General features: G+C 74.4%; 28 protein-coding genes (1 of these 28 only partly in view). 18 read left to right on the forward strand and 10 right to left on the reverse strand.

Annotation, left to right across the window (positions count from 1 at the left end):
* Positions 1-1954, forward strand: partial view of a beta-L-arabinofuranosidase domain-containing protein gene (locus tag ACFVYS_RS10495; protein WP_389500692.1) — the 3' portion only. It extends 833 nt beyond the left edge of the window; 1954 of the gene's 2787 nt are visible here — the last part of the coding sequence; its start codon lies off the left edge, out of view; the stop codon is at positions 1952-1954.
* Positions 1955-1969: 15 nt separating this feature from the next.
* Here the strand turns inward: ACFVYS_RS10495 and ACFVYS_RS10500 are convergent, their stop codons facing one another.
* Positions 1970-2782, reverse strand: coding sequence for a LysR family substrate-binding domain-containing protein (locus tag ACFVYS_RS10500; RefSeq protein WP_389500694.1), 813 nt, complete (start codon positions 2780-2782; stop codon positions 1970-1972).
* 58 nt (positions 2783-2840) lie between these two features.
* Here ACFVYS_RS10500 and ACFVYS_RS10505 point away from each other — a divergent pair, with 58 nt between their 5' ends.
* Entirely contained in the window at positions 2841-3227 is a 387-nt protein-coding gene (locus ACFVYS_RS10505) for a DUF5997 family protein (protein ID WP_054240975.1), read from the forward strand.
* Between the two features lie 6 nt (positions 3228-3233).
* Here the strand turns inward: ACFVYS_RS10505 and ACFVYS_RS10510 are convergent, their stop codons facing one another.
* On the reverse strand, positions 3234-4154 hold the full coding sequence (locus ACFVYS_RS10510) for a DMT family transporter (protein ID WP_389500696.1): 921 nt from the start codon (positions 4152-4154) through the stop codon (positions 3234-3236).
* 68 nt (positions 4155-4222) lie between these two features.
* Here ACFVYS_RS10510 and ACFVYS_RS10515 point away from each other — a divergent pair, with 68 nt between their 5' ends.
* The 8 genes from ACFVYS_RS10515 to ACFVYS_RS10550 all read left to right on the forward strand — a co-directional run bounded on the left by ACFVYS_RS10515 (position 4223) and on the right by ACFVYS_RS10550 (position 19208).
* A complete protein-coding gene (locus tag ACFVYS_RS10515) occupies positions 4223-5113 on the forward strand; it encodes a LysR family transcriptional regulator (protein ID WP_389500698.1) in 891 nt (296 codons plus the stop codon).
* Positions 5114-5200: 87 nt separating this feature from the next.
* Positions 5201-5590, forward strand: a complete 390-nt coding sequence (locus ACFVYS_RS10520; RefSeq protein ID WP_389500700.1) for a cold-shock protein — start codon at positions 5201-5203, stop codon at positions 5588-5590.
* A gap of 180 nt (positions 5591-5770) precedes the next feature.
* Complete coding sequence (locus ACFVYS_RS10525) at positions 5771-6625, forward strand: DUF4132 domain-containing protein (protein WP_389500702.1); 855 nt, start codon at positions 5771-5773, stop codon at positions 6623-6625.
* On the forward strand, positions 6622-11622 hold the full coding sequence (locus tag ACFVYS_RS10530) for a hypothetical protein (protein WP_389500704.1): 5001 nt from the start codon (positions 6622-6624) through the stop codon (positions 11620-11622). Before ACFVYS_RS10525 ends, ACFVYS_RS10530 begins: the two co-directional genes overlap by 4 nt.
* A gap of 35 nt (positions 11623-11657) precedes the next feature.
* Positions 11658-12860 carry an AAA family ATPase gene (locus tag ACFVYS_RS10535; protein WP_389500706.1) on the forward strand — a complete coding sequence of 401 codons (1203 nt, stop codon included), beginning with the start codon at positions 11658-11660 and terminating at the stop codon, positions 12858-12860.
* A gap of 5 nt (positions 12861-12865) precedes the next feature.
* Positions 12866-16792: a DUF5682 family protein gene (locus ACFVYS_RS10540; protein ID WP_389500708.1), complete on the forward strand. Its 3927-nt coding sequence runs from the start codon at positions 12866-12868 to the stop codon at positions 16790-16792.
* A complete protein-coding gene (locus ACFVYS_RS10545) occupies positions 16789-18567 on the forward strand; it encodes a hypothetical protein (protein ID WP_389500710.1) in 1779 nt (592 codons plus the stop codon). Before ACFVYS_RS10540 ends, ACFVYS_RS10545 begins: the two co-directional genes overlap by 4 nt.
* Before the next feature lie 86 nt (positions 18568-18653).
* Positions 18654-19208, forward strand: coding sequence for a DinB family protein (locus ACFVYS_RS10550; RefSeq protein ID WP_389500712.1), 555 nt, complete (start codon positions 18654-18656; stop codon positions 19206-19208).
* 19 nt (positions 19209-19227) lie between these two features.
* Here ACFVYS_RS10550 and ACFVYS_RS10555 read toward each other — a convergent pair whose 3' ends face one another.
* Together ACFVYS_RS10555 and ACFVYS_RS10560 are read right to left on the reverse strand one after the other, a co-directional pair.
* The gene (locus tag ACFVYS_RS10555) at positions 19228-20676 is read right to left on the reverse strand and encodes an alpha-amylase family glycosyl hydrolase (RefSeq protein WP_389500714.1); all 1449 of its coding nucleotides are present in this window, start codon (positions 20674-20676) and stop codon (positions 19228-19230) included.
* Complete coding sequence (locus ACFVYS_RS10560) at positions 20673-20963, reverse strand: hypothetical protein (protein ID WP_389500766.1); 291 nt, start codon at positions 20961-20963, stop codon at positions 20673-20675. The genes ACFVYS_RS10555 and ACFVYS_RS10560 overlap by 4 nt, the downstream gene beginning before the upstream one ends.
* A gap of 290 nt (positions 20964-21253) precedes the next feature.
* Here ACFVYS_RS10560 and ACFVYS_RS10565 point away from each other — a divergent pair, with 290 nt between their 5' ends.
* On the forward strand, positions 21254-23722 hold the full coding sequence (locus ACFVYS_RS10565) for a CBM35 domain-containing protein (RefSeq protein WP_389500716.1): 2469 nt from the start codon (positions 21254-21256) through the stop codon (positions 23720-23722).
* A 25-nt stretch (positions 23723-23747) separates the two neighbouring features.
* On the opposite strand, the gene ACFVYS_RS10570 is transcribed toward ACFVYS_RS10565, so the two are convergent.
* Positions 23748-25148 carry a cytochrome P450 gene (locus tag ACFVYS_RS10570; protein ID WP_389500718.1) on the reverse strand — a complete coding sequence of 467 codons (1401 nt, stop codon included), beginning with the start codon at positions 25146-25148 and terminating at the stop codon, positions 23748-23750.
* A 457-nt stretch (positions 25149-25605) separates the two neighbouring features.
* On the opposite strand from ACFVYS_RS10570, the gene ACFVYS_RS10575 reads away from it, so the two are divergent.
* From ACFVYS_RS10575 to ACFVYS_RS10600, 6 genes are all read left to right on the forward strand, one after another.
* Positions 25606-27108 carry an acyl-CoA carboxylase subunit beta gene (locus ACFVYS_RS10575; RefSeq protein ID WP_389500764.1) on the forward strand — a complete coding sequence of 501 codons (1503 nt, stop codon included), beginning with the start codon at positions 25606-25608 and terminating at the stop codon, positions 27106-27108.
* Positions 27109-27154: 46 nt separating this feature from the next.
* Positions 27155-28891, forward strand: coding sequence for a fatty acyl-AMP ligase (locus tag ACFVYS_RS10580; RefSeq protein WP_389500720.1), 1737 nt, complete (start codon positions 27155-27157; stop codon positions 28889-28891).
* Positions 28888-32931: an acyltransferase domain-containing protein gene (locus tag ACFVYS_RS10585; RefSeq protein ID WP_389500722.1), complete on the forward strand. Its 4044-nt coding sequence runs from the start codon at positions 28888-28890 to the stop codon at positions 32929-32931. The genes ACFVYS_RS10580 and ACFVYS_RS10585 overlap by 4 nt, the downstream gene beginning before the upstream one ends.
* A gap of 9 nt (positions 32932-32940) precedes the next feature.
* Positions 32941-33885 (forward strand): alpha/beta hydrolase, encoded by a 945-nt coding sequence (locus tag ACFVYS_RS10590; protein ID WP_389500724.1) that lies wholly within the window; start codon positions 32941-32943, stop codon positions 33883-33885.
* A 122-nt stretch (positions 33886-34007) separates the two neighbouring features.
* Positions 34008-35216, forward strand: coding sequence for a PucR family transcriptional regulator (locus ACFVYS_RS10595; protein ID WP_389500726.1), 1209 nt, complete (start codon positions 34008-34010; stop codon positions 35214-35216).
* Positions 35217-35389: 173 nt separating this feature from the next.
* Positions 35390-36031: a cutinase family protein gene (locus ACFVYS_RS10600; protein WP_389500728.1), complete on the forward strand. Its 642-nt coding sequence runs from the start codon at positions 35390-35392 to the stop codon at positions 36029-36031.
* A 75-nt stretch (positions 36032-36106) separates the two neighbouring features.
* Here the strand turns inward: ACFVYS_RS10600 and ACFVYS_RS10605 are convergent, their stop codons facing one another.
* From ACFVYS_RS10605 to ACFVYS_RS10625, 5 genes are all read right to left on the reverse strand, one after another.
* A complete protein-coding gene (locus tag ACFVYS_RS10605) occupies positions 36107-37837 on the reverse strand; it encodes a hypothetical protein (protein ID WP_389500730.1) in 1731 nt (576 codons plus the stop codon).
* Positions 37838-37954: 117 nt separating this feature from the next.
* Positions 37955-38395, reverse strand: a complete 441-nt coding sequence (locus tag ACFVYS_RS10610) for an OsmC family protein (RefSeq protein ID WP_389500732.1) — start codon at positions 38393-38395, stop codon at positions 37955-37957.
* A gap of 130 nt (positions 38396-38525) precedes the next feature.
* Entirely contained in the window at positions 38526-39941 is a 1416-nt protein-coding gene (locus ACFVYS_RS10615) for a DEAD/DEAH box helicase (protein ID WP_389500733.1), read from the reverse strand.
* A 190-nt stretch (positions 39942-40131) separates the two neighbouring features.
* Positions 40132-40335, reverse strand: coding sequence for a cold-shock protein (locus tag ACFVYS_RS10620; RefSeq protein WP_020125862.1), 204 nt, complete (start codon positions 40333-40335; stop codon positions 40132-40134).
* 269 nt (positions 40336-40604) lie between these two features.
* Positions 40605-43622 carry an AAA family ATPase gene (locus ACFVYS_RS10625; protein ID WP_389500735.1) on the reverse strand — a complete coding sequence of 1006 codons (3018 nt, stop codon included), beginning with the start codon at positions 43620-43622 and terminating at the stop codon, positions 40605-40607.
* Positions 43623-43885: 263 nt separating this feature from the next.
* Here ACFVYS_RS10625 and ACFVYS_RS10630 point away from each other — a divergent pair.
* On the forward strand, positions 43886-46418 hold a 2533-nt coding region (locus ACFVYS_RS10630; RefSeq protein ID WP_389500736.1), incomplete at its 3' end, for an AAA family ATPase.

The raw sequence follows: 46418 nt of genomic DNA on the forward strand, positions 1-46418 counted from the left end.
GGCCCGCAACACCTCCGTGTCGCTCACCCCGGCCGCCCTCGGCGCCCTCACCGGCCACTGGCTCGGCCGGTCCCACTACGCGTCCGACCCCGTCTTCGCGGGCGCCTTCGGCGGCTTCGACGTCTGGTCGCGTGCGCTGACCGCCGACGAGGTCGCCGGATTGCAGAGCGGCCGGGCGGCCGGCGATCTCGCGTCGTACGCCTTCGACGAGACCTCGGGGAGCACCTTCGCGGACGCCTCCGGACGCGGCCTGACCGCCACCCTGCGCCGCACCTGGGACGGACCGAGCCATCCCGGGTTCCTCGCGGCCTACCCGGAGACCCAGTTCATCCAGCTGGAGTCGATGACCGGCCCCGACTACACAAAGGTGTGGGCGCCCTACTACACCGCCCACAAGATCCTCAGGGGCCTGCTGGACGCGTACCTGGCCACCGACGACGACCGCGCGCTCGACCTGGCGTCCGGGATGTGCGACTGGATGTACTCCCGGCTGTCGAAGCTGCCCGAGGCGACGCTCCAGCGCATGTGGGGGATCTTCTCCAGCGGCGAGTTCGGCGGCATCGTCGAGGCGATCTGCGACCTGCACGCCCTCTCCGGCAGGGCCGAACACCTCGCGCTGGCCCGGCTGTTCGACCTCGACAGGCTCATCGACGCCTGCGCGGCCGACACCGACACACTCGACGGGCTGCACGCCAACCAGCACATCCCGATCTTCACCGGACTGGTGCGGCTGTACGACGCGACGGGCGAGGCGCGCTACCTCACCGCCGCGAAGAACTTCTGGCGCATGGTCGTACCGCACCGCATGTACGGCATCGGCGGCACCAGCACGGCGGAGTTCTGGAAGGCGAGGGACGTCATCGCGGGGACGATCGGCGCGACCACCGCCGAGACCTGCTGCGCGTACAACATGCTGAAGCTGAGCCGGATGCTCTTCTTCCACGAGCAGGACCCGGCCTACATGGACTACTACGAGCGGGCCCTGTACAACCAGGTCCTCGGCTCCAGGCAGGACACTCCGGACGCGGAGAAGCCGCTGGTCACGTACTTCATCGGGCTCACCCCGGGCCATGTGCGCGACTACACCCCCAAGCAGGGCACGACCTGCTGCGAGGGCACCGGCATGGAGAGCGCCACCAAGTACCAGGACTCGGTGTACTTCAGGGCGGCCGACGGCAGCGCGCTGTACGTCAACCTCTACAGCCCGTCCACGCTCACCTGGGCCGAGAAGGGCGTCGCCGTCACGCAGAACACCGGCTTCCCGTACGAACAGGGCAGCACGCTCACCGTCCGGGGGCGCCGGGCCGCCTTCGCGCTGCGGTTGCGCGTGCCGTCCTGGGCGACGGCCGGCTTCGAGGTCACGGTCAACGGGCGGAAGGCGGGCGGGACGCCGGTGCCCGGCAGCTACTTCACGGTGTCCCGGACCTGGCGCGACGGGGACGTCGTCCGGGTGACGATGCCGTTCCGGCTGCGGGTCGAGAAGGCGCCCGACGACCCGTCGCTCCAGACCCTGTTCCACGGTCCGGTCAACCTCGTCGCCCGTAACTCCGCGACGACGTACCTGGAGTTCGGCCTCTACCGGAACGCGGCCCTCTCCGGCGACCTGCTGCCCTCCCTCACGCCGGTGAGCGGGAAGCCGCTGCACTTCACCCTCGACGGCACCGAGTTCGCCCCCTTCCACGAAGGCACCGAGGATCCGACCCACGCCTATGTACGGCGGGCCGAGCCCGCAATCGTCTTCGGCGACAGCGAATCGGGGGTGGCCAACCCGGCGAAGGCGGACGGCACCACCCTGCTCGACGAGGTGTGGGCGCAGGCGCCCTTCCGCGGGAAGCCGGCGCTGGTGGCGCGGGTACGGACGGTGGTGGACGCCTGGGTGGCCGCCGGGCTGCTCGGCGCGGCCGACGGAGCGAAGGTGGTGCGCACCGCGCGCGGGGCGACCTACGTGCCCTGACGGCGCGGGAGGCCGCTACGACCGGCGGCGGGGCTTGCCGCCGCCGGTACCGCGCCGGCCGCCGCCGCCCTTCGCGGCACCACCCTTGGCGCCACCCCCCTTGGCGCCACCGCTGCGGCCGCGGGCACCTCCGGCGGTGCTCTTGCCCGCACCGCCGCCGGCCTGCGGCTTTCGACGCTCGCGCTCGCCCTTGCGCTCCGCCGCCGGAGCCTGCTGGGCACGGCCCCGCGTGCTGTTGACGGTGCGGCCGCGGACGATGCCGATGAAGTCCTCGACCAGCTCGGTCGTCGCGTCCTCGGGCCAGGCGAGGCCGATGTCCGATCGGGGCGCGTCGACGATCGTCCGGTAGGTGAGGTCCTTGCGGTGGTGCAGCCGGGCCAGGGACTGGGGCACGACCAGCACGCCGATGGGCGCCGCGACCACCTCGCACGCGCCCTCGGTGGTCGCCGGGCGCTCGAAGGCGGCCTCGCCGGGCAGCTGCTCCCAGCCGAGGACGTCGTCCAGCGGATGGAGGACCACCTCGTCGGCGAGGTCGGCCACCGTGATCTCCTCGGCCGCGGTGATCACATGGTCCCGGGGGACCACGACGACGGTGGTCTCCGTGTACAGAGGGATCGCGCTGAACACCGTACGGTCGACCGGAAGCCGCACGAAGGCAGCGTCCGCGGCACCCTCCCGCAAGACGTCGGAGGCCTCCGTGGGAGTCACCTGGAGGAGGCTGAGGGGGGTGTCGGGCAGGCGCTCCGCCCAGATCCGCACCCACTTGGCGGGCGTCACTCCGGGGACGTACGCGAGCCGGAACGAGGGGGAGTCCGCCGAGTCGGTCATCCCGCCAGGCTACCGGCTGTGGTCGGAGGTCTCCGCCGCGGCCGATACCCTGGACTGTATGAAGTCGCAGCAGAACACCCAGACGATGAAGCCCGCCACCGCGGCGAAGAAGCTGGGTGTGCACCTCCCCGCCACGCCCGCCGAGTTCCAGGAGGGCGTCGTCTCGCGCGCCGAGCTGAACGAGCTCCAGGCGAACCCGCCCGAGTGGCTGCTCAAGCTGCGCGAGACCGGCCCGCACCCCCGTCCGGTGGTCGCGGCCAAGCTGGGCGTCTCCATCGCGGGACTGGCCCGAGCCGGAGTGACCGAGGCGCTCACCACCGAGCAGATCGAGGCCGTCAAGGACGCCAAGCCCGAGTGGCTGGAGAAGGAGCGCGCCACGCAGGCCGAGGTCCGCAAGGAGACCGTCCGCATCAAGAAGCGCAACGCGGAGCGATCCGAGTCCTGACCCCGGTCAGCGGCGCGGCACGAGGATGCAGAGGGCGTTGGCGCAGACGACGGCGGCGATCGCCGACCAGTCGACGAGGCCGAGGTCCTGCCCCAGCCCGAACCGGCCGACCAGTGCGGCGAGCACCGGGTTGACGCTCATGAACAGGCCGAACGCGGCGGCGGGCACCTGCCGCAGCGTGAACAGATCGGCGAGGTAGGGCACCGCGGAGGAGAGCACCCCGGCGGCCACGGCGTAGCCGAGGGACGGCACGGTCGGCGGGTGGCGCAGGACCAGAACCACGCCGACCGGCAGGAACAGCACGGCGGAGACGGTCGCGGCGGCCGCCGCGCCCTGGGCGCCGGGAACCCGTCGTCCGACCGTGCGGTTGAGCAGGATGTACGACGCCCAGCAGGCGGCGGCCAGCAGCCCGAGCCCCATCCCCGGATAGTCCGTGGAGGGCTGCGGGCGCATCAGGGTGACCGCGCCCGCCGCCGCGATCACCGCGCAGCAGGCGTCCACCCGGCGGCGCGCGGCGGCCAGCGCGATGGCCAGCGGCCCGAGGAACTCCAGGGTCACCGCGAGACCGAGGCCGATGCGGTCGATGGCCGTGTAGAGCGACAGGTTCATCGTCCCGAACACCAGCGCAAGCAACAGGACCGGCCCCCACTGCCGCCGGGTGAAGGACCGCAACCGGGGACGGCCCACCGCCAGCAGGACGAGCGCGGCGACGTACTGGCGTACCGCCACGACGCCCGTGGGACCGAGCACGGGAAACGCGAGGGAACCGATCGCGGCGCCGGTCTGGTTGGACAGACCGCTGCCGACCATGGTGGCCACCCCGGCGAGTCGCCGCCCGCCACGGGACGCGGGTACGGAAACGGCGGCGGCAGCGGGAACCGCCGCGGAGACGGTCGGCGAGGGTGTGGGTACGGACGCGGCTGGCATACCCGGATCGTCCTCCCGGCCCGTCCTTGCGCAAAATGCATGACGCGCTCCATCTATACGATGGAGTCATGGATCTGAGCGGTCGAGGGCAGGGCGGTCAAGGGCCGGGTGTGGAGCTTCGGCAGCTGCGGTGCCTGGTCGCGATCATCGACGAGGGCGGTTTCACCGACGCGGCCGCCGTGCTCGGGGTCTCCCAGGCGGCGGTGTCCCGGACCCTGGCCTCGCTCGAACAGGCGCTGGGCGTACGGCTGTTGAGGCGTACCTCCCGGGTGGTGACGCCGACCGCGACCGGGCTGCGGGTGGCGGCGCACGCGCGCCGGGTGCTCGGTGAGGTGGACGCCCTGGTGCAGGACGCGGCCTCCGGACACTCCCGGCTGCGCATCGGCTACGCATGGTCGGCGCTCGGCCGCCACACCCTCGACTTCCAGCGTCAGTGGACGGCGCGGCGCCCGGACACGGAGCTCCAGCTGGTGCGCGTGAACTCCGCGAGCGCCGGTCTGGCGGAGGGCGCCTGCGACATGGCGGTGGTGCGCAGGCCCCTGGAGGACCGGCGGTTCGACGCGGCGATCGTCGGCCTGGAACGGCGTCTGTGCGCGCTGGCCGCCGACGATCCGCTGGCCCGGCGCCGCTCGGTGCGGCTGGCCGATCTCGGCGGTCGGACCCTCCTGGTCGACCGCCGCACCGGCACCACCACCCCCGAGCTGTGGCCGCCCGACGCGCGCCCCGCCACGGAGGAGACCCACGACGTCGACGACTGGCTGACGGTGATCGCCACCGGCCGCAGCGTCGGGATGACGGCCGAGGCGACCGCCAACCAGTACCCGCGGCCCGGCGTCGTCTACCGGCCGGTGCGTGACGCCGAGCCCGTCGCGGTCCGGCTGGTGTGGTGGCGCGACGACCCGCACCCCGCGACGCAGGCCGTGGTCGAGCTGCTCACCAGGCTGTATCGCGCACAGTGAGTCCCGGAGTCGCCCGGGGCCCGTCGCCTTGACTACGATCTGGGCAGGTTCACCGATGTGGGTGTTTCGAGGTTGCTGGGGGTTGGGATGGTTGCTGGTCGTGTGGTGCGCTTCGACAGTCAGCGGGGCTACGGCTTCATCGCGCCCGACGACGGCGGGGAGGATGTCTTCCTGCACGTCAACGACATGCTGATGCCCGAGTCACAGGTGCGCCGGGGCATCGTGGTGGAGTTCGAGATCGAGGACGGCGAGCGCGGTCCGAAGGCGTCCGACGTACGGCTCGCGCGGGGTGCGGACGGCAAGCCCCTGGCCGCCGACGACGACGTCCTGTGCGATGTGCTGAGCACCGAGGAGTTCACCCGGGACGTCACCGAGGCGCTGCTGAGCGCGGCGCCCTCGCTCACCGGTGAGCAGATCGTCCAGGTGCGGGCCGGCCTGGCGCAGTTCGCGAAGAACCACGGCTGGGTCGAGGGCTGACGTCTCCGGCCGGCCGGGGGCGCGCGATGTCACCGGCAAGGGCCGCCGCAAAGTGCTGACCTGGGGTCTCGTCCTGCCGGATCCCGGGGTGCCGCCCGCTCCGTCACCTTCCGAATCCCGTTGTCAGTGGCCTGTTCTACTCTTCCCGTCACTTGATCAATGCGGGTGCGGGAGGCACACATGGGGTGGGTGTCGGCCGGCGACTACGAAGTCGCCCTCGATGACGGCAAGGTGGTGTGCCGCAACGCGGCCGGGCGGCGGTTGAAGTCCGTGCCGCCCAAGATCGCCGACGAGCCGGCGGTGGTGGGCCTGCGTCAGCTCACCGAGTGGCTGGAACGGCACGAACGCCAGTGCCTGGCCGACGTGGAGCGGTGGATGGTGCGCTCGCTGCCGGTGCCGTTCGCCGTCGTCGCGCAGGTGTGGCCCGACCCCGCCTGGCAGGCGGCCCTGCGCGACCTCGTCGTCACCGGGCCCGACGGCGAGGTGGCCGGGTTCCTGCGGGACGCCGACCCCGAGCGCGGACTCGGCCTGGTCGACCTCGACGGCGACACCGTCCGCATCACGCCCGAACTGGTCCACCTCCCGCACCCCGTGCTCCTCGACGACCTGGAGGAACTTCGGGAGTTCGCCGTGGAACTCGGCGTCGAGCAGCGCGCCCAGCAGTTGTTCCGCGAGGTGTGGCGGCGCCCCGCGACGCTCGACGCGGAGGCCACCGCGGTCGAGGAGTACGCGGGCGGCTCGTTCAAGGAACAGCGGTTCCTGCACGGCCGGGTCACCCAGCTCGGCTACCGCGTGCGCGGCGGCCACGCCGTCGCCTCCGTCCTCGAGGAGAACCGCACGGTCGAGGCCCGGGTGTGGGTCGGCGACTACGAGGGCTACGAGGAGGCGGAGACCGGACCGCTGGTGTTCACCGACTCCGCGGGCCGGGCGCTGAAGCTCGGTCTGATCGGGCCGGTGGCCTGGTCCGAGGGCATGCGCATGGCGGCCGCGCTGTACGCCGGGCGGGACATCGAGGACGAGGAGCGGGCGGCATGACGACCTACGACGAGACCACCGCCGGCGCGCTGCTCGACGCGGGCGCGGTGCTGCCCCCGCGGAGCACCACCCGCGAGGACGCCGACACGCTCACCGTCCGCAGGTACACCCACCCCGCGCTGGACGACCGGCAGATCGTGCGGCTCGTGCCGGGCACCCTGGGCGAGGCCGAGGACCTGGCGCTGGACTTCCTCGGGCTGGCCCGCGACCCGGAGACCCCCGAGGTCGGTCAGGTGCGCCGGGAGACCCTCGGCTTCCCCGCCTGGGCGCTGGTCAACGACCCGGCGAACGGCCACCACGCGCTGGCGCTGGTCAAGGACGTCGAGCGGCTGGCGCGGCAGGCCAAGTCCCGCCCCGGCAACGCCAAGGACGGCTTCGAGGCGCTCGGCACCCGGCTCGGCCGGGCCGTCCCGCACTTCCTGCCCACCTTCTACGAGCAGGCCGCCCGCGTCTTCCTGCAGCACGAGAACACGACGTACGCCTCCGCCTTCTTCGGCAAGGCCCGAGAAGCCGAGCGGGTGCACGCGCTGAAGGTCGACGAGGAGCGGCAGCGGGCCGTGTTCCTGGAGTTCGCGTTCGCCGGGGCGCTCACCGTCAAGGCGCTCAAGGAGCACGTCAAGGCCCTCGCGGCGCGGCTCCACGCGGCCGAGGCCTGGGCGCAGTTCCGGCAGTTGACCGTGGAGCGCTGCGTGGCCGGGATGCCGCCGTACGCGTCCCTGCCGCAGGACGCGCGCGGGCTGATCAAGGCCGCCGGTCTCGACCGGGTCACCGAGGAGTGCGACCTGGTCGCCGACCTGCTCTCCTCGCCGGCCGCGGTCCGGGCCCCCGCCTCCTTCTGGAACGCCTACCGGGCGACGCTGGCCGTCCTCGCCGAGCGGCGACCGGAGGTGCGTGAGCGACTGCTGGAGATCATGCCGGCCGGCCTGGGGCGTTCCATGGAGGACGACGAGTTCTGGCTGGCGCTGCTCGCGGAGTGCGGGGCGGATCTGCTCCTCACCGGGGAGACGGCGGCCGAGGTGGACCCGGCGGACTGGCTCGGCCGGTGGGCCCTGCACCGCAAGCACGGCGGCAATGTCAGCGGCCGTTCCCCGGCCACCCTCGCCCTGGTGGAGCGGATGGGGCCCCGGCTGCGTGCCCTGGGCCGTCCCGTCGATCTGTGCTCGGGCCGCTGGCACGCCGGCGCCGATCTCGACCTGCTCGACCTGTGCGCGGCCCAGGGCGTGCCGCTGACGCTGCCCGGCCCCGACCACGTCGTGTACCTGTCCGTCGACCGCTGGTTGCGCGAGGCCGTTCCCGGCCGGCGCGACCTCACCGCGACCGCGGCCGACCCCCGCCTGCGCCGCCTGCTGTACGCCGACATCAACACCCTCAGCGGCCTGCGCCCCGCGCCGAAGGTGCTGGAGGAACTGGCCGCCCACCCGGTGCTCGCCGAGGTGCTGCGCGAGTGGCTGGACGACGCGGCCGGGGAACTGGCCTCGGCGGTCGGCCTGCCCGCCGCGCGGGCGGCACTGGACCGGCTCCGCCCCTTCCGTACGATCGCCGCCCGGGTCAGCCCGGCGGCCGTCGCCGTGGTCGCGGCGCACGCGGTCGCGCCGCTGCTCGGGCACACGCTGCGGGCCGGCCTGCTGGACGAGCTGGGCTGGCCCGCGCTGGACGAGGCGCTGCGCCGCCTCGACGCCGAGACCAAGCGCGACCGCGACGACACACTGAGCGTCAGCGAGGCCTGGCCCGCGCTGATCCTCGCCCGCGCGCACAAGGTGATCGTCGTCGGCCCCGAGGAGATCCTGCTCGAGCACGACCTTCGGCTGCCCGTGACCCTGGACCGCTGGCAGCGCCCGAGCTACCGCTACACGGACGGCGAACTGCTCGTCATGTGGCGGCAGGACGGCAAGCAGTTCGGCTACTGGTCGGCCCGCCCCGCCGACGTCTTCCCGCTCGGTGGTGAGCAGTTCCCGCACTGGTACGGCGGCAACGACGCGGGCGAACCGTCGATCCCGGTCCCCGGAGGCGGTCGCGCCACCGGCGGACGCACGCTGCACGCCGGTGACACCGTCGTACCGCCGAGCCGCCGCATCCTCGGCGACGGCACCTCGTACTGGCGCCAGGGCAGGCAGGGCCGGCAGCAGGTGTGGCTCGAGTACGACCCGGCGACCGGCACCCACGGGCGCGCCTCGCTGCCCGCGTTCCTGTCGTCCGGCATCCGCGAGGACGCGCCCCTGCTGCAGCAGCACTGCGAGGTGCTGCCGCTCCAACCCGGCCTGGAGCGGAGCCCGTTCGGCACGGACGGCACCGTGCTCGGCCGCTGGGTGCGCACCGAGGGCGAGGGTGCCGAGGCCCGCACCGTCGCCGGTACCCCGGACGGCCGCACCGTCACCCTGCCGTGGGCCGACGGGCGGGCGCCGGGTGTCCTGCTCGGCGCGCTGCGGCTGCCGGGCGGGGCCGAGCCCGTGGCCGTCGCTCTGCACCGGCAGATCGCCCTCTACACCGGCGCCGCCCCGTCCGCCGCCGGGGAGCTGGGCCGGGTGACACCGATGGAGCGCGGCGGTGAGTTCGCCGCCGGCACCCGGTTCGTCCCGCCGGTCGACTTCTGGCACGCCCTTCGCCCGCGCGACGAGCACGCGTCGGCGGTGCTGCGTGCCCTGACGGACGAGCAGGCCGCCGACATGCTGCGGACCGCGGGCGAGGCCCTGACGCGTCGGCAGGCGAAGCTGGCGGCGGCCAAGGTGGTCGACGGGACCTCGGAGAGCGCGGCCGTGGTGCCGCCCGCCGACGAGGTCGTCCAGGAGATCGTGTCCCGCTCCCTGCCCTCGCTCGGCGACGAGCGCCTCGTCAGGGGTGTCGCCTCACTGGTGCGCGCGGTGCTGCGGCTCGCGGAGTCGACCGCCGCGTTCGTGGCGCCGCCGGTCGAGCGGCCGAAGGCGGAGCGCCGTCGGACCGAGGGGATGTTCGCCGACCTCAAGCCCGAGTACGGCGACGACGCGACGCTGCGCGAGGCCACCACCGGGCTCACCGAGGTGCACGGGTGGTGGGGCAGCGAGGTCCGCTGGAGCACGCTGCGGCAGGTCCGCGCCGTGAACCACGTGCTGTCCGGGAAGCCGGCCGACGGCAAGCCCCTGGCCGAGGCCTCGCGGTCCACCGGAACCGCCGACGGATGGCGCAGCGACGAGTTCACCCTGCCGGGCATCGGGCTGGTGTGGACGCCCGTGCTCGACGTGCTGCGCCCGCTCGCGTACCGCGCCGCCTCCGCCACGACGACCGAGGCGCACCGCGAGGCACTCCTTCTGCTGTTCGAGGCGATCACGGACGGTCCGCTGGCCGCTCCCGGGGCGGCCCTGCGCGAGATCGTGCTGAGCGAGCCGCACGAGAAGCAGGAGCGCGTCGGCCAGGTGCTGCGCCGGGACGGCCGTACCGTCGTCGTCCTCGGCTGCCAGAACCTGGACCGGCAGGCGGGACGGGTGCACTGGCTCGCCCTGGACCACGATCCGGCCGGCTCCTTCGGCGCGATCGCCCACTTCACACTGGAGCGGGAGACCGCGCGCCCGGCGGTGTTCCCCGCCGACGCGCTGAGCGCCGTCACCCGGCTCGTCCGGGACAAGGGCCCGGCGCCCTGGCAGCCGGAGGCGCCCGCCGCCCTCGCCGCCGCGACCCACGGCGGGCTGGGGCTCCTGCAGGCGGCCCTGCTGCTGGCCGGCAAGCCGAAGCAGCTCACCGCCGAGGTGATCGCCGCGACCGGGCTGAAGCCGCGTCAGAAGGAGCTGGCCGACGCCCTGCTGTCCTCGGTCGGCAGCGGCGACCGGACGGCCCTCGTCGGCGCCCTGCTGCCCGGGAACCCCGGTGACCTGTGGACGGCCGGGCCGGACACGGAGGCGGCCGGCCGGGTGTGGGCCGAGCGGCTCGGCAAGGTCGTCCGGCTGCCCGAGGACCTCGCCGGGGAACTCTCCCTGGGCGGCCTGCCCACCGGCTCCGCGGAGGACGTCCTCAACCCGGGGCTGACTCCCTGGATCAGCCGCACCACCGTCCAACGGCCGGACAAGGACCGCAACCTGGTCGCGGAGGATCCGGCGGCGCTGCCGGGCCGGAACCACCTGACGGGTGCCGTGACCGCCCTGGCCGGACTCGCCTACTCCCTGCCTTACGGGCACCCGCTGCGGGCCGTCCTGCCGGAGAGCCTCGCCGCCCTGCGCCGCCGCTTCGCCGACCGGGGCCTGCTGCTCGACCTGGACGTCGCGTGGACGGAGAAGGGCTCCTCGTCCGCCGTCGAACTGCGCAAGGCGTACGGGCTGCCCGCCACCGGGGGCGCCGACGCCCACGGTCTGACAGCCGTGGGCGAGGCGCTGGTACTGCGCCCCTGGTACGGCGACCAGGAGACCGTCCTGGTCCGGCCGGGCGCGCTCGGGGCTCCCGATGACCCCGTGTTCGGGCTCATCGAGGGGCTGGTCGGGCCGGGACGGGGCGAGGGCATGCGGGCCCTGCGGACCCTTCTCGACGACGAACTGGCCCGCGCGGTCGCGGTCGGGGGCGACCCCGAGGGATCCTCCGGACACCCCCAGGACCCGACCTTCAGCGTGCCCGGGCTGGTCGCCGAGGTCGCCGCGGCGCACGGCCTCGGCGAGGACGCGGCGGCGCTCTACCTCCAGCTGCTGGCGCTCCCGGACCCCACGGACCGCAACTGCGCCCGCTGGACCGGCTGGAAGCCCGCCCGGTTGAAGAAGGCCCGCGCCGAACTCGCCGCGAGCGAGCTGGTCGTCGAGGCCAAGCGGGCGCGCGCCGGACGCACCCTGTTCCTGCCGTGCGGCTGGCTGGACCTGACGTCGCCCGCGCTGCCGGTGGAGATCTGGAAGGAGGGCCTCTACCCGGTCCGCGCCTACGGGCGCGTGCTGCCGCTGATGCCCGTGCCCGAACTGTTCACGCGCGCGTGGGAGCGCGTCCGCTCCGGCGACGCCCCGGCCTACGAGCAGCTCACCACCCGCGCCACCCGTAAGGGCCGCCGCCGATGACCACCCTCCCGCCCCCTCTGGAAGAACGCGCGCCGATGACCACTACCGCCCTGTCTCCCGACTCCGATTCCGACTCCGCCGGCTCCCCCGGCCCGGTTCGCCAGATCGTCCCGCCCGAGGACCGGTACGCCGACGAGCTGGCCTTCCTGGCCGCGTACGACGACGGGCCGCGCCCGCCCGCCTGGCGGCTCACCCCGCGTGCCGTGGTCACGTTCGTCATGGGCAGCGGCGGCCGTGCCCTGAAGCTGCCCGAGGACGCCGAGGCGCCGGACGGGGTGCCGCGCCGGCTGGTGGTGGAGGGCAAGTTCGTCGGCGACCGGGCGCTGGTGGAACGGTGTGTGGTCACGCTCGCGGGCGAGCGCGGGCTGCTGCTCGTCGGCGAGCCCGGTACCGCGAAGTCGATGCTGTCGGAGCTGTTGTCCACCGCCGTGTGCGGCACCAGCGGGCTGGTCGTGCAGGGCACCGCGGGTACGACGGAGGACCAGCTCAAGTACGGCTGGAACTACGCCCTGTTGCTGGCGCAGGGGCCGAGCCGGCAGGCGCTGGTGCCCTCGCCTGTGCTGACCGCCATGTCGCGGGGCGCCATCGCCCGGGTCGAGGAGGTCACGCGCTGTCTGCCCGAGGTGCAGGACGCGCTGGTCTCGCTGCTGTCGGAGCGGCGCATCGCCGTGCCCGAACTCGCTGGCTCGGACGACGCGTTGGCGCATGCCGCGCCCGGCTTCAACCTCATCGCCACGGCCAACCTGCGGGACAAGGGCGTCTCGGAGATGTCCGCGGCCCTCAAACGCCGTTTCAACTTCGAGACGGTCGGGCCGATTCCGGACCTCGACGCGGAGACCGCCCTGGTGCGCAGCCAGGCACGGGCCTCGGTGGAGCGGGCCGGCGCGCCCTTCCAGGTCGACGACGCCGTACTGGAGGCGCTGGTCACCGCTTTCCGCGATCTGCGTGAGGGCCGCTCGGCGGAGGGCTGGGAGGTGGAGCGGCCGTCCACGGTGATGAGCACCGCGGAGGCCGTGTCCGTCGCGGGTGCGCTGGCGCTCGCGGCGGCGTACTTCCCGGGCGACCGTGATGTGCTCGGGCTGCTGCCGGGCCACCTGCTGGGCGTGGTCCGCAAGGACGACCCGGCCGACGCGGCCCGGCTGCGCGGCTACTGGGACGGGCCCGTCCGCCGCCGTGCCGAGCAGGGTTCCGCCACCTGGCGCACCCTGTGGGACCTGCGCACGGTCCTGGAGGGCTGACGGCCGTGTCCCCGCACCCCACCACCGCGCCGGGCGCACCGGACTCCCCCGGCACACCGGACTCCGCAGCCTCCCCCGGGACACCGGACTCTCCGGACTCCCCGGACGGGGCTCTCGCCGCCCTCACCGACCCGGCCGCGCCCTACCTCATCGGGGTCCGGCACCACGCGCCCTCGCTGGCCGCGGCCGTGCCCGCACTGCTGGACGAGGCGAAGCCCGACGTGCTGCTGGTCGAGCTGCCGGCCGAGATGCAGGAGTGGCTGCCCTGGCTCGGGCACGAGGAGACCCGTGCCCCGGTGGCGCTCGCCGCCGCGCCCGGTGACGGCGGGAGCGGCGGAGGCCCGGCGTTCTATCCGTTCGCCGACTTCTCGCCCGAACTGGCCGCCGTGCGCTGGGCCGCCCGGCACGGCGTCCCGGTGGTCGCCTGCGACCTGCCCCTCGCGGACCGGGCGTGGGGCGAGGGGCGCGGCGGCACCACGCAGGCCGAGGCACCCGGACTCGCCGGTGCGCTGCGGGCCCGGCTCACGGGCCGTCCCGGGGACGACCTGTGGGACCGGCTCGTCGAGGCCACCGCCCCGGGTTCGCCCCCCGAGGCGCTGCGCCGGGCGGCCCTGCTGACGGGGTGGGCGCTGCGCCGGGACGCGGCCGCCTCCGGCGGGGTGCCCGAGCTGGACCTGCGGCGTGAGCGGTGGATGCGGTCCCGGATCGCCGAGGCCACCGCGCGGGGCGAGCGGGCCGCCGTGCTGGTCGGCGCCTTCCACGCACCGGCACTGACCGGGTCGGCCCTCGCCCGACGAGGCGACGGCTCCACCCCCGCCATCGCGGGCGGACAAGGCGAAACCGCCGCCCCGGGCACCGGCGACAGGGCCACAGCCACGGTCCCGGCCGACGGGGAGCAGGGCGGCAGCGCCGTCCCGGCCATCGGCGAACATGCGGGAGCCACCGTCCCGGCCGACGGGGAACATACCGCAGCCACGGTCCCGGTCGGCGGCCGCCAGGGCGGTAACGCCGTCCCGGCCACCGGCGGGCAGGCCGGTGCCACCGTCCCGGCCAGCGGCAAGCGGGATGCGGACGCCGTCCCGGAGGGCGGCGGGCCGCGGGAAGGGGCTGTGGGGAGTCGGGCGGGGTGGATCACCTCGCTGATTCCGTATGCCTATGCCCTTCTGGACGAGCGGTCCGGTTATCCGGCCGGTATCCGGGACCCGGAGTGGCAGGACATGGTGCTGCGGGCGGCGGGCGATCCGCAGGCGTTGGAGGAGGCGCTGACGGGGGCGGCCGTGCGGGTCTGTGCGGCGTTGCGGGACCTCGGGCATCCGTCCGGGCCGGCCGACGCGCGCGAGATCACCCGGCTGGCCTCGGATCTGGCCCGGCTGCGCGGGCTGCCCGCGGCGGGCCGGGGCGAGTTGGTCGAGGCGGTGCAGACGGTCCTCGCGCAGGGTGAGCCGTACGGGCGTGGGCGGGCCGTGGCGCGGGCGATGGAGCGGGTGCTGGTCGGCACCCGCACGGGCCGGCCGGCGCCGGACGCGCCGCGCAGCGGTCTCGTCCCGGCGGTCGAGGCCGAGGTGGCGGGGCTGGGCCTGCCCGGACCGGAGAACGCCTCCGGCCCGGCGCGGGATCTGCGGCTCGACCCGCTGCGGTCGGACCTCGACCGGCGCCGTGAGCTGCTGCTGCGCCGCCTGACGGTGTGCGGTGTGCCGTACGGCGAGGCGAGGGAGGTGGTCGGCGCGGGCGGCGCCGAGGCCCTCACCTCACGCTGGGAGGTGCGCTGGACGCCGGCGACGGCGGCCATGCTGACCGCGGCCGGCGTGCGCGGGGTCACCGCGGCGCAGGCGGCCGAGGGTGTGCTGCGGGAGCGTCGGCGCGCGGAGCGGGACGCGGGCGGGTCGACGGCCGCGCAGGTGCTCCAGGGGCTCGCGGAAGCCGCGGAATGCGGTCTGCCGGCGCTCGCGGACGAGCGGCTCGACGATGTCGCCGGGGTGCTGCCCCTGGCCGGTACGCTGCCCGAACTCCTGGCCGGGCTTGCCCTGTCGGACCGGCTGCGGTCCGGTCATGTGCCGGGGCTCGGCGCCGACGGGAAGCGTACGGCGCGGGCGGCCGCCGTGGCCGAGCTGCTCACCGCGGCGGCGGTGCGGCAGGTGGACGGACTGACCGGTTCCGAGGACCCGGCCGACGCCCACGCCCTGCTCGAACTCGCGCACCGAGCCGACCTGTTGGGCGGTATCCGGCTCACCGACGCCCTCGCCCGGCTGGCCGCCGAGGGTTCCCCGCTGATGCGCGGTGCCGCCGGAGCGGTCCGGGTGCTGCTCGGGCAGGAGAGCGCCCGGGTATTCGGCGACCGGGTCGCGTCCTGGGTGGACGGCGCCGTCGACGCCGACTCGCGGTCGGCGCTGACGGCCCGGCTGAGCGGGCTGCTGGCCGCCGCCGGTCCGCTGCTGGAAGCGGCGGCGCCCGCGCTGGAGCCGCTGCTGGGCCGGGTGTCGGACTTGCCCGACCGGGAGTTCCTCGACCGGCTGCCCGCGTTGCGGGGCGGCTTCGAGACCCTGAGCCCCGCGGCCCGCGACCGTCTCCTCTCGGCCGTCGAGGAACGGCTCGGCACCGGGCGCGTCGCCGACACCGACGGGCTGGACCCGGCCGCGCTCGCCGCCTGGGCCGGGGCGGACCTCGCGGCCCGCGCCGCCCTGCGCTCACTGGGGCTGCTGCCCGCCCCGGGCGGCGATGAACAGGCGCCCACCGACGAGACGGTGACCGTGACGGCCGCGACCGCGACCGCGTCCGCGTCCGCGTCCGACAAGGCCGGACTCCCCGGGGACGGCCCCCTCGAACGTCGGCTCACCCCGGCCGACCGGTGGCGGCTCCTCCTGGGCCGCCGCAGCGATCAACTCCCTTCGTCCGCACGCACGTTGGCGACGGCTCTGGACGAGCTGTACGGCAGCGGGCGCGGCGAGGGCAGCCGCGGTGACCTGACGGGCCCGGGGACCGGTGGTGGCCGGGACGCGCCGTATCCCGGAGTGCGGGAGTGGTCGCAGGAGCTGGCCGCGCTGTTCGGTCCTGGCATCCGGGAGGAGGTGCTGGCGGCGGCCGCCGCGTCGGGTCGCAGGGACGTGCTCACGGAGCTGGACGCGGACAGCGTGCGCCCCTCCGTCGATCTGCTGCGTACCGTGCTGCGGCACGCGGGCGGGCTGCCCGAGGCCCGGCTGGCGGCGCTGCGTCCGCTGGTACGGCGGCTGGTCGAGGCGCTGACCCGGCAGTTGGCCACCCGGCTGCGCCCCGCGCTGCACGGCACGGCGCTGCCGCGCCCCAGCCGGCGTCCGGGCGGCGGCCTCGACCTCCCGCGCACGCTGCGCGCCAATCTGGCGACCGCGCGGCGCGGCCCGGACGGCACGGTCCGGGTCGTCCCGGAGCGCCCGGTGTTCCGTACCCGGGCACGGCGGGCCGCCGACTGGCGGCTGATCCTGGTGACGGACGTGTCGGGATCCATGGAGGCGTCCACGGTGTGGGCGGCGCTGACGGCGTCGGTGCTGGCCGGGGTGCCGACCCTGTCCACGCACTTCCTGGCCTTCTCCACGGAGGTCATGGACCTCACCGGCCATGTCGAGGACCCGCTGTCGCTGTTGCTGGAGGTCAGCGTGGGCGGCGGCACGCACATCGCGGCGGGGCTGCGGCACGCCCGCGAGCTGGTCACCGTGCCGTCGCGGACGCTGGTCGTGGTCGTCAGCGACTTCGAGGAGGGCTATCCGCTCGGCGGGCTGCTCGCCGAGGTGCGTGCGCTGGTCGGTGCGGGCTGCCACGTACTGGGCTGCGCGAGCCTCGACGACACGGGCCGGCCGCGCTACTCCACGGGCGTCGCGGGGCAGCTCGTCGCCGCGGGGATGCCCGTCGCCGCTCTCAGTCCGCTCGAACTCGCCCGCTGGGTAGGGGAGAAGATCGCATGAGCCAGGACCTGTTGCCGCCGGTCGCGCCGTCCGTCACCGCCGAACTCGTCGAGGCGCTCTCTCCCCGGCTGCGCAAGCGGCTGGACGCGGGCATCGCCAAGCTGGCGGCGCGTCCGGTCGTCCGCGACGGCGACACCGTGCGGATCGCCGTCGACGACGACACCGACCTCGAACTGCACGCGCCCGAGGGCGCGGTGACCAGCGCGGACGCGATCCGCTGCGGCTGTCTGCTCGCCCCCGACTGTCTGCACCGCGCGGCGGCGGCCTCGGCCGCGCCGGTGGCCGAGGACACTCCCGACAGCGCGCCCACGGCGCCGACAGCCGAAGGGGCATCCCAGCCGTCCGACGACGAGACCGCCGCCCCGGCCCAACTCGCCGCCGCGCGGACCGTGTACGACGCGGCGGCCGCCGTGCTCGAAGCCGGTACGGACGGCTCCGGCGCCGTGCTCCAGGCGGAGCTGCTGCGCGCCGCGCACACCGCGCGGCTCGCGGGTCTCCCGCGGGTCGCCGTCGCCGCGGTCTCCGTCGTCAACGGAGTACGCGCGGCCCGTTCCGCCGACCCCGCCCACCGGCTGCCCGACCTTGTCGAGGCGCTGCGCACCGTCCTCGGCATGGCGCACCGCCTGCCGTTCGCGACCGGCCGGGACCTGGCCGAACTGTGCGGCGGCGTACGTCAGCCGTACACCCCGGACGGCTCGCTGCGGCTGTACGGGCTCTTCTCGGAGCCCGTGCTGACGACGACCGGATACGCGGGCGCCGTGACCTGGACGGCCGACGCCGAAGGCCGTCTCTACACGGTCTCCGACGTGGCTCCGGGCGGCCCCGGCCGGGCGACCGGCGCCGCCGACCGGGCCGTCCGGATCGGCGACACCTCCCTGACCCACCGTGAACTGTCGCGCGCGGGCCTCGCGGTGTCCGGCGCGACCGTCTCCCCGACGGGGCGGCTCGGCGCCGGAGCCGGGGTGCGGGCGGTGCGCGCGTCGGGTGCCGCCTGGGGCGCCGAGCCGCTCGACCGGCTGTGGACGGTGCCGGTCGGCGCCCAGGTCGCACGCGCCCTGGCCGGCGGCCACGGCCTGCTCTTCCTCGACGTCACCCTGGCGGGCACGGTCCGGGAGGCGACGGGGGACCGTCTGCTGGCCGACTGCGAGGGCCGCACGGTCCGGCTCGCCGTCGCCCACGACGATCCCGCGCTCCCCTACCGCGACAACCTCCGCCTCCTGGCCGCCGCCCGGGGCGGTCGGCTGCGGGTCGTCGCGCGTCTCGTCCCGGGGCCGCTCCCGCGCGCCCTGCTGCTCGCCGCCGAGCACCCGACCCGGGCCGGCGAGCGGGTGGATCTGGGCCTGGACCGGCTCCAGCACGCGGACCTGCCCACGGCGCCGGCGACGGCCGTGCCCGCCCCCGCTCCCCCGGTGGACGAGGCGCCGTTGCACCTCCTGCGCCGCCGGGTGCACCAGGCCGTGTCGGGGGGCCGCCGGGTGCTGGGCTTCCCGGGCAGCGGGGCGGGGGACGGCGGACGGCTGCGCCGCGTCGGTCTCGCCACCGCGGCCAAGCTGCTCGGCGAACTCGGGTCCGCGGCGGCGGAACGCTCCCGCGACGCCTTCGGACGGCTGCTCCCGGCGGACACGGGCCGTTTCGCCCACGCCTGGCTGGCGGCGGCCGTCTACACCGGCGAGGTCGAGCGAGCGCTGTGCGCGGCGGCCTGGGGAGCGGAAGCGGGGGCGGGTGCGGAGGCAGGCGCGGGGGCGGGTGCGGAGGTCGTGGCGACATCTCGGTGAACCCGGCGCCATTAGGACAGGATCTGACCTCTATCGCTTCTAACGTGGTGCTCGCACACGGAAGAGGACTCACGGAAGAAGGCGCCATGAACCAGCCCACCACCCTCGACGAGACCGCCGCGGCTCCGGTCGTCAGCCGCGAGCGCGCCGACCTGCTGGAGGCGCTCGCCAAGCAGCGGCACTTCCTGCGCTTCACCACCCGCGACCTCACCGACGAGCAGGCCGGGCAGCGGACCACCGCGGGCGAGCTGTGTCTCGGCGGCCTGATCAAGCACGTCGCCAAGGTCGAGCGGGGCTGGGTCGCCTTCATCCTGGAGGGCGCGTCGGCGATGCCCGACTTCACCAAGATGACCGAGGAGGACTTCGCCAGGCGGGCCGACGAGTTCCGGATGCTGCCCGGAGAGACGCTGGCCGGCGTGCTCAAGGACTACGACGAGGTGGCTCAGCGCACCGACGAACTGGTCGCGTCCCTGCCCGATCTGGACGCGGACCACGCGCTGCCGGCGGCCCCCTGGTTCGAGGGCGACGCGCGGTGGTCGGCCCGCCGCGTGCTGCTGCACATCGTCGCCGAGACCGCCCAGCACGCCGGTCACGCCGACATCATCCGCGAGTCCCTGGACGGCGCGAAGAGCATGGGCTGAGGCCCCTCGCGGAGGACTGTCACCCGACCTCGAGGACATGCGTCTGCCAGGCCTCCAGGGCCACGAACAGGCCGGGGTCGGTCAGTTCGCCGCCGTCACGGTCGTACGTCCGCGCGGTCAGCAGGTCGGTCAGGCGGTGCTCGCGCCCGCGCAGGTCGTCCCAGGGCAGGGGCAGTCGTGCCCGGGCCGGGCGGTCGCAGTGGTTGACGACGACCAGGTGGCGCGCGTCCGCGTGCGTCCAGGTCCAGGCGAGCAGGCCGCGGTGGGTGTCGTCGCCCGGAAGGCCGGTCGGGGCGAGCGGCCGCCATGCGCCCCGGCGGACGGCCGCCGCGGCCGTCAGCAGCCGGTGGTGGAAGGCCCGCAGCGGCTCGTCGACGGGCTCCTGCGGTCTGCGCGCGAGGAACACCGGCGGGCGGACCCGGCGCCCCTCGAACTGGCCCTCGTGCCACAGTGTCGCGCCGGGCAGGGTGGCGACGGCCACGGCTGCCGCCCGTCCCCGCGCACCGGGCAGGGTGGCGGCCGCCCGCGGTTCGTCGTGGTTCTCGAGGAAGCGGACCAGGCCTCGCTGGTAGGTGAGGTCGGCCCCCAGATGGGCGCGGACGGAGTCGGCGTCCTCGTGCAGGAGACGGTCGTACAGCCGCTTGTCGTAGCAGTGGTCGAAACCCTGCTGCCGCAGGGCCCGTTCGAGGTCCCAGTACGCCTCCGCGACGAAGAGGAGGTCCGGGTGGCGCTCGCGGACGCGCGGGAGGACGTAGGGCCAGAAGTCCTCGGCGGGCGCCGGTCCGGCCCGGTCGCCCCACGTCTTGGCGAAGACGTCGTTCCTCAGCAGCATCGCCATGTCGCAGCGCACGCCGTCCGCCTGGTCGCCGATGGACACCAGTGTGTCCACGGTCGCCGCGCGCAGGGCGTCGCCGAAGGCGTTCAGCTGGACGACGTCGGGCCAGGGCGGGAAGAACGGGTCGCGCCCCCGGGCGAGGATCCGGCCGCCGGCCTCGATGAAGTCGCCCGGGGTGCGGGACAGGTCGTCCGCGCTGCCCTGGATCAGCCGGTCGGGGTGCCGGGTGACCCAGGGGTGGTCCGGGGCGACATGGTTGGGGACGAAGTCGAGGATCAACCGCGTTCCCCGGGCGGCCAGTTGCCGCCGGGCCTCGGCCAGCCCCTCCGGTCCGCCGAAGGAGGCGTCGACGACGTACTCCCGTACGCAGTAGGGGGATCCGGTGATGTCCGCTTCGGTGACGTCGGGCAGGGCGGCGCGGAACGAGGTCAGCAGGGCTTCGTCGCGCAGCGCGATCCGCAGTCCGGCCGGGCTGCGCTCCCAGACGCCCATCAGCCAGACGGTGTCCACACCGGGCAGGGCGATCTCGTCCCAGGCCTCGCCGGGCACCTCCCCCAGAGTGACCCGGCGCCCGTACCGTCCGCTCAACTCGCCCAGCCAGACAGCCGTGTTGATCTCGTAGAGCACCGTCATGGCAGGAGCTCCTCGCGGTCGCCGCCGCTCTTCGGCCGTAGTGAGTCGCGGTCGCCGCGGTGCCATTCGTCGGCGGTGAGGGTGTGGAACAGCGTCGTGGCGGCCGCTACCAGGCCGGTCCAGCCGGAGTACGACCAGGCGTCGCCGTCGGCGCTGCAGTCCTCCCGGACCGTGCCCCACTGCCGCTCGCTCAGGTACGGCCCCCAGCGCCGCCAAGGCGCCACGCCGTCGTCGGCCGCCGCCGGCCGCCGCCGTTCGGCGTCCGCAGCGCTGTCCCCGTCCGTCATCGCCCGTCCTCCTCGCCGCGGCCCGCCACCGGGCTCCACCCTCAGGCGTCCGGGGGCGGGCCGCAATGACAGGCCACGAGCACGGTGCCGACTTGGGCCGAACGATGGACACGCGGCGGGGGCCACCGAGGACCACCCGCCCCACGCGCCCCATCCGCCCCCCTGCCCCACACCTCACACTCCCCACTCCTCGCCCCCGCTCCCCCTCGCCCTCCCCCTCAACCTCGCCCCCCTCCCGCTCCCGCCAGGGCACTCTTGACGGTCTCCGTATGGCCGGTCACAATCCCCCCATGGATGTGACCGGTCACACCTCGCCTCCGGCGGAGATCGTCCCGCAGCGCCTCACCGTCGACCTCGCCGTCTCCGAAGGCCCTGTGCTGCTCGGCGCCAACGGCGCGCTGTACGGGCTCGGCGACGACGGGGTGCCCGGCGACGCCGTGCTCGCACCGCTGAAGATCACCAGCATCACGCAGAAGCCGGAGGGCGGCGCCCAACACCCCAACGGGGACGCGCTCTCCGTGTGCGGATCGTTCTTCCGCAACGGCGGCGGCGAGATCAACGTGCTGATGCAGGACGTCTACGCCGAGTGGCCCTACGAGAACCTGGGTATCGACGACTACCTCCCCAAGGTCGACAAGATCGTCAAGGAGGTGTCGGCGCACCCGCACGGCGACCGCTTCGTCCACATCCCCTTCAACGAGCCCGACTGCATCTGGTACGACCTCGGCGTCCCCGACCGGGCGCGGTACGAGGCCCACCGCGACCGGTTCTTCCGGGACTGGGCCACGGTGTACCGGCGCATCCGCGCCCTCGCCCCCGACGCGAGGATCGCCGGGCCCAACGAGACCGGCTACCACACCCGCCTGATGACCGACTTCCTCGCTTTCGCCCAGCGGGAGAACGTGCTGCCCCAGGTGGTCACCTGGCACGAGTTGGGCCCGGACTCGCTGCGGGACTTCCAGAGTCACCACGACGACTACCGTGCTATCGAACGCCGGTTGGGCATCGCACCGCTGAGGATCAGCATCGACGAGTACGCCAACCGCCGCGATCTGTCCGTGCCGGGACAGCTCGTGCAGTGGGTGTCGATGTTCGAGCGGAACAAGGTGTACGCCAACCAGGCCTACTGGGATGCCGCCGGCAACCTGGACGGCAACGTGGTGCGCACCAACATCCCCAACGGCGGCTGGTGGTTCTTCCGTTGGTACGCCGGGCTGACCGGCGACACCGTGCGGGTCACCCCGCCGCGGCCGCACACCGTCGACACCCTCCAGGGCCTCGCCTCCCTCGACACTTCGCGCCGTCAGGCCCAGGTGCTGCTCGGCGGCTCGGACGGCGACGTGGACGTCGTGGTGCGCGGCGTCCCCCGCGCCGTCTTCGGCCGCACGGTGGTCGCGACCGTCGCCGAGGCCGCCTGGTCGGGCTACGAGGGACAGCACGCCGCTCCGCGGGTCCTCGCCCGCACCGGGCTCGAGGTGGCGGCCGACGGTTCGGTGACCGTGCCGCTGCGCGGCGGGCAGAGGATGTCCGCGTACCGGATCGTCCTCACCCCGGCCGGCGCCGGCACTCCGTCCGCCCCGGCCGTGCCCTGGTCGGCGTCGTACGAGGCCGAGGAAGCGGCGGTCACCGGCGGCCGGGTGCGGACCCTGGGGACGGTCGCCGACGCAGGCGGCTACGCGGCCTCCGGCACGAAGGACGTCGGCTCCCTCGACAGCGCCTCCAGCAGGGTCGACTTCACGGTGACGGTCCCGGCGGACGGGACGTACGACCTGGCGATCCTCTACGGCAACCAGTCCGGCGCCCCCGCCACCCAGCGGCTGCTCGTCGACGGCGCGGACCCGGTCACGGTGACGTACCCCTCCACACAGAACGGGGCCTACCGCGCCAAGAAGGACCTCGGTGTCGAGCTGTCGGCCGGCGCCCATGTGCTGACCCTCGCCAAGGGCGACGCCGAGGTCACCCTCGACCGCATCGACCTCACCGCGTGCACCGGCGCACCGTCGGCGTCGTACGAGGCGACCCTCGCGGACATCGACGGCAGCCCGTCGTACGACTACTCCTCGTCGGCCGGAGTGGGCACGGGCGCCCTGGTCCTGCGGGAGGGCGACCGGGCCGTCTTCGACGTCTACGCCCCTCGCGACGGCTACTGCACGGTCGTACCGCGGGCCTCGGCGGCGGTACGGCTCACGCTGCACGGCGAGCGGGTGACGGCGGCGCCGGACCGGCCCCTGCGGCTCTACCTGGTGGCGGGCAACAACCGCGTCGCGCTGACCGCGCGGCACGCGGCCGTCCGGTCCCTCGACGTCTCGGGGGCGGGCTCCACCGACGGCACCCTCTCCTACGCCGCCGCCTCCGCCACCCTCACCGGTGGGGCGCAACTCGTCGAATCCGCCCACGCCTTCGGCGGCTTCTGCATCGACGACCTCGGCAACAGCCCCTCCAGCGCCGCCGAGTTCACGGTGCACGCGCCCGAATCCGGCCGCTACGTGCTGGTCGTCCACTACGCGCACGACGACCGACGCGACAACGGCCACGCCTACAACACCGACATCCTGTCCCGTACGGCGGATGTCACCGTCGGCGCCGGAGCGCCACGGAGGCTCACCTTCAAGAACACCTGGAGCCCGGAGGACTACTGGACCCTGGGTGTCCCCGTCGACCTGCGCAAGGGCGCCGACAGCGTCACCTTCCGCAATGCGACGAGCCGGGCCCCGCGCATCTGCCGCATCGAACTGGGCCGGGTATTCCGACAGCCGTAGGCCGACGCGCGCCGCCGTCCCGGGGTCAGCGGCCCACGCCGATCAGGCCCGTCAGATAGCGCCACAGCGACGAGCGCTGCCGGACCGCCGGATCGGGCAGGCCGATCCCGGCCGGTTCCTCGGCCGGGGCCCGCGGGGACGGCGGCTCGGGCATCGTCGCCAGTTCGTACCGCACGGGCAACGAGCGCAGGCCGCGCATGAACGGCGAGGAACGCCAGGGCAGTTGATCGGCGGGGAGGGCGAGGTCCAGGTGGGTGAACCGCTCGAAGAGCCGGCCCACGCCGACCGCCGCGACCGTCGACGCGAGCTCACGCGCCGGGCACTGGCGGGGGCCCGCGCCCCAGGCCAGGTGCGCCCGGGTGCTGACCGTGGGGCCCGACTCCACGTGGTCGGCGAAGAGCGGGTCGGCGTGCGCCGCCGCGGAGGAGACCCAGACCGGGTCGCCGGCCCGGATCGTGTAGTTCCCGAGCCGGGTGTCCTCGGCCGCGAAGCGCGGCACGAAGTTCACCAGCGGCGGCTTGCGCATGACCACCCGGTTCATGCTCTCCCTGACCATCCCCGCGGACAGGCTGGCCCGCACGCCGCCCTCACCCGAGATGACCTCGACCACGGTGTTGGAGATGAGGATGCCGACATGGTCGGAGGTCATGCCCAGCAGCATGAACAACTCGCGGGCGAGCTGGTCGAGCGAGAGGTCGGGATGCGCGGCCAGCAGGTACGAGGGGAAGTCCTCCCCCGGCTTCTCCAGCTTGCCCGCCGCCAGCTCGGCCAGCGCCGCCAGCAGCCGTTCCAGGGCGGGTTCCGCGTCCGGGCCCGCGTCCAGTACCCGCCACATGTCCATCAGCGCGTCGTCGCCCTGCGAACCGGGGAAGCCGAGCAGACGGCTGGCCACCATCAGCGGCAGCGGCCGGGAGAACTGGGCGGACAGGTCCGCCCAGCCCGTGCCGCCGGCCTGCCCCACCAGGCTGATCAGTTCGTCGGCGTAGGCGCCGACGGCCGTCTTCAGCCGCTTGGCCTGCGGGTGGCGCGGGTCCTGGAACGGCTTGAGGGCCGCGTCCCACGCCGTGCGCAGCGGCCGGTAACCGGGGCCGCCCTGGATCAGCACGTGGTTGACCTCGAGGGACGGTCCGAGCGGCCAGTCGGCCGGCACCCTGCCCTCCGAGCGGGCCCGCCACTTCTCCAGCCCCTTGGGCCACCCGGCGTCGTCCTGCAGCACCTCGAGCGACTCGCGGTAGCCCAGGACCAGCCAGGCGGGCACTCCCAGCAGGTCGACCGGCGCGACCGGACCGTGCTGTTGCCTGAGCCGCTCGTACACGAGCGAGGGGCGCGTCTCGTAGTCCCGGGTCAGCAGCGGTTCCGGAGTCATCGTCTCCAGCCGCGCGCCGTCCAGGTCCACGGATCCGCCGTCACCCACCTGCGATTCCATCGCTCTGCCGCCCTCCGACACTCCCCGTACCGGCGCGTCGTCATTCGGTAGCCGGAACCGGTCGGACCCTATCCCAGGCCCCGCCCGTGGCGAACGACGGGGGCACTGCGACGCGCGCGATCCCGGGGCCGCCGTCCCCGAGCGCCGCGCCACCTCAACTCGCGGGGTTCACCACGTGGTTGGCCCCGCCGCTGCCGCACCGCGCGAGCGTCCGGCGACGGCGGCCTTGTCACGCCAGGACGAAGTCGCGTCCCCGAGGACTCAACTCACGCAAACAGAACGGTGATCCCTCCGGTTCCCTCCCGCGTCGCTGCCATATTCGAGAACCACTTCGGAGGTGGCTGTGACGCGAGAGGCGACAACATCCCTGGCGACGGCGACGGCGACGGGGACGGAGACGGCGAATGGCACCGCGACAACGACAGCGACGAGTGCGGCGGACCGTACCGCCGACCGCATCGCCGACCTGGCTCGCCGTCAGGCGCGGGCGGTGGTGCCGGGCACACCCAGGAGAGCCGGGGCCCTCGGTGCGCGAGAGCGGATCGAACGCCTCCTGGACGAGGGCTCCTTCACGGAGACCGGCGGGTTCGTCCGGGCTCGGTCCACGGGGGACGATGCCCGCCGGCCCTACGGGGACGGGGTCGTCACCGGGTACGGCACGGTCGACGGGCGGCCGGTCTGTGTGTTCGCCCAGGACTCCACGGTTTTCGGCGGCAGCATGGGCGAGGCCTTCGGTGAGAAGACCGTGGCCCTCATGGACCTCGCGCTGAAGACCGGCTGTCCGGTCGTCGGGCTCAACGACTCCGGCGGCGCCCGGATCCAGGAGGGCGTCTCCTCGCTCGCCCTCTACGCCGAGCTGGTGCGCCGCAACGTGCGGGCGTCCGGGGTCATCCCGCAGATCTCGGTCGTGCTGGGCCCCTGCGCGGGCGGCGCCGCGTACTCGCCGGCCATCACCGACTTCACCGTGATGGTGGACGGCGTCTCGCACATGTTCGTCACCGGGCCCGACGTCATCGAGGCCGTCACCGGCGAGCGCACCACCGCCGAGGAGCTGGGCGGCGCCCGCGCCAGCAACTCCGTCAACGGCAACGCCCACTTCCTGGCCGTCGACGAGGAGGACGCCCTCGACACCGTGCGCGACCTGCTGTCGTACCTGCCCGCCAACAACCTCGGGCGGCCACCGCAGTACGCTCCCACGCCCGCCGCCGACGGGGCCCGGCTCGACACCCTGGTCCCCGACCGGACCGGCCAGGCCTACGACATGCGCGACCTCCTGCACGCGGTCGTGGACGACGGCGAACTCCTCCAGGTGCAGGAGCTGTTCGCGCCGAACATCATCTGCGCGCTGGCCCGGGTCGAGGGCGCCACCGTCGGGCTCGTCGCCAACCAGCCGATGCACGCGGCCGGCGTCCTGGACATCGACGCCTCCGAGAAGGCCGCGCGGTTCGTGCGGTTCTGCGACGCGTTCGGCATCCCCCTGCTCACCTTCGCCGACGTCCCCGGCTACCTCTCCGGGGTCAGCCAGGAACAGGCCGGCATCATCCGGCGCGGCGCCAAGCTGCTGTACGCCTACGCGGAGGCGACGGTCCCGAAGATCACGGTGGTGGTGCGCAAGGCGTACGGGGGCGGCTACGCGGTGATGGGCTCCAAACACCTGGGCGCCGACCTCAACCTCGCCTGGCCCACCGCCCGTATCGCCGTCATGGGCGCGGAGGGCGCCGTCGGCGTGCTGCACCGGCGTGAACTCGCCGCGGCCGACGACCCCGAGGCGCTGCGCGCCCGTCTCGTCGCCGCGTACGAGGCCACCCACGGGACGCCCTACCCCGCCGCCGAACGCGGGTACGTCGACGCCGTCATCGCCCCGCGCGACACCCGCGCGCACCTGTGCCGTGCCCTGCGCGCGCTGCGCGGGAAGCGCGCCCCGATGCCGGAGCGCCGGCACGGCAACATCCCGCTCTGATCGCCCGACCCGCCAGCCGACACCGCGCCGTGAGGAGCCACGCCCGATGGACAGCAGCCCCCCGCTCGCGCCCGCGTACCGGACTCTGCCCGAGTACCTGCGGCACTGGGCCGAAACCGCCCCCGACCGCCGGGCGTTCACCTTCGTCGACCACCCCGCCCCGCACTCGCTGGGCGTACACCGCACGCTGACCTGGCGGAGTCTGGACAGCCGGGTGCGGGCGCTGGCGGCCCGGCTCGCCGAGCAGGCCGAGCCCGGGGCGCGGGTGGCACTGCTGTGCCCGCAGGGAACGGAGTACGTCACCGGTTTCCTGGCGGCGCTGGCCGCCGGGCTGGTCGCCGTACCGCTGTATCCGCCCGGCCTGCCCGGGCACGGGGACCGGCTCACCGGGGTGCTGGCCGACGCGCGTCCCGCGGTCGTGGTGACCACGGGCCGGGCCATGGCGGAGGTGGCGGAGCTCTGCGCGGGTGCGCAGGTGCCGGTCGTCGCCGTGGACCGGATCCCCGGCACCGCCACCGGGGACCGGCCGGTGGCCGCGCCGGACCCCGGGGCGACCGCCTATCTCCAGTACACCTCCGGATCCACCCGGGCCCCGGCGGGCGTGGAGATCACCCACGCCAACGTGGTCGCCAACGCCCGCCAGGCGCTGACCGCCTACGGCGCCGACGCGGCCCCGGTGACCTGCGTGGGCTGGCTGCCGCTCTACCACGACATGGGACTCGTGCTGAGCGTCGCCGCTCCCGTCGTCCAGGGGCGTCTGTCGGTGCTCATGGACCCGGCCGCGTTCCTGCACGAACCGGCCCGCTGGCTGCGGCTCCTCGCCGCACATCCGCGCGCGCTGAGCGCCGCGCCCAACTTCGCCTACGACTACTGCGTCTCCGCCGTCTCCGACGCGCAGAAGGCGGAGCTGCGTCTCGACGGCGTCGCCGCGTTGATCAACGGCAGTGAACCGGTCCGGCCCGGCACCGCCGACCGCTTCCACGCGGCGTTCGCCGCCCAGGGGCTGGCCGCGGACGTCCACTGTCCGTCGTACGGGCTGGCCGAGGCCACCGTCTTCGTGAGCGCCGCCCGGCCCGGTGAGCCGCTGCGCCGGTTCGCCCTCGACCGGGACGCACTCGCCGCCGGCAAGGCCCTGCCCGCGCGGCCCGACGACGCCGACGCCGTGCGGCTGGCGGGCTGCGGCACCCCGGCGGGCCAGCAGGTCCGCGTCGTCGATCCCATCTCCCGCGACTCCCTCCGCGAGGGGGAGGTCGGCGAGATCTGGGTGCGGGGCCCCAACGTGGGGCGCGGTTACTGGAACAACGAGGCCCAGAGCCGGCGTGTCTTCGGTGCCCGGCCGGCCGACGCCCCGGGCGGCTGGCTGCGCACCGGCGACCTGGGGACGGTGCTGGACGGACAGCTGGTCGTCACCGGTCGGCTGAAGGACCTCATCGTCGTCGACGGCCGCAACCACTACCCGCAGGACGTGGAGGCCACCGTCCAGGACGCGCATCCGGCGGTGCGGCGCGACCGGCTCGCCGCCTTCGGTGTCCCGGGCGACGCGGGTGAGCGGGTGGTCGTGGTGGCCGAGCACACGCGGGCCACCCGGCTCGCCGGAATCGACGTACCGGCCCTGGCCCGGGCCGTGCGCGCGGCCGTCTCCGCCCGGCACGGCCTGCGGCTCGCCGATGTCGTCCTGGTCGCTCCCGGCGCCGTACCCCGGACGTCCAGCGGAAAGGTCGCGCGGTCCCTGGCCCGGGCCCGGTATATGGAGGGCGCCTTCGCGGCGGGGACCGCGCGGTGAGCGCCGTCGACGAGGACGCGCTGCGCCGCCTGATCGCGGAGCGGATCGCCGCCTGGAGCGGCACCGGCGACGCCCGGGTGCCGATGGACCTGCCGCTGGCCGACCTCGGGATGTCCTCGCGGGACGCCGTCGGCCTGGCCGGGGAACTGTCCCGGCTGACGGGCCGCGAGCTGCCGGCGACGCTGCTCTGGTCGGCGCCCACGCTGGAAGCGCTGGTGGCGCAGCTGCGCGGCCCGGCCGAGGGGCACCTCCCCGCGACGCCCGCGGCCCCTCCCCCGGCCGCGCTCGACGAGCCCGTCGCGGTCATCGGGGTGGGGTGCCGGCTGCCCGGTGGGGTGCGCGGCCCGGCCGACTTCTGGCGGCTGCTGGGCGACGAGAGCGACGCGATCGGGCCGGTCCCCGCGGACCGGTGGCGGGACTTCACCGCCTTCCCGCCCGCCGACGCGCCCACGAGCGGCGGCTACCTCGACGACATCGCCGGGTTCGACGCCGACTTCTTCCGCATCACACCGCGCGAGGCCACGGTGATGGACCCGCAGCAGCGGATGCTCCTGGAGGTCGTCCACGAGACGCTCGACCACGCCGCCGTCCCGGCCGCCGCCCTCGCCGGAACGACCACCGGCGTCTTCGTCGGCGTCTGTGCCACGGAGTACGGCCAGCTCACCGGCGCCCGAGCGGACGCCGTCGATCCATGGGCCCCGGCGGGCGCGGCGCTCGGGGTGACCGCGGGCCGGCTGGCGTACGTCCTGGACACCCGCGGGCCGAGCATGGCCGTCGACACCGCCTGTTCGTCCTCGCTCGTGGCCGTGCACCACGCCTGTGTCAGTCTGCGCACCGGCGAGAGCGACCTGGCGATCGCCGCCGGGGTCAACCTGCTGCTGTCGCCCGTCGTCGGCGTCGCCTTCGCGCGGGCGGGCGCCCTCGCGCCGGACGGCCGCTGCAAGCCGTTCTCCACGGCGGCCGACGGGATCGGACGCGGCGAGGGGTGCGCGGCCGTGCTGCTGAAACGGCTGTCCGACGCGGAGCGCGACGGTGACCGCGTCCTCGCGGTCGTCCGGGCCACCGCGGTGAACTCCGACGGCCGCTCGAACGGTCTCCTCGCCCCCAACCCGGCCGCCCAGCGGGCCCTGTTGAGCACCGCCTACGCGCGGGCCGGGCTGTCCCCCGCGCGGATCGACTACGTCGAGGCGCACGGCACCGGTACCCCGCTCGGCGACCCGATCGAGGCGGGCGCGCTCGGCACGGTCCTGGGCCCGGGCCGCGGCCCCGACCAGCCGCTGCTGCTCGGCTCCGTCAAGGGCAACCTGGGGCACCTGGAGTCCGCGGCGGGCATCGCGGGCCTGGTGAAGACGGTCCTCGCACTGCATCACGACCGCGTTCCGCCGTCGCTGCACTGCGCGCACGGCAGCGCCCTGGAGGATGTGCGACTGCGGGTGGTGACCGAGCCCGAGCCGTGGCCCCGCTACGGCGGCACGGCCACCGCCGGGGTGTCGGCCTTCGGGTTCGGCGGTACCAACGCCCATGCCGTACTGGAGGAATGGCGGCCCGACAGGCTGCCTCCGCCGCCGGCCGAGGAGCCGGCCGCCCGGCTGCACCTGCTGTCCGACGTCGACACCGAGCGGGTCCGGGACACCGCGGCCCGGCTCGCCGGGTGGCTCCGCACGCCCGGGGGCCGCGCAGCCCGTCCGGCCGACGTGGCCCGTACGCTCGCCGGACGCACCGGGCGCGGGCCGGTTCGCGCCGCCGTCGTCGCCGATGACCGGGAGGAACTGGCCGACGCCCTGGGCGCGTTGGCGCAGGACCGGCCGCACGCGCGGGTGCTGACCGGCGACCGCGACCGGGTCGGGCGCGGCCCGGTGTGGGTGTTCTCCGGGTACGGCAGCCAGTGGGCCGGCATGGGGCGCCGGCTGCTGGCCGAGGAACCCGCCTTCGCCGCCGCCGTGGAGAAGCTCGACGCGCGGCTCGCCGTCGCATGCGGCTTCTCGCTCCACGACCGGCTGGCCTCCGGAGCGGCGCTCGACGACCTGGAGATCGCCCAACCCGTGCTGTTCGGAGTCCAGTTGGCACTCGCCGAGTTGTGGCGTTCGTACGGCGCCGAACCGGCGGCCGTGATCGGTCACTCCATGGGCGATGTGGCTGCCGCCGTCTGCGCGGGCGCGCTGGACGTCTCGGACGCCGCCCGGGTCGTCGCCGTGCGGGCCCGGCTGCTGAGCGGGCTGCACGGCGGCGCGATGGCCGTCGTCGACCTGGACGACGGCGAACTGGCCGACCTGGAGCGTGAGTTCCCGGGCGTCCGGGTCGCCGTCCACTCCTCGCCCCGGCAGAAGGTCGTCACCGGGGACGAGGATGCGGTCACCCGGCTCGTGCGCCGGCTCGAGGGGCAAGGCCGCGCCGTCCGCGCCATGCGGGTCGTCGGCGCCGGACACTCGCCCCAGGTGGACCCGCTGCTGCCGGAACTGACCGACGCCCTCGCCGACGTCCGGGGCAGGCCCGCGCGCATCCCGGTCTACTCCACCGTGCTCGACGACCCGCGCGGCGACTGCCGGTTCGACGCCGCCCACTGGGCCGCCAACCTGCGCCGTCCCGTGCGTCTGGACCGGGCCCTCGCGGCGGCCGCCGCCGACGGCCACACCGCCTTCGTCGAGATCTCGCCGCATCCGGTCCTGGCCCGGCCGGTGACCGACACGGTGCCCGGCGCCCTCGCGGTGGGCACCCTGCGCCGCGACGCGGACGGCTGCGCCGGGTTCCTCTCTGAGCTGGGCGCCCTGTACGCGGCCGGTCTGCCCTTGCCCCTGCCCCGTCCGCCCGGCCGGGTCGTCGACGTGCCCGCACCGCGCTGGCGGCACACGCGGTACTGGTGGACGGACGGGCGGGCCCCCGTCGCGGCGCCGGCAGCGGCGGCGGGGCGATGGGCCGAGCCCGCCGCACCGGGCGCGCAGGACGACGGCCCGGTCTCGGTCGCCGCCCGGCTCGGCCACCACATCGCCGCCGTCACCGGCCATCCGACGGCCCGCGTCACACCTGCCACGGCGCTGGCCGACCTCGGCCTGGACTCGCTGATGGCGGTCCGTATCCGCACCGCTGTGGAACGGGAGTTCCGGGTCGACCTGCCGCTGCGCGACCTGCTCGGCGCCGCCACCGTCGACGAGGTGGCCGACCGCATCCGGCAGGCCCTTCCCACGCCGGAAGCCGCCGGGGACGAGACGGAGGTGTCCGCTCCGCTGCGGGCGCTGCGCAGCGGAGGCTCCCGGCCGCCGCTGTTCCTGTTCCCCGCGGCCGGCGGCGGCGCCGACGTCTACCGCGCACTCGCCGAACGGCTCGGGGACGACCGTCCGGTGCACGGGCTGGAACGGCTGGAGGACGCCCTTACCGTGCCGGAGAAGGCGCGCCGCTACGCCGAGGCGATCACCGCGGTCCATCCCGACGGCCCGCTGCTGCTGGGCGGTTGGTCCTTCGGCGGCTTCCTCGCCCAGGAGACGGCCCGGCAGCTCACCGCCGCCGGACGGGCGGTGCCGCTGGTCGTGCTCATCGACTCGGTGCGGCCCCTCCTGCGATCCGACCGCACGGGGGCCGACCGGCTCCGCACGCACTTCACGGGCTTCGCCCGGCACATCGCCGACACCTACGGCGTAGTCCTGCGGCTGCCGTACGACGAACTCGCGGCCATGGACGACGACCGCGAGCGCATCGATCTGGTGCTGCGGACCCTGCGCGGCGCCGTCGAGGTACCGGCCGCGGCGCTGGAGCACCAACGTGCCTCCTACCTGGACCTGCGGGTCGGCGAGGCCCATCGTCCGGGCCGCCACGGCGGCCGCGTGGTCCTGTACCGGGCCACCGAGCCGGCCCCGCACACCGTGCGCGACCCGGCGTACGAACGGGACGACGAGTCCCTCGGCTGGGACGAGGTGTGCCCGCGTCTGACGGTCGTACCGGTCCCGGGGCACCACCTCTCGCTGCTCGACCCTCCGCACGTCGACGAGGTCGCCGCCCATCTGCGGCGGCTGCTCGCCCCACCGAGCGGACCCGCTGAACCGGACTGAGGAGCCGCCATGCCGCAGCACACCGCCCGACCGTCCCGCCGCGCCGTCACCAGGGCCGCGGCGGCCACCGGCCTGGCCGCCCTGTTCGGCGCGACCGCCGCCACGGGACGCGCCCGGGCCGCGACCCGACTGGGGCCGCGCACCTTCGACGTGTCCGTGTCCTCGGCCGCCCTGGGCCGCAGCGCGCCGGTCCGGCTGATCCTGCCGTCGGACTTCGACGCCCGGCCCACCCGGACCTACCCCGTCCTGTATCTCCTGCACGGCGCCCACGACGACTACACGTCCTGGACCCGGGAGACGGACATCGAGGCCTTCGCCGAGGGCCGCGACCTGATCGTGGCCATGCCGGACGCGGGCCCCACGGGCATCCCCACCGCGTGGCGCGGCGGACCCGACTACGAGACCTTCCAGCTCCAGGAGGTCCCGGCGCTGCTGGCCCGCGACTACCGGGCGTCCGGCGTGCGGGCCGTCGCCGGGGTCTCCACCGGAGGCTACGGCGCGATGGCGCACGCGGCCCGCCACCCGGGCACGTTCACCGCCGCGGCCTCCTACAGCGGCATCCTCGACACCACCGCCCCCGGCGTGCCCGCCCTCCTGGACGCCATCGTGGCCCGCGAGAACCTGGCCCCGCACTCGCTCTGGGGCAGTCCGCTGCTCAACGCCCTGACCTGGCGCGACTTCAATCCGCGCGCCCGGGCAGCCGGGCTGCGCGGCACTCCCCTGTACGTCTCCAGCGGCAGCGGGGTGGTCGGCGGCATCGGCGACTGGCTGCCCGAGGCGCTGGAGAGCACCCTGTGGCTCTCCGCACACGCCTTCACCGATCTCCTCGGGCTCCTCGGCATCGCGGCCACCACCCACTACTACGCGGGAGGAGGACACAGCTGGACGTACTGGAAGCGGGAGTTCACCGCCTCGTGGCCGATGCTCGCCGGTGCGCTGGGGGTGCCGGAGTGATGTCGGTGCAGCCGGGGCACGGAACGGAGCGCAGGGGACGTCCGTCCAACACAGGACGTCCCCCTCGTCCCACGGGCAACGGCGCGTGGGCGAGCCGCCTCCGGGTGAAAGGAGTGTCCGTCGTGGCTGTCCCCACCCCGCGCGGCGTGCCCACCGACCCCGGGACCGTTTCGGTTCCGCCCGACCTGGCCGAGTTGCTGCGCGACCGGCTGGACGGCGTCGCCGACGAGGTGGAGGAGGAGGTCCGCCGGCAGGTCCCCGAGTACGCGCGGCCGGCCGACGGGATCTACGGCCGCAATCTCCGGGCCGGAGTGGTGCAGGCGCTCACGTTGTTCGTCGACCACATCGCCGACCCGCGCGGCCAGGGAGCCGCCATCGCCGCGACGTACTACGAACTCGGGCGCGGCGAGGCCCTGGAGGGCCGCAGTCTGGACGCGTTGCAGTCCGCGTTGCGGGTGGGCGGGCTGCACGCCTGGCGGCTGATGGGCCGTACGGCGGAGGAACTCGGGCTGGACTCCACCGCCGTGGCCACCCTCGGCGAACTGGCCTTCCGGACGGTGCACGAGGTCGCGGAGGCGGCCGCCGCGGGCTACGCGGAGGCACGGTCGCACAGCACGGACGAGCTGGAGCGGCGCCGCCGGCGTCTGCTCGACCTGCTGCTGGGCGACGGGCCGGTGTCCCCGGAGGCGGTGCAGGACCTGGCGCACGGCGCACGCTGGCGGGTGCCCGCGCAGGTCGCCGTCGTCACGCTGGCGGCCAGCGCGGACCCGCACGCGGCGGACGGGCCACCGGTGATGCCCGGGGCGCTGACGGACATGGGGTCACGGCCGCCCCGCGTGCTGGTACCGGACCCGGAGGGCTCCGGGCGGTTCGGCGGCCGGTCGTTCCTGCTGGGCCTCCAGGGCCGTCCGGCGGCGATCGGCCCGACGGTCCCCGTCACCGAGGCCGCGCAGTCGTTGCGCTGGGCCACCCGGGCCCTGGGGCTGATGGGCCGCGGGATCCTGCCCCGGCAGGGCGTGGTGCGGTGCGCGGACCATCTGTCGACCCTGCTGCTGCACAGTGACGAGCCGCTCCTCGCCCACCTGCGGACGCGGGCCCTCGCGCCCCTCGACGCCGCTTCCGAGGGCCAGCGTGCCCGGCTGGCCGAGACCCTGCTGGCCTGGCTGCTCAGCGGCAGCAACGTGCCCGATGTCGCCGCCCGGCTCCACATCCACCCGCAGACGGTCCGCTACCGCCTGCGTCAGCTGGAGAAGCTCTTCGGCGACGCCCTGCACGATCCCGGCGCCCGCCTGGAGCTGATCCTCGCCCTGCGCTCCGCGAGCCACTCCTGACGGGCACATCCTGACGGACACCGGCACCGCACCGGCCCGGCCCACTCACCCCGGAACAAAAACAAGCGGACTTTCTGAATTCCCGTCCATAACACCCGGCAAGGAAACGCGAATACCTTCGGGACTGTCCTTTTCATCAGGCGCTGCTCGCGCCCCACCCGCAAAGGATTCCCATGCGTATCCGCTTGTGCCTCGCCGCGCTCTCGCTCGTCGGCGGGGCTGGAATCGTCACTCTCTCGGCGCCCACCGCATCCGCCGCCGCCTGCGCGGACATCGACGTCGTGGCCGCTCGCGGCACCTTCGAGCCGGGCACGCTCGGCCTGATCGTCGGCGATCCGGTGCTCTCCGCGCTCCAGAGGAAACTGACGGGGAAAAGCCTGTCGAGCTATGCGGTGAACTATCCCGCGGACCTTTCCCTGACCTCGGCAGCGCAGGGAAACGCGGATCTGGTGAACCACGTCAAGGCGCAGGCGACGGCCTGCCCGAACCAGCGTTATATTCTCGTCGGATATTCGCAGGGCGCGAATGTCGTCGACAATTCCATCGGCATCAGCAGTGCGGGCGCGGTGGTCGGCAGCCCCATCGTCGCGACCCTCCCGGCGGCGGTCGAGCCGAGGGTCGCCGCGGTCCTGCTGTTCGGCAACCCGATCCGGGCCCTCGGCAAGAGCGTCACCGGCACCTACCAGAGCCGCACCATCGACTTCTGCGCCACCGGTGACCCGGTCTGCGAGAACGGCGGCGACGACGTACTGGCGCATCTCGGCTACACCACCGACGCCACCTCGGCGGCCACCTTCGCCGCCGGCAAGGTCTGACCGTACCGGCACGCCGGCTCACGGCAGGGCCCGGGAGGAGATCCTCCCGGGCCCTTCGGACGTGTGCCGCGACGGCTATCGGGGAGTGCGGGCGAACACCGAGAGAGCGCCGGACACGGGTTCGGGCAGCCCGTCGTTCTGCACTGGCGCCGCGGTCAGCACGTCGAGGTGCTGGTAGCCCGGGGCGACGACCGGGTGCAGGTCGGCCGGGATGCGGCCCGCGAGCAGTCCGTCGCCCGCGAGCACCGTGAGCGTCGGACGGGCCGTCAGCCCGGTGGGGTGGACGACGAGCTTCCTGACCTGTGGTGATGTGGCGAGCTGGATGTCGGTCACCAGTTTGGTCGGGAAGTACTGCTCGGTGAAGTCGAGCGGCTGTTCCGCCAGGCTGCGGGCCAGCTCCTGGAGGTCGGTGACCTCCTTGCCCGCGTCGGTGAAGGGCGTACCGTCGGCCGACCGGTACCCGGGATCGTCCGCGTCGCCGACCCGGTCGTAGTCGCGCCAGGTGTACAGCGGCCCGTGGGGCTGCGCGGGGATGGCCTTGTACCCGACGCCGAACAACGGCGTCGGCTGCGTGCCGCCGTTGGCCACGGGGAAGCTCTTGTCCGTGACAGGGCCGCCGTCGAAGAAGCCCACGCTGCTCTGGAGGAACGCCAGCGGTACGGAGTTGTCGTCCATCAGCGCGCCGAGCACCGTGGCGTTGGTGAGCCGGAAGTCCTTCACCCCGGGGGAGCCGGTGAGGAAGGCGGCGGCGTCCTTCGAAAACAGGAAGCGGTTGGTGGCCTCGATGTTGATGCCGGGGGGCAGATAGGCCGGCAGGTCCGCCTCGGCGTCCGGGTCGCGCACGGCGCCCAGACCGGCGATGGCGAGCAGGGTCATGGTCTCCGGGTTGAGCAGCACCGGCGCGGACAGCGAGCGCGGCACCAGCCCGGTGTCGAGCCCCGCCTGCACCGCCGCGTAGCCGAGCCCGACGTCCGGCAGGTTGGTGTCGTCGGGCAGGCTGCCGCTCAGGTCGGCCAGCGAGGTGGAGATCGTCGTGTCGAGCGCGAAGTAGCCGGCGCACTGGTTCTGTCCCGCGTCCGCCGGGGTGGTGGGGTCGCCGTCGAAGTCGGCCGCCGCGAAGTACCCGGTGACGACCCCGCCCAGCGAGTGCCCGCCGCACAGCACCTTGCTCCGGCGCAGGCCCTGGTCGGGCAGTTCGTGGACCAGCAGGTCGTACTCGTCCCGCACGGTCTGTTCGATGCCGAGCTTCGCCATCCATCCGAGCCGGTCGTCGCCGACGAAGCCGCCGAAGACCCGGCCGTCGACCGGCTCGGCCCGGTAGTAGTAGTCGACGGCGGTGTGCTGGTCGCCGGAGGCGATGCCGGTGCGGTCCTCCAGGCAGTTGGAGCGCCGGTCCAGGGCCCAGAACTCGATGTGCCGCCCCTGCGCGGCGGCCTTCGCGACGGTGCCCCGGGCGACGCTGTCGAAGGCTCCGGCACCCTCCAGGATGCCCGGCTGGGCCACCAGGATCCGGTCGGCGTCGGCCGACGCCGCCGGTCCTTCGGCGGAGCGGTAGCGCAGGTACGACAGCTGGTCGCAGGCCGCCGGCCGGTCCCCGAAGGACCTCGGCAACGGCACCTTCACCCGGACCACCGACTCGGTCACGCCGTCGGCCGGGTGCGTCGACGGCACGGGCGTCTCGGTCCGTGCGCCGTCCGACCGGGCGGCCGGGGCGTCCGGGGCGGCCGCGGTGAGTGCCCCCGTGGTCAGCAGCACCGCAAGTACCGCGCCGCGCCACGTCCTTCCTCTGCTACGACTCGTCTTCATAGCCGGACGGTAGGGCCGTGGAGCGCGGGTGCTCGGGAAGTGCTCACAAGAACGCAGCACGCGACGGCACGCTTGTCACCGGCCCGCAGAGAACGAGTCGGCGGTGTCGCGGCGCGGTCAGGCGTCCGTGACGGTCACGGTGACCGGAGTGCCGATCTCGATGGTGCGGCTGACGGTGCACTGCCGGTCGTGGGAGATCGCGACCGCCCGGGGCAGGATCGCGCGGGCCCGGTCGCCGGCGGCGCCCTCGGGGAAGCTGACGGAGAAGGTGACCGCGAGGTCGGTCATCCGGTTGCCGAACTCGTCGCCGACCTTCTCGCCGGTCACGGTGACGGTGAACCCGGCAGGCTCGACGTGCCGGCCGGTGGCCACGTCGACGTCGGCGGCGGTGCAGCCGCCGATCGCCGCGAGCAGGAGTTCGACCGGGGTGAAGGCGGTGCCGCCGTCGGAGTCGGAGCGGGTACCGAAGCCGATCGTGCCACCGCGGACGTTCGTCGCGGTGAACCGGCCGGCGCCGGTCCGCTCGATGGTGACGAGGCGCTGGGAGTCTTCGCTCATGCCGACGACACTAGCGCCGCGCCACCGGCACGCCACACGGGCAGAACCCCTCCCCCGGCACCGTCTCGCTCCGCCGGGTGGCAGCGGCGCACGGCGGGCCCGAGGGGTCGACGGCCCGGCCCGGCGGGGGTCAGGCGCCCCGGCGCACCCGGGCGGCCGCGCGGGCCTCGGCGGCCTGGCGGGCGTCGGCGGCCTTGCGGGACTCGCCACCGCGGCCGGGCCGCCCCGGGCGGGTGCCCATACCGCGGAAGGGAGCGCCGCCGCGCGTCGGACGCTCCGCGGCGGCCGGCCCGTTGCCGCCGATGGGGACGCCGGAGGGAGCCTGGGCGCCGGTGATGCGGCTCAGCTCGGCCTCGCCGGAACGGATCGGTGTGATCTGCGCCCTGATGCCCGCGTCGGACAGCAGACGGGCCATGTCCCGGCGCTGGCTGTGGGTGACCAGCGTGACGACACTGCCGGACTCGCCGGCGCGAGCCGTACGGCCGCCGCGGTGCAGGTAGTCCTTGTCGTCGGCGGGCGGGTCGACGTTGACGACGAGGTCGAGGTTGTCGATGTGGATGCCGCGGGCCGCGACGTTGGTCGCCACCAGCACCGTGACGCGGCCGTCCTTGAACTGGGCCAGGGTGTGGTTGCGCTGGGGCTGCGACTTGCCGCCGTGCAGTGCGGCGGCCCTGACGCCACTGCCCAGCAGGTGCCGGGTGAACTGGTCGACGGCGTGCTTGGTGTCGAGGAACATGAGCACGCGCCCGTCGCGGGCGGCGATCTCGGTGGCGGTGGCGTACTTGTCGGCGCCGTGCACCTGGAGGACGTGGTGCTCCATCGTGGTGACCGCGCCCGCCGACGGGTCGACCGAGTGGACCACCGGGTCATGGAGGTAGCGACGGACCAGGAGGTCGATGTTGCTGTCGAGCGTGGCCGAGAACAGCATGCGCTGGCCGTCGGGACGTACCAGGTCGAGGAGCTCGGTGACCTGCGGCATGAAGCCCATGTCCGCCATCTGGTCGGCCTCGTCGAGGACGGTGATGTCCACCCGGTCCAGGCGGCAGTCCTTGCGCTCGACGAGATCCATGAGGCGGCCCGGCGTCGCGACGACCACCTCGGCCCCGGCCCGCAGCGCGCCGGCCTGCCTGCCGATCGACATGCCACCGACCACGGTGGCCAGCCGCAGCTTCAGCAGCCGGGCGTACGGGGTGAGCGCGTCGCTCACCTGCTGGGCCAGCTCGCGGGTGGGGACGAGGACCAGGGCCAGCGGCTTCTTCGGCTCGGCACGCCGGCCGGCCGTGCGCACCAGGAGCGCCAGGCCGAAGGCGAGCGTCTTGCCCGAGCCGGTGCGGCCACGGCCCAGGACGTCGCGGCCCGCGAGCGAGTTCGGCAGCGTGGCGGCCTGGATCGGGAACGGCTCGGTCAGGCCGTGCCCGGCGAGCAGCTCCAGCAACTCGGCGGGCATGTCCAGTTCACCGAAGGTCGCGGCGGCGGGGAGTGCGGGGGTGAAGGTGACCGGGAGCGCGAACTCGGAACGGTCATTCGTGCGAGCTGAACGGTTCAACGGAGAACCTTCCTCGAGGGGCACGCATCGAGGAATTCCCGGCAGGACCAACAATGAGCCGGATGCATCGCAAGCACGAGCCGAAAATGAGACTGAAAGAATTCCATGAGAATCTTCGGAATCCTTGAAAGCAGCAAGCTGGGGCCCGCACCACACGGTGCGGGCCCCAGCTGCCTCATACGCTTTCGCGTCAGGCGGGCGTGATGTTCTCCGCCTGCGGGCCCTTCTGGCCCTGCGTGACGTCGAAGTTCACCTTCTGGCCTTCCTGAAGCTCACGGAAGCCCTGGGTGGCGATGTTCGAGTAGTGAGCGAAAACGTCGGGGCCGCCGCCGTCCTGCTCGATGAAACCGAATCCCTTTTCCGAGTTGAACCACTTGACGGTGCCAGTAGCCATGTCACATCTCCTTCGGGGCAGTGCCCAGAGGTTCACACCGTGTGAACCCATGCGTTGCCACAATGAACCCCGTCCGGATAAGCACCGGATATACAAAAATGCCCGGCGGCAGACAGCCGCCGAGGCACTTGAAGTTTCGGGAACCACAACTGCAACTAGCCTGAAGCCTAGCACGGTACATACAACCGCACTACCTTTCGCCCACGCGGCGCCGGATCGGGCGCGCAAGCCTGACGAAGTCAAATACACGCGAAAGGTTAATTTTCAGATTACACAAGGTGCGCCGCAGACGAACTCGACCACGGCTCGAGCGCGAGCCGGCGGTCGGCCGGGCCGGTGAGCACGGCCGTGACCACCTCGGTGCGGGACCTCAGTCCGGTGCGCGCGAACAGCCGGGACAGCCGGTTGGCCACCGCGTCCTCGCTGAGCCGCAGCACCGTGGCGATCTGGCGGTTGGTGAGCCCTTCGGCGATCAGGGTCGCGAGCAGCCGCTCGTTCTCGGCGGTGGCCCGGGCGCGCCCCGGGACGGTGATTCCGGCCTCCCGCATGGCGGCCCTGGTGCGGAAGCGCGCCAGGGCGGAGCCGGTCCGCCCGAACAGTTCGTACGCCTCGTGCAGCAGCGTGGGCGGCCCCGCGCCGGCATCGGCCGCGGCGACGAGGGTGACGGCCGTCTCGAACGGCTGGCTGCGCGAGCGTGCCAGGTCCACCGCCTCCCGCAGGCCGTCCCGGGCGGTGCCGGGAGAGTCCTGCCGCAGCACGCGGGCCGACGCGAGCAGGAATCTCAGTCGCGTCCGTCCGCTGCCCGTCCGGTCGGAGATCCGCTCCAGGCGTTCCAGAGAGGTCAGCGCCGCGCCGGTGTGTCCCCTTTCCGCGTACACCTCGGCGAGGGCGGCCCACAGCTCGTCGACGCCGGCGACATGTCCGTGGGCGTCCGCCGCGTCCAGGCCGCGCCGCAGCGTCTTCTCGGCGCCGTCCGGATCACCGAGTACCCGCTGTACCTCGGCCTCGACAGCGTCCAGCGAGTACTGCGGACGGCCCTCGCCCCGGTCGCGCACGCTGTCGAGGAGGCGACGGGCGCTGGTGGTGCGGCCCCGGGCCAGGAGGATCTCCGCGGTGCGGGCGGGGATCAGACAGCCGTCCGCCGCGGGCGTGTGGATCCGGTTGTTCGCCAGCATCCAGCGGGCCGGTTCCAACGCCTCGTCCCAGCGGCCCTGGAGATGGCGCCGGAGGAACACGCTGTGCGGGGGCAGCCTGCCGGGGGCCAGGCCCTGTGCGGCCGACAGGTCTTCCGCCGCGTGCAGGTCCCGGCCGCTGAGCAGTTCGTCGAACATGGTGGTGGCCAACGCGTACACGTGCTCGACACCGAGGTTCGGGGCCTCGGAGAGGGCCAGCGCGCGTCTGAACCGCTCCGGCCGGCCCAGCACCATCTCCGCCACGGCCCGGAAGTAGTCGGGCTTCACCCGGCCACGGACGTCGGTGGCCCACACCTCTTCCGTCCGGGCCAATAGGTCCAGCGCCTCCCGCCACCTCGCCAGCCCGCACAGGGCCAGCGCCCGGCCGGTCACCGGGACCAGGCCCGGCAGCCGCAGTTCGTCCCACCACTCCGCCGTGGCCAGCCGGGACAGCGCCCGCCAGTCCGAGTCGTTGGCGGTCGCCGCCGTGAAGAGGTTCGCGGTGTCCTGCAGCGCATGAGGGCCCAGCACGTCCGCCAGGTTGCGCAGGATCGACTCGGCGATGGTCCGTGCGGTCCGGTAGTCCCCCGCCTGGTAGGCGGCCTTGGCGTACCGCTGCAGGGCCGGGACGCGGTCCTGGGGCCGCTCGACGAGGTTGCCGACCGCCCGGCACCACCGGAGCACTCCCCTGCCCTCGGAGTCGGGGTGCAGCCGCTTCGCGGCGGCCGTCAACTCCAGCACCGCACGGTCGCGGTCGACCAGGTGCCCGGCTTCCGCGACCCGGTCCGCCAGGTAGGCCACCGCGTCCGCCTCGTCGGACAGCGTCACCACCGGTGGCCCCGTCTCGGAGGCGATGCCCGCCGCGTCCCGGGCCGCCCACACCGCCTCCACCGCCGTGGCGGACAGCCGACTGCGTTCCAGCGGCCCCAGCCGCTCGCGGACGGCGTGTGCCGTCAGCGCGACGGTGAACGTCCAGCCGCCTGCCGCGGCGGCGCCGGACCCGGGCCCGACGTCGACGATCTCCGCGTCGGTCAGTTCACGGATGGCGTCGCCGACCGTCTCGGCGGACAGTCCGGTCGCCGCGGTGATCAGCTCCGCGGCCTGTCCGCCGAGCGGCCACAGGATGCTCAGCGCCCCGGCCACCACCCGGCACGGCTCACTCAGCGCGTCGAGGGCTCCGACGAACCGGTCACCGTCCGGCAGCACCGGCGTCGGTGTCCGCACCCCGATGAAGGCGTGACCGTCGGCCACCCGGATCGCCCCTTCCCGGGTCCACCCGGTGAGCAGGGCGTCGATCGCGCCGGGAACCCCGTGTGTCAACTCCCGTACCCGCCGGGACAGACCGCTGTCGGGTGTCGCCCGTAACCGCCGTGCCACCACCGCGGTCGTCTCGTCCGGCCCGAGACGGGAGAGCACGATCGTGTGCGCCCTCGGCATGTCTCCCTGCTGTTCCAGGGCGCCGAGACCGTGGTGCGGTGGCGTCCGGCCCTTGCCGGCCGCGGCGCCGGCGGCATCGGGTGCCGCCCCGTGACCGTTGCGGCATCGGGCGCTCCGCTCACCGCGACCCACCGCGGAGGCCAGCAGCCGGACCGGGGACGGCACGCGCGCGAAGTCGGTCCCGCGGAGCACGGCCAGCGAATCCGCGTCGGCAAGGTGGAGGTCGTCCAACTCGACGACCACGGGCGCGGACCGCGCCAGGGCGGCGCGCAGCAGTGCGGCCATCGCGGTCCCGTCGCGCCGCTCGGCCGCGTGCAGCGCCTCGGTGACCGGCTTGGCCGCGCGCTGGTGTGCCGGGCCGGAGAGGTGCTCCTCCAGTGCCATGACCAGCCGCAGCGCGAGCAGCAGCGGCCGTGCGTCGTCGCCCGGCACGCAGCCCACCGCGAGCACGGGCGTCCCTTCGGCGCGCAGCCGTTCGCCGAGTGCGTGCAGGAACGCGCTGCGCCCGGCCCCTCGTTCGCCCCGGACGAGCACCAGGCGCGGTCCGGCCGGATCCCCGAGGCGGTCCCGGACCTCGTCCGACTCCCGCTCGCGGCCGACCGGGCAGCCGGTCGTGCGGTCGAGGCTCGCGGCCGTTCCCCCGTGGACCAGCCAGGGGCTTTCGGACGGAGCAGTCATGGTCCACCGCGTTCTCTTCGACGTTCTCTTCGACGTTCTTTTCGACGTTCTTTTCGACGACGTGGGCGAGGCGGGTGACACCGGACCCGACCGCGTGCCGTGTCGCCGGCGGCCCCGCGGCCGGCCGTCAACACCGCGCACCATTATGGCCATTCCGTATGATCATCTCCTGTCGGGCAGCGGGCTCCGAAAGCACCGTGCCGCGAACGTTCCTGCTCCGGTCGGCCGTTCATACGCGCAGTACCGGACCAGGAGGAGTGGGCGTGCCGAAGTGCGGGCCCGTCGTCGGCAGGGACAGCGAGATCCGGGAAGTCACCGACACGCTCCTGTCCACCGGTGCCTCGGCGCGCACCCTGCTGCTCGTCGGCGGAGCCGGAACGGGCAAGACCGCCGTGCTGGAACAGGCCCGCCGAACGGTGGTCGGGCAAGGCGCCAGGGTCCTGCGCCTGCGCTGTCACGACGGGGATAACGCGCCCGGCGCAGCTGCTCTCGCCGATGGCGTCCACCAAGTGCTGACCAAGGTCCACGACCGCTGGAGCCCGGCCCGCACCGGCGCCGTCCGCCGGACCCGGCTGCGCAACAGCGCCCGCGGCGGCGAGTTGACCCTGCTGTCCACGCTCGGCGAGGTGATCGCGGACGCGGCCCGTCACCTTCCCTTCGCGCTGGTGATCGACGACGTCGAGCGGATGCCGTCACCCACGGCGTCCGCCCTCGGCCTGCTGCTGCGCGTCTTCCGTCCGGCCGGCGTGCCGATGGTGCTGGCCGGCCGGCCCGCACACCCGGGAGACGACGGTGCCCACCAGCTCACCGCGGCGGCCGACCGGCTGCTCGAACTGCCGCCGCTGCGGCCCGCCGACGTGGAGTCCCTCGTGGTGCGGCACCTCGGCCGCCCGGTCGAACCGGCCCTGGTGACGGCGGTGGTGCGGGCGTTGGGTCCGATGGCGGGCACCCCCGGGGCCGTGCTGTCGGTGCTCGACTCGATGGCGGAGCGCGGCGACTTCCTGGAGCTCGACGGTCATGTGTGCCTGACCGAGCCGGAACAGGCGCTGCGACTCACCACGGACGTGGCGCGACTGAGCCGGCTCTGCTGGTCGGCCGGCCCCCCGGACGCCGCGGCCCTGGACGCGGCGGCCGCGGTGGCCCGCAACCTCGAGCACGCCGAGATACGGCTCGACGATCTGCACCGGCTGAAGCCGGGCGGGCCGCGCCGGGCCGGTCTCGTCGACCGCACGCTGACCCCACTGGTCGCGGACGGGATTCTCACCGTGGACGAGGACCGCCGCATCGCGTTCGCCGTTCCGGCCCTCGCGGCGGCGCTGCGCGCGCTGCCCACTCGTCATGCCGTGTCGTCGCTGCACGCCCTGATCACCCGATCGCTGACCGATCGGCTGGGCGCGGAGACGGCGGGGGGCGGCTGTCCCCGGCTGGCCGATCACGTGGCCGCCACCGGGGCCGAGCTGGACGACGCCCTCGCGGTGGACGTGCTGCTGGCGGCGGCCCGTACGGACGCCAGGTCCGACTGGTCGCGATCGGTCCGCGCCTACTCCTGGGCGCTCCGCCGCCTGCCGCCGCACGACCGCAGGACCCCCGGCGTGCTGCGCGAGTCCGCCGAGCTGAGCCTGCGCCACGCCGATCACCCCGGTGCGCTGGCCCTGGGCGAACCGCTGTTCGCCTGCCTGGCCACGCCTTCTGCCGAACGGGACCGGGAGGGGCTGGAGCACGTCGCCCGGGTGTGGGCGCTGGCGGCGCTGCACGAGCACCGGTTACCGCCGGGCGACCTCGTCGCCGGTCCCCACGGCCGTGCAGCGGTGGAGTACCCGCCCGCCGTGGCCGGCTTCGGGGCGCTCGTCGGTCCGTACGGGCTCGGCCCGGTGACGCCCCGCCCGGGTGCGGAGGTCCTCCGCGGGCCTGCCACCGCCGGCCCCCGGCGCGAGTCGGGGCCACTGCCCTCGGCGGCGGAACTCCGGCTGCTGGCCGGGGCCGCGGGCAGTCGCGACGGGTTGTCGGGCCTGCTGCCGCCCGGTGCGGACGGCGTACGGACCCTGGACCGGCTCCGGAACGCGACCGCACACGCGGACCTGGCCGGCGCCCTGGCCGCCGTGCTCGGGGACCGCTACCCGGGGGCGGGGAACAGCACCGCCGCACTGTACGGCTCCATGGTGCGCGCCTATCTGCAAGGGGACTGGGACCGGGCGCTGGCGTCCGCCCGTCGGATCGAGGCGCGCAGCCGGACCCGCGGCGTCGACGCCGGCCCCGCGCAGGCCGCCCGGGCGCTCGCTGCCGATATCCACTGTGCGCGCGGGCAGTTGGGGCACGCACGGGCGTGGCTGGAGCTGGTCCCCGGCACCGTGACCCACCCGCTCGTCGCCTGGGCGAGGCTGGGTGTGCGGTACTGGTCGGGCCAGGTGGAGGAGGCGATGGAGGGGGCGCTCGACGAGGTGCGGCGGGCTCGGCGCAGCGGCCTGCTCTCCGGCATCGAGAAGGTGCTGGTGCGGTATCTGTCGTTCGCTCTGCTGGAAGCTCTGCCGCAGGCCATGGAGCGGGTGCTGGAGGAACTGGAGGCGCTGGACGAGGAGGTGGGCTCCCCCATGACACGCGAGGCGGTGCTCCTCGGCCGAGGCGTGGTGCGCCGTGACGTGGACAGCGCGCTGGCCGCTCTGCGGGCGGTGCGCCGACGGGGCGACGCGTATCTGGAACTGCTCTGTCACCTGGGCCTGGTGGAGATCGGCGACGACTCCGAACGATGGCTGGCCGAGGCCACGCGCGGCGCGCAGGCGCTGGGCATCGGCCAGCGCC

The organism is Streptomyces sp. NPDC058295 (assembly GCF_042880655.1).
Taxonomy (GTDB): Bacteria; Actinomycetota; Actinomycetes; order Streptomycetales; family Streptomycetaceae; genus Streptomyces; species Streptomyces coriariae.

What these genes read in the sequence shown, in the direction of transcription:
- ACFVYS_RS10620 (WP_020125862.1), bottom strand. Translation starts at nt 40,335, where the DNA reads ATGGCTACTGGCACCGTCAAGTGGTTCAACTCGGAAAAGGGATTCGGT.
- ACFVYS_RS10505 (WP_054240975.1), top strand. Translation starts at nt 2,841, where the DNA reads ATGAAGTCGCAGCAGAACACCCAGACGATGAAGCCCGCCACCGCGGCG.
- ACFVYS_RS10550 (WP_389500712.1), top strand. Translation starts at nt 18,654, where the DNA reads ATGAACCAGCCCACCACCCTCGACGAGACCGCCGCGGCTCCGGTCGTC.
- ACFVYS_RS10580 (WP_389500720.1), top strand. Translation starts at nt 27,155, where the DNA reads ATGGACAGCAGCCCCCCGCTCGCGCCCGCGTACCGGACTCTGCCCGAG.
- ACFVYS_RS10525 (WP_389500702.1), top strand. Translation starts at nt 5,771, where the DNA reads ATGGGGTGGGTGTCGGCCGGCGACTACGAAGTCGCCCTCGATGACGGC.
- ACFVYS_RS10560 (WP_389500766.1), bottom strand. Translation starts at nt 20,963, where the DNA reads ATGACGGACGGGGACAGCGCTGCGGACGCCGAACGGCGGCGGCCGGCG.
- ACFVYS_RS10605 (WP_389500730.1), bottom strand. Translation starts at nt 37,837, where the DNA reads ATGAAGACGAGTCGTAGCAGAGGAAGGACGTGGCGCGGCGCGGTACTT.
- ACFVYS_RS10510 (WP_389500696.1), bottom strand. Translation starts at nt 4,154, where the DNA reads ATGCCAGCCGCGTCCGTACCCACACCCTCGCCGACCGTCTCCGCGGCG.
- ACFVYS_RS10535 (WP_389500706.1), top strand. Translation starts at nt 11,658, where the DNA reads ATGACCACTACCGCCCTGTCTCCCGACTCCGATTCCGACTCCGCCGGC.
- ACFVYS_RS10565 (WP_389500716.1), top strand. Translation starts at nt 21,254, where the DNA reads ATGGATGTGACCGGTCACACCTCGCCTCCGGCGGAGATCGTCCCGCAG.
- ACFVYS_RS10530 (WP_389500704.1), top strand. Translation starts at nt 6,622, where the DNA reads ATGACGACCTACGACGAGACCACCGCCGGCGCGCTGCTCGACGCGGGC.
- ACFVYS_RS10570 (WP_389500718.1), bottom strand. Translation starts at nt 25,148, where the DNA reads ATGGAATCGCAGGTGGGTGACGGCGGATCCGTGGACCTGGACGGCGCG.
- ACFVYS_RS10515 (WP_389500698.1), top strand. Translation starts at nt 4,223, where the DNA reads ATGGATCTGAGCGGTCGAGGGCAGGGCGGTCAAGGGCCGGGTGTGGAG.
- ACFVYS_RS10555 (WP_389500714.1), bottom strand. Translation starts at nt 20,676, where the DNA reads ATGACGGTGCTCTACGAGATCAACACGGCTGTCTGGCTGGGCGAGTTG.
- ACFVYS_RS10600 (WP_389500728.1), top strand. Translation starts at nt 35,390, where the DNA reads ATGCGTATCCGCTTGTGCCTCGCCGCGCTCTCGCTCGTCGGCGGGGCT.
- ACFVYS_RS10610 (WP_389500732.1), bottom strand. Translation starts at nt 38,395, where the DNA reads ATGAGCGAAGACTCCCAGCGCCTCGTCACCATCGAGCGGACCGGCGCC.
- ACFVYS_RS10500 (WP_389500694.1), bottom strand. Translation starts at nt 2,782, where the DNA reads ATGACCGACTCGGCGGACTCCCCCTCGTTCCGGCTCGCGTACGTCCCC.
- ACFVYS_RS10520 (WP_389500700.1), top strand. Translation starts at nt 5,201, where the DNA reads ATGGTTGCTGGTCGTGTGGTGCGCTTCGACAGTCAGCGGGGCTACGGC.
- ACFVYS_RS10545 (WP_389500710.1), top strand. Translation starts at nt 16,789, where the DNA reads ATGAGCCAGGACCTGTTGCCGCCGGTCGCGCCGTCCGTCACCGCCGAA.
- ACFVYS_RS10625 (WP_389500735.1), bottom strand. Translation starts at nt 43,622, where the DNA reads ATGACTGCTCCGTCCGAAAGCCCCTGGCTGGTCCACGGGGGAACGGCC.
- ACFVYS_RS10590 (WP_389500724.1), top strand. Translation starts at nt 32,941, where the DNA reads ATGCCGCAGCACACCGCCCGACCGTCCCGCCGCGCCGTCACCAGGGCC.